At 67.6% G+C, this 56,821-nt stretch carries 51 protein-coding genes, 2 tRNA genes and 1 CRISPR repeat array (1 of these 54 cut by a window edge); of the genes, 34 read left to right on the top strand and 19 right to left on the bottom strand.

The window, feature by feature from the left end:
- The 5 genes from ACLJRL_RS07295 to ACLJRL_RS07275 all read right to left on the bottom strand — a co-directional run.
- A protein-coding gene (locus tag ACLJRL_RS07295) for a TIGR03621 family F420-dependent LLM class oxidoreductase (protein ID WP_410655292.1) crosses the window boundary here: on the bottom strand, positions 1–359 show its 5' portion. Its footprint begins 517 nt before the window's first position; the window shows 359 of its 876 coding nt (coding positions 1–359); its start codon is at positions 357–359; its stop codon lies off the left edge, out of view.
- Positions 360–492: 133 nt separating this feature from the next.
- On the bottom strand, positions 493–1,473 hold the full coding sequence (locus tag ACLJRL_RS07290; protein WP_410655291.1) for a ribose-phosphate diphosphokinase: 981 nt from the start codon (positions 1,471–1,473) through the stop codon (positions 493–495).
- Entirely contained in the window at positions 1,470–2,957 is a 1,488-nt protein-coding gene (glmU, locus tag ACLJRL_RS07285; RefSeq protein WP_410655290.1) for a bifunctional UDP-N-acetylglucosamine diphosphorylase/glucosamine-1-phosphate N-acetyltransferase GlmU, read from the bottom strand. Before glmU ends, ACLJRL_RS07290 begins: the two co-directional genes overlap by 4 nt.
- 44 nt (positions 2,958–3,001) lie before the next feature.
- Positions 3,002–4,759 carry a diguanylate cyclase domain-containing protein gene (locus tag ACLJRL_RS07280; RefSeq protein WP_410655289.1) on the bottom strand — a complete coding sequence of 586 codons (1,758 nt, stop codon included), beginning with the start codon at positions 4,757–4,759 and terminating at the stop codon, positions 3,002–3,004.
- Positions 4,760–4,802: 43 nt separating this feature from the next.
- A tRNA-Gln gene (locus tag ACLJRL_RS07275) sits at positions 4,803–4,874 on the bottom strand.
- Positions 4,875–5,047: 173 nt separating this feature from the next.
- Between ACLJRL_RS07275 and ACLJRL_RS07270 the strand changes: the two genes are divergently transcribed.
- The 3 genes from ACLJRL_RS07270 (at position 5,048) to ACLJRL_RS07260 (ending at position 7,185) form a co-directional block, all read left to right on the top strand.
- Positions 5,048–5,998 (top strand): acyl-CoA desaturase, encoded by a 951-nt coding sequence (locus ACLJRL_RS07270; RefSeq protein WP_410655288.1) that lies wholly within the window; start codon positions 5,048–5,050, stop codon positions 5,996–5,998.
- Between the two features lie 98 nt (positions 5,999–6,096).
- Positions 6,097–6,690, top strand: coding sequence for a TetR family transcriptional regulator (locus tag ACLJRL_RS07265; protein ID WP_410655287.1), 594 nt, complete (start codon positions 6,097–6,099; stop codon positions 6,688–6,690).
- 72 nt (positions 6,691–6,762) lie between these two features.
- Positions 6,763–7,185 (top strand): hypothetical protein, encoded by a 423-nt coding sequence (locus tag ACLJRL_RS07260; protein ID WP_410655286.1) that lies wholly within the window; start codon positions 6,763–6,765, stop codon positions 7,183–7,185.
- A gap of 6 nt (positions 7,186–7,191) precedes the next feature.
- Here the strand turns inward: ACLJRL_RS07260 and ACLJRL_RS07255 are convergent, their stop codons facing one another.
- Both ACLJRL_RS07255 and ACLJRL_RS07250 read right to left on the bottom strand, forming a co-directional pair.
- The gene (locus ACLJRL_RS07255; RefSeq protein WP_410655285.1) at positions 7,192–7,584 is read right to left on the bottom strand and encodes an NUDIX hydrolase; all 393 of its coding nucleotides are present in this window, start codon (positions 7,582–7,584) and stop codon (positions 7,192–7,194) included.
- Positions 7,585–7,587: 3 nt separating this feature from the next.
- A complete protein-coding gene (locus ACLJRL_RS07250; RefSeq protein WP_410655284.1) occupies positions 7,588–8,109 on the bottom strand; it encodes an isochorismatase family protein in 522 nt (173 codons plus the stop codon).
- 31 nt (positions 8,110–8,140) lie between these two features.
- Here ACLJRL_RS07250 and ACLJRL_RS07245 point away from each other — a divergent pair, with 31 nt between their 5' ends.
- Positions 8,141–8,866, top strand: coding sequence for an SDR family NAD(P)-dependent oxidoreductase (locus ACLJRL_RS07245; RefSeq protein ID WP_410655283.1), 726 nt, complete (start codon positions 8,141–8,143; stop codon positions 8,864–8,866).
- On the opposite strand, the gene ACLJRL_RS07240 is transcribed toward ACLJRL_RS07245, so the two are convergent.
- Both ACLJRL_RS07240 and ACLJRL_RS07235 read right to left on the bottom strand, forming a co-directional pair.
- Positions 8,863–10,047, bottom strand: coding sequence for a PQQ-dependent sugar dehydrogenase (locus ACLJRL_RS07240; protein WP_410655282.1), 1,185 nt, complete (start codon positions 10,045–10,047; stop codon positions 8,863–8,865). The two genes, ACLJRL_RS07245 and ACLJRL_RS07240, sit on opposite strands and share 4 nt — an antisense overlap.
- Positions 10,048–10,094: 47 nt before the next feature.
- The gene (locus ACLJRL_RS07235) at positions 10,095–10,859 is read right to left on the bottom strand and encodes a helix-turn-helix domain-containing protein (protein WP_410655281.1); all 765 of its coding nucleotides are present in this window, start codon (positions 10,857–10,859) and stop codon (positions 10,095–10,097) included.
- Between the two features lie 86 nt (positions 10,860–10,945).
- On the opposite strand from ACLJRL_RS07235, the gene ACLJRL_RS07230 reads away from it, so the two are divergent.
- The 4 genes from ACLJRL_RS07230 (at position 10,946) to ACLJRL_RS07215 (ending at position 17,490) form a co-directional block, all read left to right on the top strand.
- Positions 10,946–11,860, top strand: coding sequence for an LLM class flavin-dependent oxidoreductase (locus ACLJRL_RS07230; RefSeq protein ID WP_410655280.1), 915 nt, complete (start codon positions 10,946–10,948; stop codon positions 11,858–11,860).
- A 56-nt stretch (positions 11,861–11,916) separates the two neighbouring features.
- Entirely contained in the window at positions 11,917–15,471 is a 3,555-nt protein-coding gene (gene mfd / locus ACLJRL_RS07225) for a transcription-repair coupling factor (protein ID WP_410656145.1), read from the top strand.
- Positions 15,472–15,550: 79 nt separating this feature from the next.
- Complete coding sequence (locus tag ACLJRL_RS07220) at positions 15,551–16,573, top strand: hypothetical protein (protein WP_410655279.1); 1,023 nt, start codon at positions 15,551–15,553, stop codon at positions 16,571–16,573.
- On the top strand, positions 16,570–17,490 hold the full coding sequence (locus tag ACLJRL_RS07215; protein ID WP_410655278.1) for a MazG family protein: 921 nt from the start codon (positions 16,570–16,572) through the stop codon (positions 17,488–17,490). The genes ACLJRL_RS07220 and ACLJRL_RS07215 overlap by 4 nt, the downstream gene beginning before the upstream one ends.
- Here the strand turns inward: ACLJRL_RS07215 and ACLJRL_RS07210 are convergent.
- A complete protein-coding gene (locus tag ACLJRL_RS07210; RefSeq protein ID WP_410655277.1) occupies positions 17,487–18,410 on the bottom strand; it encodes an NADP-dependent oxidoreductase in 924 nt (307 codons plus the stop codon). The genes ACLJRL_RS07215 and ACLJRL_RS07210 overlap by 4 nt on opposite strands.
- 67 nt (positions 18,411–18,477) lie before the next feature.
- Here ACLJRL_RS07210 and ACLJRL_RS07205 point away from each other — a divergent pair, with 67 nt between their 5' ends.
- From ACLJRL_RS07205 to ACLJRL_RS07180, 6 genes are read left to right on the top strand one after another with little or no spacing between them, the layout of a single operon-like run.
- Entirely contained in the window at positions 18,478–18,894 is a 417-nt protein-coding gene (locus ACLJRL_RS07205) for a winged helix-turn-helix transcriptional regulator (protein WP_410655276.1), read from the top strand.
- Positions 18,895–18,948: 54 nt separating this feature from the next.
- Positions 18,949–19,491 carry an RNA polymerase sigma factor gene (locus ACLJRL_RS07200; protein WP_410655275.1) on the top strand — a complete coding sequence of 181 codons (543 nt, stop codon included), beginning with the start codon at positions 18,949–18,951 and terminating at the stop codon, positions 19,489–19,491.
- The gene (locus tag ACLJRL_RS07195) at positions 19,488–20,303 is read left to right on the top strand and encodes a zf-HC2 domain-containing protein (RefSeq protein WP_410655274.1); all 816 of its coding nucleotides are present in this window, start codon (positions 19,488–19,490) and stop codon (positions 20,301–20,303) included. Before ACLJRL_RS07200 ends, ACLJRL_RS07195 begins: the two co-directional genes overlap by 4 nt.
- 17 nt (positions 20,304–20,320) lie before the next feature.
- Positions 20,321–21,124: an ABC transporter ATP-binding protein gene (locus ACLJRL_RS07190; protein ID WP_410656144.1), complete on the top strand. Its 804-nt coding sequence runs from the start codon at positions 20,321–20,323 to the stop codon at positions 21,122–21,124.
- The gene (locus tag ACLJRL_RS07185; protein WP_410655273.1) at positions 21,121–22,509 is read left to right on the top strand and encodes a hypothetical protein; all 1,389 of its coding nucleotides are present in this window, start codon (positions 21,121–21,123) and stop codon (positions 22,507–22,509) included. The genes ACLJRL_RS07190 and ACLJRL_RS07185 overlap by 4 nt, the downstream gene beginning before the upstream one ends.
- Positions 22,506–23,069, top strand: a complete 564-nt coding sequence (locus ACLJRL_RS07180) for a hypothetical protein (RefSeq protein ID WP_410655272.1) — start codon at positions 22,506–22,508, stop codon at positions 23,067–23,069. The genes ACLJRL_RS07185 and ACLJRL_RS07180 overlap by 4 nt, the downstream gene beginning before the upstream one ends.
- 62 nt (positions 23,070–23,131) lie before the next feature.
- Here the strand turns inward: ACLJRL_RS07180 and ACLJRL_RS07175 are convergent, their stop codons facing one another.
- Positions 23,132–23,542, bottom strand: coding sequence for a PPOX class F420-dependent oxidoreductase (locus ACLJRL_RS07175; RefSeq protein ID WP_410655271.1), 411 nt, complete (start codon positions 23,540–23,542; stop codon positions 23,132–23,134).
- Between the two features lie 361 nt (positions 23,543–23,903).
- Between ACLJRL_RS07175 and ACLJRL_RS07170 the strand changes: the two genes are divergently transcribed.
- Positions 23,904–24,614 (top strand): murein transglycosylase, encoded by a 711-nt coding sequence (locus tag ACLJRL_RS07170; RefSeq protein WP_410655270.1) that lies wholly within the window; start codon positions 23,904–23,906, stop codon positions 24,612–24,614.
- Here ACLJRL_RS07170 and ACLJRL_RS07165 read toward each other — a convergent pair.
- The gene (locus ACLJRL_RS07165; RefSeq protein ID WP_410655269.1) at positions 24,587–25,507 is read right to left on the bottom strand and encodes an NAD(P)/FAD-dependent oxidoreductase; all 921 of its coding nucleotides are present in this window, start codon (positions 25,505–25,507) and stop codon (positions 24,587–24,589) included. The two genes, ACLJRL_RS07170 and ACLJRL_RS07165, sit on opposite strands and share 28 nt — an antisense overlap.
- Positions 25,508–25,562: 55 nt before the next feature.
- On the opposite strand from ACLJRL_RS07165, the gene ACLJRL_RS07160 reads away from it, so the two are divergent.
- A complete protein-coding gene (locus ACLJRL_RS07160; RefSeq protein ID WP_410655268.1) occupies positions 25,563–26,132 on the top strand; it encodes a helix-turn-helix domain-containing protein in 570 nt (189 codons plus the stop codon).
- 23 nt (positions 26,133–26,155) lie between these two features.
- On the opposite strand, the gene ACLJRL_RS07155 is transcribed toward ACLJRL_RS07160, so the two are convergent.
- Entirely contained in the window at positions 26,156–26,569 is a 414-nt protein-coding gene (locus ACLJRL_RS07155) for a tetratricopeptide repeat protein (RefSeq protein WP_410655267.1), read from the bottom strand.
- 72 nt (positions 26,570–26,641) lie between these two features.
- On the opposite strand from ACLJRL_RS07155, the gene ACLJRL_RS07150 reads away from it, so the two are divergent.
- From ACLJRL_RS07150 to ACLJRL_RS07095, 12 genes are all read left to right on the top strand, one after another.
- Positions 26,642–27,130, top strand: a complete 489-nt coding sequence (locus ACLJRL_RS07150; RefSeq protein ID WP_410655266.1) for a VOC family protein — start codon at positions 26,642–26,644, stop codon at positions 27,128–27,130.
- A 104-nt stretch (positions 27,131–27,234) separates the two neighbouring features.
- A complete protein-coding gene (gene eno / locus ACLJRL_RS07145; protein ID WP_410655265.1) occupies positions 27,235–28,521 on the top strand; it encodes a phosphopyruvate hydratase in 1,287 nt (428 codons plus the stop codon).
- 186 nt (positions 28,522–28,707) lie between these two features.
- Entirely contained in the window at positions 28,708–29,070 is a 363-nt protein-coding gene (locus ACLJRL_RS07140; protein WP_410656143.1) for an FtsB family cell division protein, read from the top strand.
- Between the two features lie 57 nt (positions 29,071–29,127).
- Complete coding sequence (locus ACLJRL_RS07135; protein WP_410656142.1) at positions 29,128–29,604, top strand: DUF501 domain-containing protein; 477 nt, start codon at positions 29,128–29,130, stop codon at positions 29,602–29,604.
- A gap of 184 nt (positions 29,605–29,788) precedes the next feature.
- Entirely contained in the window at positions 29,789–30,988 is a 1,200-nt protein-coding gene (locus ACLJRL_RS07130) for a lytic transglycosylase domain-containing protein (protein ID WP_410655264.1), read from the top strand.
- 23 nt (positions 30,989–31,011) lie between these two features.
- Positions 31,012–31,965 carry an exopolyphosphatase gene (locus ACLJRL_RS07125; RefSeq protein ID WP_410655263.1) on the top strand — a complete coding sequence of 318 codons (954 nt, stop codon included), beginning with the start codon at positions 31,012–31,014 and terminating at the stop codon, positions 31,963–31,965.
- A gap of 254 nt (positions 31,966–32,219) precedes the next feature.
- The gene (locus tag ACLJRL_RS07120; protein WP_410655262.1) at positions 32,220–33,836 is read left to right on the top strand and encodes an ABC transporter substrate-binding protein; all 1,617 of its coding nucleotides are present in this window, start codon (positions 32,220–32,222) and stop codon (positions 33,834–33,836) included.
- 110 nt (positions 33,837–33,946) lie between these two features.
- Positions 33,947–34,873, top strand: coding sequence for an ABC transporter permease (locus ACLJRL_RS07115; RefSeq protein WP_410655261.1), 927 nt, complete (start codon positions 33,947–33,949; stop codon positions 34,871–34,873).
- The gene (locus ACLJRL_RS07110; protein ID WP_410655260.1) at positions 34,866–35,819 is read left to right on the top strand and encodes an ABC transporter permease; all 954 of its coding nucleotides are present in this window, start codon (positions 34,866–34,868) and stop codon (positions 35,817–35,819) included. Before ACLJRL_RS07115 ends, ACLJRL_RS07110 begins: the two co-directional genes overlap by 8 nt.
- Positions 35,820–35,824: 5 nt before the next feature.
- Positions 35,825–36,817: an ABC transporter ATP-binding protein gene (locus ACLJRL_RS07105; RefSeq protein WP_410655259.1), complete on the top strand. Its 993-nt coding sequence runs from the start codon at positions 35,825–35,827 to the stop codon at positions 36,815–36,817.
- Entirely contained in the window at positions 36,810–37,808 is a 999-nt protein-coding gene (locus ACLJRL_RS07100; RefSeq protein ID WP_410655258.1) for an ABC transporter ATP-binding protein, read from the top strand. Before ACLJRL_RS07105 ends, ACLJRL_RS07100 begins: the two co-directional genes overlap by 8 nt.
- Before the next feature lie 145 nt (positions 37,809–37,953).
- Positions 37,954–39,606: a S8 family serine peptidase gene (locus ACLJRL_RS07095; RefSeq protein ID WP_410655257.1), complete on the top strand. Its 1,653-nt coding sequence runs from the start codon at positions 37,954–37,956 to the stop codon at positions 39,604–39,606.
- 103 nt (positions 39,607–39,709) lie between these two features.
- On the opposite strand, the gene ACLJRL_RS07090 is transcribed toward ACLJRL_RS07095, so the two are convergent.
- On the bottom strand, positions 39,710–40,531 hold the full coding sequence (locus tag ACLJRL_RS07090; protein ID WP_410655256.1) for a hypothetical protein: 822 nt from the start codon (positions 40,529–40,531) through the stop codon (positions 39,710–39,712).
- A gap of 270 nt (positions 40,532–40,801) precedes the next feature.
- Complete coding sequence (locus tag ACLJRL_RS07085; RefSeq protein ID WP_410655255.1) at positions 40,802–42,301, bottom strand: S10 family peptidase; 1,500 nt, start codon at positions 42,299–42,301, stop codon at positions 40,802–40,804.
- A 28-nt stretch (positions 42,302–42,329) separates the two neighbouring features.
- On the opposite strand from ACLJRL_RS07085, the gene ACLJRL_RS07080 reads away from it, so the two are divergent.
- The 5 genes from ACLJRL_RS07080 (at position 42,330) to ACLJRL_RS07060 (ending at position 45,808) form a co-directional block, all read left to right on the top strand.
- On the top strand, positions 42,330–43,013 hold the full coding sequence (locus ACLJRL_RS07080) for an endonuclease V (RefSeq protein WP_410655254.1): 684 nt from the start codon (positions 42,330–42,332) through the stop codon (positions 43,011–43,013).
- Entirely contained in the window at positions 43,010–43,702 is a 693-nt protein-coding gene (locus ACLJRL_RS07075) for a uracil-DNA glycosylase (RefSeq protein ID WP_410655253.1), read from the top strand. Before ACLJRL_RS07080 ends, ACLJRL_RS07075 begins: the two co-directional genes overlap by 4 nt.
- 84 nt (positions 43,703–43,786) lie before the next feature.
- On the top strand, positions 43,787–45,115 hold the full coding sequence (locus ACLJRL_RS07070) for an NAD(P)/FAD-dependent oxidoreductase (RefSeq protein WP_410655252.1): 1,329 nt from the start codon (positions 43,787–43,789) through the stop codon (positions 45,113–45,115).
- Between the two features lie 77 nt (positions 45,116–45,192).
- Positions 45,193–45,693 carry a DUF4231 domain-containing protein gene (locus ACLJRL_RS07065; protein ID WP_410655251.1) on the top strand — a complete coding sequence of 167 codons (501 nt, stop codon included), beginning with the start codon at positions 45,193–45,195 and terminating at the stop codon, positions 45,691–45,693.
- Between the two features lie 38 nt (positions 45,694–45,731).
- A tRNA-Leu gene (locus tag ACLJRL_RS07060) sits at positions 45,732–45,808 on the top strand.
- Positions 45,809–46,174: 366 nt separating this feature from the next.
- Here the strand turns inward: ACLJRL_RS07060 and ACLJRL_RS07055 are convergent.
- The gene (locus ACLJRL_RS07055) at positions 46,175–47,020 is read right to left on the bottom strand and encodes a hypothetical protein (protein ID WP_410655250.1); all 846 of its coding nucleotides are present in this window, start codon (positions 47,018–47,020) and stop codon (positions 46,175–46,177) included.
- 442 nt (positions 47,021–47,462) lie between these two features.
- Complete coding sequence (locus ACLJRL_RS07050) at positions 47,463–47,627, bottom strand: YegP family protein (protein WP_410655249.1); 165 nt, start codon at positions 47,625–47,627, stop codon at positions 47,463–47,465.
- A gap of 836 nt (positions 47,628–48,463) precedes the next feature.
- On the opposite strand from ACLJRL_RS07050, the gene ACLJRL_RS07045 reads away from it, so the two are divergent.
- Positions 48,464–49,195, top strand: a complete 732-nt coding sequence (locus tag ACLJRL_RS07045; RefSeq protein ID WP_410655248.1) for a hypothetical protein — start codon at positions 48,464–48,466, stop codon at positions 49,193–49,195.
- Positions 49,196–49,331: 136 nt separating this feature from the next.
- A CRISPR array of direct repeats spans positions 49,332–51,066; the repeat unit is 28 nt; unit sequence GGACCAGCCCCGCTCGCGCGGGGAGAAC.
- Positions 51,067–51,659: 593 nt separating this feature from the next.
- Here the strand turns inward: ACLJRL_RS07045 and ACLJRL_RS07040 are convergent.
- Both ACLJRL_RS07040 and ACLJRL_RS07035 read right to left on the bottom strand, forming a co-directional pair.
- The gene (locus tag ACLJRL_RS07040; RefSeq protein ID WP_410655247.1) at positions 51,660–52,586 is read right to left on the bottom strand and encodes a hypothetical protein; all 927 of its coding nucleotides are present in this window, start codon (positions 52,584–52,586) and stop codon (positions 51,660–51,662) included.
- The gene (locus ACLJRL_RS07035) at positions 52,583–56,662 is read right to left on the bottom strand and encodes a polymorphic toxin-type HINT domain-containing protein (protein WP_410655246.1); all 4,080 of its coding nucleotides are present in this window, start codon (positions 56,660–56,662) and stop codon (positions 52,583–52,585) included. The genes ACLJRL_RS07040 and ACLJRL_RS07035 overlap by 4 nt, the downstream gene beginning before the upstream one ends.
- Between the last annotated feature and the right edge of the window lie 159 nt (positions 56,663–56,821).

Here is a 56,821-nt window from a genome sequence, read left to right as displayed (position 1 = left end):
ATGCGGTCCTTGGCCGGGGTCCACGGCAGCCCGGCGTCGTCGAACTCGGACTTCATGTGTCCCGCGCCGAGGCCGAGATCGAGACGCCCGCCGGTCATCTTCACCGTCGTCGAGACTTCGCGGGCGAAGAGCGCGAGGTTGTAGAAGGGCACGTTGGACACGAGGGTGCCGACGCGCACGCGCTCGGTCACGGCCGCCGCCAGGGTCAGCGCGGGAAAGGGCGCGTGCCGCCCGGGACCCAGGTGATCCGGCACGGAGATGACGTCGTACCCGAAGGCTTCGACGCTGAGACATTTCGCTACCCAGTCTTCGCGGTCTTCGGCTCGCCACAGGTTCACGCCGAATCTGAATTTCCCCATGACAGCGAACCTAGCCACGCCGGGCGGGCCGGCGCGGCCCGTTTCGCGAGGAGCCGAAAACGAAGCAAGGGACCTTTGCTCTCACTCTCCGAGGGAGAGCGGTAGCAAAGGTCCCTTGCTTCGTTCGCTGGGATCAGGCGTTGCCGTCGAAGAGGGACGTGACCGACCCGTCCTCGAAGACCTGCTGGATCGCCTGCGCCAGCAGCGGCGCGATGGACAGCACGGTCAGCCCCGGGAATCGCTTCTCCTCGGGGATCGGCAGCGTGTTGGTGACGATCACCTCGCGCGCCTTGCAGTTCGACAGCCGCTCGGTGGCGGGGTCGGACAGGATGCCGTGGGTCGAGGCGATGACGACGTCGGACGCGCCTTCGTCGAGCAGGGCCTCGGTGGCCTTCACGATCGTGCCGCCGGTGTCGATCATGTCGTCGATCAGCACGCACAGCTGACCGCGGACCTTGCCGACGACCCGGTTGGCGACGGCCTGGTTCGGCTTGTCGGGGTCGCGCGTCTTGTGGATGAAGGCGATCGGCCGGTCACCCAGCTGAGCCGCCCACTTCTCGGCCAGCCGCACGCGGCCCGAGTCCGGCGAGACGACGGTGATGTTCTCGCCCTGGTAGGTCTTGTTGATGTGCGCGGCCAGCACGTTCTGCGCGAGCAGGTGGTCGACCGGGCCGTCGAAGAAGCCCTGGATCTGCGCGGTGTGCAGATCGACCGTCATGATCCGGTCGGCGCCCGCGGTTTTGAACAGGTCCGCGATCAGGCGCGCGGAGATCGGCTCGCGGCCCTTGTGCTTCTTGTCCTGACGCGCGTACGGGTAGAACGGCATGATCACGGTGATCCGCTTGGCGCTCGCCCGCTTGAGGGCGTCCACCATGATCAGCTGCTCCATCACCCACTCGTTGATGGGCGCGGGGTGGCTCTGGATCACGAACGCGTCGGTCCCGCGCACCGATTCGTTGAACCGGACGAAGATCTCCCCGTTCGCGAAGTTGTGCGCGGTCTGCGGGACGACCGTCACGTTGAGGTGCTCGGCCACCTCGTTCGCGAGCTCCGGGTGTGCGCGCCCGGAGAAGAGCATCAGGTTCTTCTTCGGTGTGCCGGACTTCGAACTCATGCTGGTGACTCCCCGTCGGTTCCCTTGGTTGAATCGGACACGGCGGTGGTGTCCTGCTTCGCGGCGGAAGCTGCGTCCGCCGCGGGTGTGCCCGGCCTGCGCCGGGGCACCCAGTCTTCGATGTTGCGCTGCGGACCGGTCGAGACGGCGAGTGCGCCCGGGGGCACATCCTGCCTGATCACGGTGCCCGCCCCACTGTAAGCGCCGTCGCCGATGGTGACCGGGGCGACGAACGTGTTGTCCGCGCCGAGCCGCACATGGGAGCCGATCGTGGTGTGGTGCTTGTTCACGCCGTCGTAGTTGACGAAGACGCTGGAGCAGCCGATGTTGCTGTTCTCGCCGATGGTCGCGTCACCGACGTAGGTCAGGTGCGGCACCTTCGTGCCGGCGCCGATGTCGGCTTTCTTCGTTTCGACGAAAGCGCCGAGTTTGGCCTTGGTCCCCAGTTTGGTGCCGGGACGCAGATAGGTGAACGGGCCGACCTTGACGCCGTCGCCCAGTTCCGAATCGGAACCGTGCGTCCGCACCACCGACGCGCCCGCGCCGACGGAGACGTTCTCCAGCGTGCTGTCCGGGCCGATCTGCGCGCCCTCGCCGACCGAAGTCGAACCCTTCAGCTGTACCCCGGGCTCGATGACGACGTCGCGCGACAGGGTCACCCCGGCGTCGATCCAGGTGCTCGAGGGGTCGACCACGGTGACGCCCGCCCGCTGCCAGCCGCGGACGATCCGGCGGTTCAGTTCCGCGCCGAGCACGGAGAGCTGCGCGCGGTCGTTGACGCCTTCGGTCACCCACGGGTCGTCGATGACCAGCGCGCCGACGCCCTTGCCGTCGCCGCGGGCGATGCCCAGGACGTCGGTCAGGTAGAGCTCGCCCTGCGCGTTGTCCGTCGACAGCCTCGAGAGCCCGTCGACCAGCACCGAGGCGTCGAAGGCGTAGACGCCGGAGTTGATTTCGGCGATTTCGCGCTGGGCGGGGGTCGCGTCCTTCTGCTCGACGATCGATGTGACGACGCCGTCCTGGTCGCGCACGATCCGGCCGTAGCCGGTCGGGTCCGCCACTAGCGCGGTCAGCACGGTGACCGCGTTGCCGGTGGAGGTGTGCTCGGCGGCCAGGGAAGCGAGCGTTTCGGTGTCGAGCAGCGGGACGTCGCCGTAGCTGACGATGATGGTCCCGGTCAGCCCGCCCGGCAGTGCCGCGAGCGCGCACGAAACGGCGTGCCCGGTGCCCTTCTGCTCTTCCTGGACGGCGGTGACGACCTCGCGGCCGAGTGCTTCACCGACCTTCGCCAGTTCGGAGCCGACCGAATCGCGGCCGTGGCCGATGACCACGACCAGGTGTTCCGGTTCCAGCCCCGCCGCGGCCCGGACCGCGTGCTCGACCAGAGGCCGGCCGGCGATCGGGTGCAGGACCTTAGGAGTGGACGAACGCATACGGGTGCCCTCACCCGCGGCGAGGATCAACGTGCTCAGCGGGCCGGTCACGGCGCTCCCAACGATTCACCAACGGTGGTTGTCGGGCATTGATCCTACGGGGACTGTTCGGCGTCCCACGCGGGGTCGGTCGGAGCATCCTCACCAGGCCATCCGGTGACCGGATCGATGGCCATCGAGTTCACCGACGAAACCTGGTTCCCGCCGCCGCGTTTCGCCTGGTACATGGCCGCATCGGCGCGGGCGAGGACCTGTTCGGCCCGTTCCTGCGGCCGCAGCGACACGAGCCCGACGGAGAGGGTGACACCGTGCGAAAGGTGATGCGGCAAAGATGCGACGGCATTCACAGAACGACCCAGCGCCTGCTTCGCCGCCGACGCCGGAGCCCCAGGTAGAAGCACGATGAACTCGTCACCGCCGTATCGCGCGACGACGTCGTCGCCGCGCAGGGCGTCGCGCAGCGTGCTCGCGATGACACGGAGCACGTTGTCGCCCTCGGCGTGGGACTGCTTGTCGTTGACATCCTTGAAACCGTCGAGGTCGACGAGCGCGACGGCGAGCGGCTGAGCATCCGCGGACGACGCCAGCGAACGCAGCTTTTCGTCGAGCGCGCGGCGGTTCGGCAACCCGGTGAGCGGGTCCTGCAGAGCCTGCTGGGTGATCGCGCCGTGTTCGGCGGACAGGCGTTCGTGTTCACGGCGCGCGTTGAGCGTGGCGATCTGCGATTCCCGCAGCGACCACATCTCCGCTTCCAGGATGGTCGCGTAGTCGATCAGCGACTGGCTCGCCCCGGACGCGTAATCCGGGGCGGTGTCGAGCCTGGCCAGCTCACGGGCGAGGTTCAGCCGCATCGACGGCAGGGCGGCGTCCTCGTTGTCCTCGCGGACTTCCTTGAGCACCTGCAGCGCGTCTTCGCGGCGGCCGGCGTTGTCCAGGCAGCGGGCCAGCGCGATCGCGATGATCTCGCGCTCGTGCGGGAACATCAGTTCCGGGCTCAGCAGCGAGGTCAACCGCTCGATATGGGACGGTTCGGGTGAGGCGAGCGCGGCCGCCGCGGCGAGCACGCCGACCTGGTCGATCGCGGGCACGCCGGTCCTGCGCGGGAACAGCGACTCGGTGAACGGCCCTTCGGCGGCCTGCGCCATCGACGCCGCGGTGCGGAATTTGTCCGCGCCTTCGTCGTAGCGCTCGATGCGTTCGAGCCGCAGGCCCCAGCCGAGCAGCATCTTGACCCGGTTGATCAGCTGAAGCGCGATCTCGTGCGGGCTCGCGCTGTCGCGGATCGCCTGTGCGGCGCGGGCGATGGCCTCCTCGGCCGCCTCGTAGACGCCCAGCTGGTTCAGCACCAGCCAGCAGTCGACCAGGGTCGTGGAAAGCATCCGGTCCCAGCTGCGCCTGCCGACCTGGCGGTCCGGGACCGCGGAGTCGTCGAGGATGGCCAGTGCCCTGGCGATCTCGGTGAGGGCGGCGTCCTCCTGCTTGGCGATGACGAGGCGACGGCCGCGCAGGGCATGCGCGTCGGCCCGCATCAGCGCGAGACCGTGCCGCCGGGTGTGCGCGAGCATCTCGTCGAGCCTGGGTTCGGCTTCGGCGGCGAGGCCCCGGGTGATCAGCCTGGCCACCGCGGAGTAGCGCAGCAGCTGGGAGACCAGCAACGGCTCGCCGCGGCGCTGGGTCTCGTCGAGGAGTTCGTCGAGGCTGGTGATGATGTCCAGCTGCTCGTTGAAACCGACGCGCTGGATGGCCGCACCGAGTTCGCGCGCGCGACCGTAAAGCCAGGCGTCGGACATCTCCGCCAGCGCCGGCCGCCTGCTGCTGGTCGTCGGGTCGATCGCGTCCTCGGTCAGCCGCACACACCCCCACCGTTGAAAACACCGTTGGTCATCTGTTCGTCTGCTCCGCCGCCAGGATTCGAACCTGAACTGTCAGAACCAAAATCTGAAGTGCTGCCGATTACACTACGGCGGATCGATCCTGGTCAGGATAGCCATGTCACGGAGGTATACGCGCGGGCGGGGGTTGGGTCACAGTCGCGAGCTCTCCCCAGGGCCGGAAACCTCCTGTACCGTAACTTACGGCATCGTAGGTAAGGTCACCCTTAGGGAACCCCTCAGGGCTGCGCGTAGAAAAGAAGTGACTGCATGACGGCTACCCTCGACCGTTCCGAGAAGCCCACGAAGGGCCCCAAACCGGTAATCGAAGGTCATCGATCGAGTGGCGTGCAGCTCTCGGTCTACCTCGGGGTCATCTTCCCGCTCGCCGCTTTGCTCGCGGCTGTCCCGTTCGCCTGGGGCTGGGGACTGACCTGGGTCGACGTCGGTCTGTTCGTCGTCTTCTACGCGATCAGCGGACTCGGTATCACCGTCTCCTACCACCGCTACTTCACGCACGGTTCGTTCAAGGCCAAGCCGTGGCTGCGCGTCGTGATGGCGATCGCCGGCAGCATGGCCGTCCAGGGCCCCGTGATCACCTGGGTCGCGGACCACCGTCGCCACCACGCCTTCTCCGATCGCGACGGCGACCCGCACTCACCGTGGCTGTTCGGCACCACGCCGCTCGCCATCGCCAAGGGTTTCTGGCACGCCCACATGGGCTGGCTGTTCGAGCGCGACCAGACCAACGCCGAGCGGTTCGCGCCGGACCTGGTGAAGGACCCGGCCATCAAGAAGGTCGACGACCTGTTCTGGCTGTGGAGCCTGCTCACGCTGGTCCTGCCCGCGGTGCTCGGCGGGCTGATCACCTGGTCGTTCTGGGGCGCGGTGACCGCGTTCTTCTGGGCCGGGCTGGTGCGCGTCTGCGTGCTGCACCACGTGACCTGGTCGGTCAACTCGGTCTGCCACATGATCGGCGAGCGCCCGTTCGCCGCCCGCGACAAGTCGGCCAACTTCTGGCCGCTGGCGATCTTCTCCTTCGGCGAGTCGTGGCACAACCTGCACCACGCGGACCCGACCTCGGCCCGGCACGGTGTGCAGCGCGGCCAGATCGATATTTCCGCGAGGCTCATCTGGATGTTCGAGAAGTTCGGCTGGGCCTACGATGTGCGCTGGCCGACCCCGCAGCGCCTCGCGCGCATCGCCGCCGAAAGCAAATAGCGAGGTCACGTTAGTCTCCTTCAATGGCGGGGAGACGGCGAACCAAACGTGAAGCGGTCACCGGAGCGCGTCCTGTAGCTCCGGTGGCCCGGGTGCGGATGACGGGAACCGAGCGCAGGCAACAACTTCTCAACGTCGCCAGAGCCCTGTTCGCGGAAAAGGGTTTCGAGGGCACGTCCATCGAGGAGATCGCGCACCGGGCGAACGTCTCCAAACCGGTGGTTTACGAGCACTTCGGCGGCAAGGAAGGCATCTACGCCGTCGTCGTCGACCGCGAGACCCAGCTCCTGCTCGATCGCATGGTCTCCACCCTCCACGGTGGACACCCGAGGGTGATGCTGGAGCAGGCGGCGATCGCATTGCTCTCCTATGTCGAGGATTCGCACGACGGTTTCCGCATCCTCGTGCGGGATTCACCGGTCGCGAGTTCGATCGGCACGTTCTCCACGGTGCTGAACGACATCGCCAGCCAGGTCGAGCACATTCTCGCGCAGCAGTTCGCCGCGCGGGGCTACGACGAAAAGCTGGCCGCGCTTTACGCGCAGGCGCTCGTCGGAATGGTCGCGCTGACCGGGCAGTGGTGGCTCGACGCCCGGAAACCGAAGCGTGACGAGGTCGCCGCGCACCTGGTCAATCTGGCCTGGAACGGTCTGTCCAATTTGGAGCACAAGCCGAAGTTGCGGCTGTACTGAGACGTCGGTCGCGTAGCCGTAACGTTTCCCGGCCGGTGAGCGCTAGGCTCTGCGCCCGCTGTGGAACACAGGGTGCCGCGGAAGAAGACGTGGCTGAAGCCCGTCATCCGCCTGGGCATCTTAGGCGGACAGTGTCGAAAGACCGAGTGCGGTCCCGACGCGAACTTCAAGGTCGTCGGTAAGCAGGAGAATAAGTCGGAAATCGGGCTCAAGCTTTCGGGCGGCACGGATTGCGACGACCTGAAGAACCCCGGTCAGCGGCCGCCGGTCGTCGGTGACTGTCTTCCCGGCGACGTCAATGAGGCGAAGAAGATGGTGAAGGCCGACTGCGCCGCGGCCGGTTACAAGGTCCTCGCGGTCGAGAAGAAACCTGCGGTCTCTTACGGTGACGACACCTGCGCGCACGTGCCGTCCACTGACGCGAAGCTCTTCTGGCACAGGCCCGGCACCGCGCTGCCGCAGGAGCGGGTGCTGTGCCTGGACAAGATCGAGTAGCGGTCGTCAGCGCAGGAGACCGGTCTCCCGCAGGTGGTCGAAGATGATCTTGCCCGCCGCGGAGACCCGGTCCCTGTCGGCGTAACCGAGCCAGGCGATCTCGTCGATCTCACTGCTGGCCGTCAACGTTCCGGTGTATTCGGCGGTGTAGCAGGTCGTCCGGACCACGACTCCTGACCCGTGCCCGTCGGCTTGCGCTTCGAACGTCCCGGCGGGCTCGGCGCTCGCCGGGTCGATTTCGACGGTCAGTTCCTCGCGGATCTCGCGGATCAGGGTCTCCGTGTCGGTTTCGCCGGGTTCCCGTTTGCCGCCGGGCAGGTAGAACACGGTCTTGCCGCGCGAGCGGGCGCCCAGGACCTGGCCACCCACCAGGTGGAGCCACGCGATCTTGTCGATCACGGCTCAGCCCAGCGCCGCGGCGGTCTCGGCGGTCGTCAGAACTTCGCCCAGCCTCGGGAATACCTTGGTGATCGCCGATTCGTGGGAGATGGCCGCGATACCGGCCATCGCGTCCGACACCGCGATGGTCTCGTAGGCGTGGTCGATCGCGGCACGCAGCGTCGACTCGACGCCGTACTCGGTGGCGATCCCGCCGAGCACCAGCGTCTTCACGCCGAGGCCGCGCAGGAGTTCGTCGAGTCCGGTGCGGTAGAACGCGCCGATCGTGTGCTTGGTGATCAGGTGCTCGCCGTCGGCGGGCGTCAGTTCGGCCACCAGTTCACTGCCGGGTGGCTGTTCCTCGACGTCCGGCCGGTGCGCCCGCACGTGGATGATCGGTGAGCCGGCCGCGCTGAAGACGTCCCGCAGCAGGGCGGCGTTCGAGACGACTTCGGCGCCCTCGAGCGGGGTGGTCTCCATCGCGACGATCCGCGTCTGCAGGTCGATCAGCACGAGCGCGGTCGTCGCCGGGTCGATCTTCGTCATGGCGGGAGCCTAGTGTGCCTATGCTGACCCGATGGTGCAGCACAGGGAAGTCGTGATCACCGGCGGCGGAACGGGAATCGGATACGCGGTCGCGGCGGCGTTCGCCGCGCGAGGCGAACGGGTGACGATCACCGGACGGCGCGAGCAGGTCCTCACCGAAGCCGCCACGTTGCTCGGCGCGAATCCGGTGCCGTTCGACGCGGCCGATCCGGACGCGGTGGAGCGGGCGCTGGCGGATCTGCCCGAACGCATCGACGTCCTGGTCAACAACGCCGGCGGGAACACGGATTTCCAGCAGGAGCCCGCGAACGACCTCAAGTCGTTCGCCGCGAACTGGCAGGCCAATCTGGACGCGAACGTGTTCAGCGCCGTGCTGGTCACGCGCGCCGTGCGGGACAGGCTCGCCGACGACGCGCGGATCGTCACCATCGGCTCCATCGCCGCTCACACCGGGGCCGGTTCCTACGGTGCCGCGAAGGCCGCGCTGGAAGCGTGGAACGTAGACGTGGCAAGGGAATTCGGGCCGCGCGGGATCACCGCGAACATCGTCGCGCCCGGCCTGATCGGCGACACCGAGTTCTTCCACGGCAAGCTTTCCGACGAGCGCCGCGCGATGCTCATCGGCAACACGCTGACCAAACGCGCCGGTGAGCCCGCGGACGTCGCCGAAGTGGTGGCCTTCCTGGCGAGCCCGGCCGCGCGGCACGTCACCGGCCAGGTCGTCCACGTCAACGGCGGCGCGTACCTGGGCCGTTAGGCACCCGGTGTCACGCGCAGCAGTTTGTCGTCCTGGCCTTCCGAGGTCGTGACGTAGAGCGAGCCGTCCGGCGCGCTGCGGACGGCGCGGAGTCTGCCGAACTTGTCGTCGAACTCCGGCGGCAGCGTCACTTCGGTGACGGCGCCGGCGTCGTCGAGGCGGAACAGCAGCAGCTTCTGTCCCTTCAACGCGGTCACGGCGAGGGAGCCTTCGAGCGCGCCCCACTGCGGTCCGGTGAGGAATTCGGCGCCGCAGATGGCTTCGGTGATCTCGCCGGTCGTCCACAAAGGACGTACGGCGTCCGGGAACCGTTGCGTGTCGGTCATCGGCACGCCTTCGTCGTAACTGGTCTCGGTGCCGCCCTTGGACGGATCCCAGCCGTAGTTCGCGCCGGCGCGTTCCATGTTGACCTCGTCGTCGATGGTCGGCCCGTGCTCGGCGGTGAACACCTGCCCGGTGCCCGGCCGGACCGTGAGGCCCTGGATATTGCGGTGCCCCAAGGTGAAGACGCGCTGTTCGTTCGGGTTCGAGGCCGAGATGAACGGGTTGTCCGGCAACGGGTTCCCGGTCTTCGCGTCGATGCGCAGCACCTTGCCGCCGAGGCTGGTCTTGTCCTGGGGGTACTGCGGGCGGGCGGTGTCACCGGTGCCGACGAGCAGGGCGCCGTCCGCGCCGAAGGACGGGCGGCAGCCGGAATGCCGACCGCTCGGGTTCACCGGCAGCCCGGTCAGCAGGTCCTTGACCTTCGTGGCGCTCGCGTTGTCCTCCGACAGCCGCCAGGTGACGAGCCGGATGTCGACGGCCTTGTCGCCTTCCTTGTGGGTCTGGCAGGTGATGAACTCGCGCGAAGTCGCGAAGTCCTTGCTGATCACCATCCCCATCAGCCCGCCCTCGCCGCGCACGTGGACGTCGGAGAAGTCGGCGGTGACGTCGCGCTTGGCGCCGTTGTCGATCAGGGCCAGCTTGCCGGGGCGCTGGGTGACCAGGATCTTCCCGTCCGGCAGGAACCCGATGTCCCAGCCGTGTTCGAGGCCGGCGGTCACCTGCTCGACCTTCAGTTTCGTCACGGCGGCCTTCGAGGTGACCGGCGGCGCGCTCTGCACCGTTTCGCTCGACGCCCCGGAACAGGCCGTGACCAGCAAGGACAGGGACGCGATCGCGGCGACGGCGGGAGTGCGCATGGCATCAGCATGCCATCGCGCCCAATCGCCCGCGAGGAACGAACCGGTCATCCGGTCAGGATCTTCGCCGTTTCGGCGTCGGCGGGAAGGAAGGTCTCCAGTTTCAGTTCCGACACGGTGACGTCGGCGGCGGTCGCGAACGTCGTGATGGCGGTGATCAGCCGGAGTTCACCGGCCGAAGTGGACAACCGCATCGGAACGGCGAACCCGAGATGGTCGGGGCCCGGCGGGCCGGGCGCGGGAACGTAACTCTCGAGTTCGGCCAGCAGTGCGGTGAGCCGCTCGTCGGGCGCGTGCGCGATCTCCTGCGTCATCCGTTCGAGGATGTGCCGCGCCCAATCGGCGAGATTGCGCACCCGTGGCGCCATGCCTTCCGGGTGCAGGGCGACCCGCAGGGTGTTGACCGGTTCTTCGAGCAGTTCCGGCGCGACGTCCTCGAAGAGCAGGTCGAGCGCGTCGTTGCGGGCGACGAGCACGCCGTAGCGGTCGACCACGATCGCCGGATACGGACGATGCCCGTCGAGCAGCCGCCGCATGCCTTCGAGGACCGGCCGCAGTCTCGGGTCATCCAGCGACGTTTCGGGGTACCCGGGTGCGAAACCGGCGGCGAGCAGCAGACCGTTGCGTTCTCGCAGCGGGAGTTCGAGTGATTCGGCGACGCGCAGCACCAGGCCGCGGCCGGGGATCGACCGGCCGCCTTCCAGGAAACTCACGTGCCGTTGGGTGGTTCCGGCCCGGAGCGCCAGTTCCAGCTGGGACAACCGCCGCCGCTCGCGCCAGCCCCGGAGCGCGGGGCCGAATCCGGAAACCATGGTCGTCATCTTGGCGGAGGTGCCGACGGCGCCGCCATTCCCTCGAAGGAATTGAGGTGATTCCCCGGCGCGGAGATGCTCGTGGCATGAAATTCGGTCTGGTCGTCCCCACTTATCGGTCCATCCTCGACTCCGGGCGCACCGCGCCGGAAATGGTCGCCATCGCGGCCGAAGCCGAACGTCTCGGCCTCGACTCGGTCTGGGTCGGCGACACCTTGGCGAAGGCGCCCATCGATCCGCTGACCTTGCTCGGCGCGTTCGCCGCCAGAACCGAGCGGATCACCCTCGGCACCGCGGCCCTGCTCCCGGCGTTGCGCGATCCGGTCCTTTCCGCGAACGCGATCCTTTCCCTCGATCTGATCAGCCAGGGCCGGATCACCCTCGGCGTCGGCGCGGGGTTCGCCGGCCGCAGCGAACCGGAGTTCGCCTTCACCGGGGTCCCGTGGGCGCGCCGCCGCGCCCGGCTCGACGACATCGTCGCGCTGTGGCGGCACGTCTGGAGCGGGGGAAGCGGCCCGTTCCACGGCGAGGTCCTGCACTACGACACGCTTCCGGAGTTCCCGGAACCGCACCGCCCCGGCGGTCCTCCGGTCTGGCTCGCCGCGTTCACCCCGGGCGCGCTGGAGCGGGCGGGGCGCCTCTACGACGGCTGGCTGCCGTACCCGCCCGATGTCGCGGACTACGTCGACGGCCTCGCGAAGATCCGCGAAACCGCCGTACGCCCGGTGACGCCCGCGTTGTTCGCGACGGTGCTCATCGAGGACGACCCGGTCCGCGCGCGTGAGCGGCTGGAGGACTACGCGCGGCGGAACTACGGGGTTCCGCTGGACTTCGTCGAGAAGATCCAGGTGCAGATCGCGGGCAGCCGTGACGAGGTCGCCGCGAGGCTTCGCGAATACGCCGACGCGGGTGCCGAACACGTGCTGCTCCGCATCGCGACCCAGGAACCGGCCGAGTTCGACGAGCAGCTCCCGAAGGTGGTCGACGCCCTGCCCAGGTAATCGCGCGGCGGACTGTCGGTGACCCCACGTAGTCTGGGACGGTGACAAACGCTCCATTGTCCGGACTCCTTCATTCCATCCTTCCCGATCCGGCCCTTCGCGGGGTCGTCGAGCGGGCCGGTGCCCCGGTGCTCGAGCTGCAGGGCGCGATCGCGGCCCGGCAGCTGGTCGCGGCCGCCCTCGCCGCGGACGAGGGCGCCGGCCGCCCCGTGCTCGCGGTGACCGCCACCGGCCGCGAGACCGACGAACTGACGGCTTCGCTCAAGTCGTTCCTCGGAGAGGAGGCGGTCGCCGACTTCCCCTCGTGGGAGACGCTGCCGCACGAGCGGCTGTCCCCGCGCGCGGACACGGTCGGGCGGCGGCTGGAGGTGCTGCACCGGCTGAAAACCGGCGCCGACGACCTGCGCGTCGTCGTCTCGACCGTCCGGAGCCTGATCCAGCCGATGGCGCCCGGGCTCGGCTCACTCGCGCCGATCGACCTGGTCGTCGGCGAGGAGCAGAGCTTCGAAGGGCTGCTGGAGCGGCTGGTCGAGCTGGCCTACACGCGGGTGGACATGGTCGAGAAGCGCGGCGAGTTCGCCGTGCGCGGCGGCATCCTCGACCTGTTCGGGCCGACGGCGCAGCATCCCGTGCGGGTCGAGTTCTGGGGCGACGAGGTCAGCGAGATCCGCGCGTTCGCGGTGTCCGACCAGCGATCGCTGCCGGGCGAGATCCAGCACGTCACCGCGCCGCCGTGCCGTGAGCTGCTGCTCACCGAGCAGGTGCGGGCGAAGGCCGCGGAGCTGGCGACGACCTACGAGGCGGACGCCCAGCTCACCGAGATGCTCACCAAGCTTTCGGGCGGAATCCCCGTCGAGGGCATGGAAGCCCTCATTCCCGTGCTGTGCGAGGACGAGCTGGAGCTGCTCACCGACGCCATGCCCGAGGGCACCCACGTGCTGGTGGCCGATCCGGAGAAGATCCGCGCCCGCGCGGCCGACCTGGTCCGCACCGGACAGGAGTTCCTCGAAGCGTCCTGGACCACGGCCGCCGCGGGTGGGCAGGCGCCGATCGACCTCGGCGCGTCGGCGTACCGGGACCTCGCGGAGATCGCGAAGCACGCCCAGGAGACGAAGCGTCCCTGGTGGACGCTGACGCAGCTGGCCAGCGACGACCCCGACGTCTATCGCGTTTCGATCGAGGCCGCGCCGAACTACCGGGGCGAGGTGGAGCGCGCGACGACCGACCTGCGCGCGCACACCGCCGCGGGCGGGACGGCGGTGCTCGTCGTCGCCGGGCACGGCACCGCGGCGCGCGCCGTCGAGCAGCTGTCGGCGGGCGAAGTGCCCGCGGCACTGGCCGAAGGTCTCACCGGGCCGCTGACGGCCGGCGTCGTGACAGTGACCTGTGGCGGTCTCTCGGACGGCTTCGTCTCGCCGGAACGCGCGCTGGTGGTGCTGTCCGAGTCGGATCTGACCGGGCGGGGCGCCGGCGCCGGAACGTCCACAAAGGACTTCAACACCAAGATGCCGTCGCGGCGCCGCAACGCCGTCGACCCGCTCGCCCTGAAAACGGGCGATTACGTCGTGCACGACCAGCACGGCATCGGGCGGTTCGTCGAGATGGTGCAGCGCACCGTCGCCGGCGCCACCCGTGAATACCTGTTGCTGGAGTACGCCTCCTCCAAACGCGGGCACCCCGGCGACAGGCTGTTCGTGCCGACCGATCAGCTCGACGAGGTCTCCCGCTACGTCGGCGGTGAGCTGCCGACGCTGAACAAGCTCGGCGGGTCCGACTGGAAGAACACCAAGGCCAAGGCGAAGAAGGCGGTCAAGGAGATCGCCGCGCAACTGGTGCAGCTCTACGCCGCGCGGCAGGCCGCGCCCGGGCACGCGTTCGCGCAGGACACCCCGTGGCAGGGCGAGCTCGAAGACGCCTTCCCGTTCACCGAGACCAACGATCAGCTCGCCGCGATCGACGAGGTCAAGGCGGATATGGAACGCGGTGTCCCGATGGACCGCGTCATCTGCGGCGACGTCGGCTACGGCAAGACCGAGATCGCGGTGCGCGCGGCGTTCAAGGCGGTGCAGGACGGCAAGCAGGTCGCCGTGCTCGTGCCGACGACGCTGCTGGCGCAGCAGCACCTCAACACCTTCACCGAACGGATGAGCTCGTTCCCGGTGAAGATCAGGGGCCTTTCGCGGTTCACCAACAAGAACGAGTCCGACGTGATCCTGGAGCAGCTGACCTCCGGCGACGTCGACATCGTGATCGGCACGCATCGCCTGCTGCAGACCGGGATCCGGTACAAGGACCTCGGCCTGGTGATCGTCGACGAGGAGCAGCGGTTCGGCGTCGAGCACAAGGAGCACATCAAGGCGCTGCGGACGCACGTCGACGTCCTGACGATGTCGGCCACCCCGATCCCGCGGACGCTGGAGATGTCGCTCGCCGGGATCCGCGAGATGTCCACGATCCTCACCCCGCCCGAGGACAGGCACCCGATCCTGACCTACGTCGGCGCGTACGACGACAAGCAGGTCGGCGCCGCGGTCCGGCGTGAACTGCTGCGCGACGGCCAGGTCTTCTATGTGCACAACAGGGTTTCTTCGATCGAGAAGGCCGCGAAGCGCATTCGCGAGCTGGTGCCGGAGGCGCGCGTCGTCACCGCGCACGGGCAGATGAACGAGGACAAACTCGAGAAGATCATCCAGGGTTTCTGGGAGAACGAGTACGACGTGCTCGTCTGCACCACGATCGTCGAGACCGGGCTGGACATCTCGAACGCCAACACGTTGCTGGTGGAACGCGGTGACCTGCTGGGTCTCGCGCAGCTGCACCAGTTGCGCGGCCGGGTCGGGCGCGGACGCGAGCGCGGGTACGCGTACTTCCTGTACCCGCCGGAAGCACCGCTCACCGAGATGGCGCACGACAGGCTCGCGACCATCGCGCAGAACACCGAGCTGGGCGCGGGTATGGCCGTCGCGATGAAGGACCTGGAGATCCGCGGCGCGGGGAACATTCTCGGCGCGGAGCAGTCGGGACATATCGCCGGCGTCGGTTTCGACCTGTACGTGCGGCTAGTCGGCGAGGCCGTCGACGCGTTCCGCCGGCACGCGGGAGAGGACATGGCGGAGGACGAAGAACTCGCCGACGTCCGCGTGGATCTCCCGGTGGACGCGCATATCCCGCACGACTACGTCCCGGGCGAGCGGCTGCGGCTGGAGGCGTACCGCAAGATCGCGGCCGCGCCGGACCAGGCCGGGATCGACGCGGTGCGCGAAGAACTCATCGACCGCTACGGCCAGCCGCCCGCGGCGGTCCGCCGTCTGCTCGCGGTCGCCGCGTTCCGGCACACCTGCCGCGGCGCCGGCGTCACCGAGGTCGCCGTCCAGGGCTCGTCGATCCGGTTCGCTCCCTTGCCGCTGGCGGATTCCCAGATGGTGCGGCTGAAGCGCCTGTATCCCAAGGCTCTCTACAAAGCCGTCACGAACACGGTTTCCGTGCCGAAGCCGACCGAGGGCCCGGCGGGCGGCCGCATCGGCGCGCCGGTGCTGCGGGACGAGGAACTGCTGGACTGGTGCGCGAAACTGTTGACGAATCTGATGAAGTCACCGGCGCCCGTCGCGTGAGTCTTCGCGGAGGAACCCCGAATCGCGACTTACGACCTGGTTCTCACACCGGGGCCGGTATGAGAGGGTATGCGCTGTGATGCGGATCATGGGGCGCCGTCGTGCGCTGGTCGGGGTTCTTGCCGGTTCTCTCCTTCTCACCGGATGCAACGCCGGACCCGGGCAGGTCGGTGCGGCGGTGATCATCGACGGCAAGTCCACTTCGGTGGATCGCGTGCAGGAGATGATCGACAAGGCCGTCCGTGAGCACCCCTATGGGCAGCAGCTGGCCAAGGAGCACAAGCTCGATCTGGTCGGCCGCGAGATCGTGCGCCAGGAGATCCTCCACGAGCTCACTCTGCGCGCCGCCCAGCGCGAGGGTGTCGGAGTCGACGAGTCCCTCGTCGTGGCCGCGCTGCAGAAGGATCCGCTGGCGGCTCCCATGGAGGCGGCTCAGCAGGGCGACGTCGCGACCAACGTGCAGCAGCTCGTCGCGCGCGTCCGGAATCACCGTGATGCCCTGGTCGACGCGGCCCTGCAGACCCAGCTCGCGCTGAAGTACGTCGACAAGCTGGTCGTCACCGTCGACCACGTGGCGGTTTCCGCTCCCAAGGCCGACGCCGGTGGCACCCCGGCCGCCGTCGATCCGGGCGAGCTGCGTGAGCGGGCGTTCGAGAAGGCTCGTCAGTTCGCCTCTTCGCCGGACGCGGCCGCTCAGGCCGTCGCCCAGGAAGCGCAGGGCAACCCCCAGGAGGCGGGACTCGGCGACAAGGCCGCCGCCGCGCAGTCGCCCGCTTTCGCGTCGACCGTCATGTTCGGGAGCCCGGTCAACACCGTCGTGGCCTTCCAGCCGTCGCCGGAACAGCCGCAGTGGCTCGTGGTCGCCGTGCGCGAGCGGGCCGCGGACAAGCCGGTCTCGGTCGACCAGGAGGCACCGCCCAGCGCCCAGCAGCTGGCCAAGATCGGTATCCGCTTCCTCCAGCCGTACGTCGACCAGCTCGACCTCACGGTGAACCCGCGCTACGGCGTGTGGGATGTTGTGGGCATGGACCTCGCGGCCAACGAAGCGTCGAAGAAGGGCATCGTGCTGCCAGTGCGCGGCGCCACCCCGCAGCAGCGGTGACCACCGCCGTCGTCGTGATCGCGCGCGGGGCGACGCTGCCCGCCGCGGCACTTCCGATCTTGCGACGCAGCGATGCCGTCCATGCGGCGTCCGATGTCGATCCCGCCGCTTTCGGTGTGCCCGCGCTCGGTGCCGGTCCGGTGCGTGACCTCGTGCTCATCGCGGGTTCACGCAAAGAGCCGAAAGCCGCGTCGCTGATCCGGGCGGGCGCGAAGGTGATCGAAGCGCCCGTACCGCCGCTGGTCGAGGCCGCCGAGGTGATGGACAGGCTCCGCTCTCCGGGCGGATGTGCGTGGGACGCCATCCAGACGCACGACTCGCTGCGCCAGTATCTGGTCGAGGAGACCTACGAACTTCTCGACGCCATTGAAGAAGGCGACCGGGGCGCGCTCCGCGAAGAACTCGGCGACGTCCTGCTCCAGGTGCTGTTCCACTCGCGCGTCGCCGCCGAAGATCCGGCCGACCCGTTCGGGATCGACGACGTCGCGTCCGAACTGGTCGCGAAGCTCGTCGGGCGTCACCCGCACGTGTTCGCGGGCTCCCCGCGGGTGGACACCGTCGAACACCAGAACCTCAAGTGGGAAGAACTGAAACAGGCCGAGAAGCGCCGCTTGTCCATCGTGGACGGCGTCGCGCTCGGTCAGCCCGCCGTGGCGCTGGCCGGGAAGCTCGGACAGCGCAGCGGCCGCGCCGGGATCCCGCTGGACCTGTTTCCCGAAGGATCCGAACCGGCCGCCCAGCTGTTCCGGGTGGCCGCGACTGCCCGACGGGCCGGGCTCGACCCCGAAGGTGAGCTGCGCGCCGTCGCGAAGCAGTTCGCTCTCGACATCCGTGACGCCGAGCAGGCCGCCCGCGACGCCGGCCTCGAACCCACGACGCTCGAGGCCGACGGCTGGCGCAAGTTCTGGCCCAGCTAGATCGTCAGGACGAGCTTGCCCTGAACGCGTCCGGATTCACTGAGTTCGTGCGCCTTCGCGGCTTGTTCGAGCGGCAGGACCTCGGCGATCGAGACACGCAGTGAGCCGGCGTCGGCCAAAGTGGCGATTTCCGCCAGGTCCGTTCCGGACGGGGAGACGTAGAACTCGTCGAAACGGAGACCGAGTTCTTCGGCCTTCCGCCGGACCTCCGTCCGGTCCGGACCGTGCCCGACGATGTCGATCAGCGCACCACCCGGTTCGAGCGTGTCCAGGGAACGAGGGCCGTAATCGCCGGAGATCGGGTCCAGCACGACGTCGACGACCTGCGATTTCGTGAAATCGGAGGTCGTGTAGTCGAGGAGTTCGTCCGTGCCGAGATCCCGCAGGAACGCGTGCTTCGCCTCCCTGGCGGTCCCGATGACGTACGCACCCCGGGCCTTCGCGATCTGGACGGCGAGATGACCGACCCCGCCGGCCGCGGCGTGGACGAGCACCCGGTGACCCGGGCCGACCGGGAAGAGCCGGGTGAACGGCTGCCACGCGGTGAGCGCCGCGATCGGGAGTGCGGCCGCCTCGACGTGATCGAAACTTCGCGGTTTCAGCGCGAGAGTGCCCTCGCTGACCGCGACGTACTCGGCGTACGAGCCGTTCGGCGGGAACGTGACGCCGTAGACCTCGTCTCCGGGCCGGAACCGTGTTGTTCCCGGCCCGGCCGAGTCGACCACGCCCGAGAGGTCGAGTCCCACGGTCAGCGGCAGGTCGCCGACGACCAGCCCGTTCCGGATCTTCCAGTCCGCCGGATTCACCCCGGCGGCGTGGACGCGCACCAGGACCTGGCCGTCGCCCGGAACGGGCTTTTCGGTTTCGACGATCCGAAGGACGTCAGGCCCGCCGAAGGAGTCTTGCTGGATCTTTCGCATGGAAACGAGCATGTCGACGCCTGGTACCTGTTGTGAAGTAGGCACTCTCCTGATATCTAGGTACCTCATGGGTACCAACGCCGAGCGGCGGATGTTCGAAGAATGGGTGGCCGTACACGGGCGTGACTGCCCGGCGCGGACGGTCATCGAGGTTCTCGCGAACAAATGGGCGCTTTACGTTCTGGGCGCGATCCGGCGCTACGAGCGGCCGATGCGGTTCAGCGAACTTCGCCGCTTGCTCGACGGCATCACGCAGAAGATGCTGACCCAGACGCTGCGCTCCCTGGAACGGGACGGTTTGCTCCGGCGCGACGTCTACCCCACGGTTCCGCCGCGGGTCGAGTACGGCCTCACCCCGCTCGGTGTCGACGTCGGCCGGCTGACGAACGCCGTCGGCGAATGGGCCGTCGAGAACGTCGACCAGATCGTCGCCGCGCGCACCGCGTACGACGAGAAGGCCGCCGAGCCGGTGCGGCCGCTGTGACGCGGCACACAATCGTGTGAGAACCGATTCCGTGATCTCGACGTCTTGCTGGGTGTGAAGGGAACGGAACCGGACGAAGAGCAGCTCGTCCGCCGCACGGCCAAAGGTGACCGCGCGGCGTTCGAGGAGCTCTACCGCCGCACGTCGCCATGGCTCGCCGTGCGTCTCCGCCGTCGCTGCGCCGACGAGCAGATCGTCGCCGAAGTGATGCAGGAGACCTATCTCGCGGTGTGGCGCGCGGCCGGGGCGTTCGCCGGTTCGGCCGTCGGCGGCAGCGCTGTCGGCTGGCTGTGGACGATCGCCGCGCGGCGGCTCGTCGACGCCTTCCGGCGCAGGGCCCGGCACGCGCAGCCACTGCCGGTCGCCGAAATCACCGCCGCGCCCGCCGCCGAAGACGAGGCGCTGGCCGGGGCGGTCGGCGACCACGTCGGCGACGCGTTGCGCCGGCTCGCTCCCGAACTACGGCAGGTCCTGCAGGCCATGGTGCTCGACGGGCTGACCGTCCGTGAGACCGCGGTTCTGCTCGGGCTGCCCGAAGGAACCGTCAAGACCCGCGCCAGGCGGGCTCGGATCGCGATGCGGGAGGCGCTGTCGTGAACAAGGAACACGTGTCCGAACGGCTCCTCACCGGCTACGTCCGGGGGGACGACGGGCTCGCGGGCGACGAGGTCTGGGCCGTCGAAGCCCATCTGGAGTCGTGTGCGGACTGCCGGGGACGGCTGGCCGTGATCAGCACGCCGTCGGTGACGGCGCTGGTCGACGGCGTCTGGGCCGGACTCGGACCCAAACTGGCCGGTGTGGGAAAGCGGCCGTCGCGGAGTCGCTGGGCTGGGCGGTTGCACACCTGGGTGACGCCGGTGATGCTGCCGTGGCTGGTGATGATCCTCCTGATCCCGACGCTCGGGTTCGTGCTCGACTGGGTCGGTTTCACCAGCAGCGAAGGCTTCTCGTTCGTCCAGCTGTTCTCGCCGGTGCTGCCGGTCCTCGGGGTCGCGGTGTCCTGGGCCAAGGGCCTCGACCCCGCGTACGAACTGGTCACTTCCGCGCCCAGGGGCGGGTTCTATCTGGTGCTGCGCCGGACGACGGCCGTACTCGCGGTCGTACTGCCGGTGCAGGCCCTCGCCGGCTGGTTCGGCGGAGGCGGGTTCGGGCTGGGGTTGCTGCCGAGCCTGGCCTTCACCACCGGGACGCTCGCGCTCGGCGGGCTGATCGGCGTTGCGCGCGCTTCGTACGTCCTGGCCGGGATCTGGGTCGCGGTGATCCTGGCGCCCGCGGTGGCTTCGGAAGGGCGGGCCACCGCGCTCGAACCGCGACTGCTCCCCGTCTGGGGCGCGATCTTCGCGCTGACCGCGGCCGTGGTGGTGCTCAGGAGGAGCGCCTTCGGCCTGCTCAGCGGATCCGAACGATGAACGAAGGGGAGAACATGATGCGTGCTGTCGGGGCCGCGGAGGTCGCACCGACGACCTACGCGTGGAATATCAAGGCGGAGGGGTTGAAGGTCCGGGTCGGCAAGCGGAAGTACGCCGTGAACGGGCTCGATCTGGAACTGGGCACGGGGGTGCACGGTCTGCTCGGCCCGAACGGGGCCGGGAAGACCACGCTGATCCGGGCACTGGCGACGGTGCTCCGGCCGGCGGAAGGCGGGTTGGCGCTGCTCGGTGAGTCCGTCGGGGGATTCACCGACCAGCGCCGCCTGCGCCGCCGGATCGGCTACCTGCCGCAGAACTTCGGCTACTACAAGCGGTTCACCGTGCGGGAATTCGTCGAGTACATCGCCTGGCTCAAGGAGATGTCCAAAGTGGACGTTCCGGGGGCGGTGCAGCGCGCGATCGAGCGGGTCGGTCTCGCCGATCGCGCAGACGACAAGATGAAGACGTTGTCCGGCGGGATGGTGCGGCGGGTCGGGATCGCGCAGGCGATCGTGAACGACCCGGACATCCTCCTGCTGGACGAGCCGACGGCCGGTCTGGACCCGGCGCAGCGTGTGCGGTTCCGCGATCTCATGCAGGAAGTGGGACGCGACGCCTGCGTGGTCGTCTCGACGCATCTCGTCGAAGACGTCGCCACCGCGTGCACCGACGTCATCCTGTTCGAGGAAGGAAAGCTGGTCTTCCAAGGGAATCCGGACGAACTGGCCGCCGCCGGGACGCCCGCGCACGTGGGCGACAGCCCGATCGAGCGTGGCTATTCCGCACTGCTGGGTCACGAGCCGGGGAAGGGGAACTGGTGAACGCGCGCATCCTGCGGATCGAACTCCGCCGTTCCATCGCCCCTTGGGCCGCGCTCGCGGCGGTCGTCGTCGCTTTGGGTTTTCTGTTCGCTTTCTCCGGGCCATGGACGAGGTTTCCCCTCGACTGGGGCTCGCACTGGGTCCTGGCGGCCGAGTGGAGCCGGTTCCTGCTGGTGTTCCTGTGGCCGATCGCGGTCGGCGCCGGTGTCATCCAAGGCATGCGCGACAGCCGGTCGGGGATGGTCGAATTGCTGACGACGATGCCTCGCCCCGGCTGGCACCGGGCCGCGAAACTCGCCGGCGCGCTGGCCGGACTGCTGGTCCTGGGCTATCTGCTGGTCTTCGCCGTCGGTGCGGTGCAGGTCCTCTTCAACGGCGGGTTCTTCACCTTCGGCTGGCTGCCGATCGTGGTGGTCGGCGCGCTCGGGATGATCGCCGGCGCCTGGATCGGGCTGGGTGTCGGCAGGCTGCTGCCGCATCCGCTGACCGCCCCGGTGCTGGCCGTCGTCTCTTTCGTCGGCATGATCGTTCTTCAGCTCGCCCAGTCCGAGGGCAGCGTGCTGGCGGGCGAGCTGCCCCTGCCCTCGTGGGTTGTCCTGCTCTCGCCCGCGTTCGACGTCTTCAACGATCCGTTCCTGACCACCTCGAGCCGGATGGATCTCGGCCAGGCGGTCTGGCTCATCGGCCTGGCCGCGACCGGCTTGCTGTTCTTGGCCGCGGGTTCGCGGCGGGCGAAGGCGCTGGCCGCCGTTCCCCTGGTCGCCGCGCTCGCGATCGCGGTGCCCATCCTGCCCGCCACGCCCGCCGAGGCCAAGGTCGTCGATCCGCTCGCGACGGCGATGGTCTGCGATGGTCCCGTGTGCGTCACGAAGATGCACGAAGCCGAGCTCGGCAAGATCGCCGGGCCGGGTAAGGAAGCGTTGCGGCTACTGGGAACTTTGCCGGACGCACCGGTCAAGATCGTGGAATTCGACCGGCGGCTGGGATACGAGGAGGTGCCGCCACGTGCCGCCGACACGCTGATCGTCGATCTCATGAGCTTGCCGCTGTACCTGGCCACCGATCCGGATGATGTGACGCGAGCGCTCGTCGCCGGAGCGGGGACACCTTCGTGCGCCTCGTCCAGGGGAAGTGGAGCGTCCTATTTGGACGACGTCACCGCCAGGACGATTTCGGCGAGCTGGTTTCTCGGCGAATGGAAGCCGTTGAAGGGCGGCAACATCTGGGCGAGTCAGGAGACCACCGGGCAGATCGACCGCACGTGGGGGACGTTCCGGGCGTTGCCGCCCGACGTGCAGCGCACGCGGATCGTCGCGCAGCGGCAAGCGGGCCTGACCTGCCAGGGGGACCAGCTCGAGATCCTGACCGGCGGACTCGCGCGATGAGGTGGGCGGTGCTGTATTCCCGCTCGCGGCAGGTGCCCGCGTCGTTCGTGGCGCTGCTGGTGGTCGTGGCGGTGATGTGGTTCCTGGCGCGCAACTCGTGGTCGCTGTTGCCGGTGTCGCTCGCGCTCACGATGGCGGTCGCGGTGACGACGAGCGGACTGAGCGGTCAAGATCCCGACCTCGACCGGACCGCCGCGATCCGCTGGATCTACCGTCGCGGCCTGCATCTCCTGCTGATCGGAGGCCTCGCCTTCGCGGTCGTGCTCGTGCCCCGGCTGTGGGAGGCGGGCCTGGTCCCGATGGAGATCATCGCGCGGAACGCCGCCGGGCTGCTCGGTCTCGCCGGGATGGCAGCGGTGCTGTTCGGCGGGGCCTACGGGTGGACGTTGCCGTTGTTCGCCTTCGCCGTCGCGTACTTCACGCCGCCGGATACGGCCACGGCTGCCCTGATCGCGACCTGGCTCTTCCAGCCCGCCGAGGTGGCCACCGCGACCTGGACCGCCGTGGGGCTCGGAGTCGTCGGTGCCGGCTCGTACGCTCTGTTCGGGGGGCGCCGCTGAGTTATGAACGGACCTTTCATAACGGAATTTGTTATGAAAGGTCCGTTCGTAACACGCGTGACTCACACGTTGCGGTTGTGCGGCACCAGGTCGAGCGGGTCGTGGTCCGGGTCGTCGACACCGAGGCTGATGATCCGGGACGGGTGGAGCCGGATCACCGCGCCGTCGAAATGACCGTCCGCGGTGAAGGTCCCGGTCAGCGCTTCGGCGCGGCCGCGGATCTCGAGGCAGCGGATCCGAGGCGGGTCCTGGGAAGGCATGTCGTCGACGACGAACGCGGCCTGGCCGTTCGCGGCGACGTTCCGGAACTTCTTGCTCTTCGCCAGTTCGTAGCCGGTGATGTCGATGGTCCGGGTCTCGGTGTTGTAGGTGTACCCGACCGGGCTGATCTGCAGCGTCCCGTCCGGCTGCGCCGTCGCGAGCCGTCCGAGTCCTTGGGTGGCGAGGTAGTCGAGTTCCGCTTCACTGAACATGGAACCCAGTGTGCGACCTCCACTTTGCTGGAGGTCAAGCGAACAGGCCCTCGCCCCAGAAACCGCCTTCCCGTACACCCGGCGGGACGGCGAAATGGGCAGATCCGGTGTGGCGCGCCGATCCCGGCCCGGTGCTCGCCGTGGAACTCGACGACGTTCTGCGCTCAGCGGCTCACTCGGCGCGTCGACCGCCGAGGTGAACTCCTTGATCTGGTCCTGGCTCGGCGCGATGCCCAGCTTGCCTGAAAGCCCAGTTGGGAGGCGTGCCGTCAAAGGCCGGTTCACGAGAAGGTTCACTATCAGCCGGCGCAGTCAGCCGAAGGGGTTATCACCCGACAGCGTGGCGAAGTAACCTGACCGGGTGGCCGAAACCGCCCAGTCGAGTGTCGATGCCCCCGAAGAGTTCGCGCGTCCCCTGTCGCGTCCGTACGTCCCCAGGCTCGCCCTGGCGGGCGGGCTCGTGCTCACCGGCGTGGTGCTGATCATGACCGTCGGAGTGAATCGGCCGGGCGGCGAGGAGCCGCCCCCGCCGGCGCAACCTCCGCCGGCTCTCGCGGTCCCGGACCAGAAGCCGCAGCAGGGGGTGGCCACGCCGCGGGCCGGGCTCGCCGCGCCGCCCGACCGGCCCACTGTTTCCGACGAGGCCGAACTTCAGACCTGGGCTCAGCGCGTGGCCGGGAAGACGCGGCTCTCCGTCACCGATCTTTCCGCTTACGGCCGGGCCGAGATGTGGCTCCGGCGGCAGAAGCCGGGCTGTCACCTCTCGTGGGCGACTCTCGCCGGCGTCTCCCACGTCGAGGCGGCGCAGGGCAGGCCCGGCCCGATCACGCTGCCGGCCGATGTCTGGGGCAAACAGGCCGTACGCGCCAGCGGCGACGGGAAGCAGCCGGATCCGAAGAACCTCGACGACGCTTCCTTCGCCACCGCCCGCTATCTGTGCTCAGGCGGGGACGACGTCGCGACCCCGGCGGGCTGGTGGAAGTCGATGCGGGTGTTCAACCCCGCCGTCCCCTACGTCCAGGACGTCTTCAGCGCGGCCGACGCCTACGCGGACGCCAGCGTCGCGCCCTGATCCTCGGTGACCAGATCGAAGTTGAGCATCGTCGCCAGCTTGTAGGCCTCGCCCGCCGCGACGACCAGCTGGGCCATCGGGTCGACGACGTTCCCGGCCGCCCAGACGCCGTCCACGCTGGTGCGTCCTTGCGGGTCCACCGCGACGAATCCCGATTCGGTGCGTTCGCAGCCGACCTGGTCGAGGAGCTTGTCGTGCGGGACGAAGTTCGGGCCGACGAACACGACATCGCGTTCGACGAGTTCACCGTTCACGAGCCGGACGCCGCTCAGCTTGCCGTTTTCGACGGCGAGTTCGGACACCTTGCCGTCGACGATCCGGACGCCCAGCCCGGTCAGCTTCGCCCTGTCCTCGGCCGAGATCTCCTGGGTGTGTGAGAAGAACGTCAGGTCCTTGCTCCACTGCCAGACGATCAGCGCCTGGTGGACCGACTTCTCCGAGGTGGCGAGCACGCCGAAGCGCTGATCGCGCACTTCCCAGCCGTGGCAGTACGGGCAGTGCAGCACGTCGGTGCCGAACCGCTCGGCGACACCGGGGATGTCCGGCAGTTCGTCGGCCAGCCCGGTGGCCACCACGATCCGGCGTCCGGTGATGACCCGGCCGCCCGCCAGCTCCACCGCCTTGTCGCGCCGTAGCCGGTGCACGACGTCGTCGACGATCTCGACACCGTAGCCGCGGACCTCGTCACGGCCGATCTTCAGGAGTTCCTGTGGCGGGGTGCCGTCCCTGGTCAGGAAACCCTGCGCGTGCGCGGCCGGCGAGTTACGCGGGGTGCCGCCGTCGATCACGACGACCTTGCGCCGCGCCCGGCCGAGCACCAGGGCCGCGCTGAGGCCGGCCACGCCACCGCCGATGATCACTACGTCGAATTCTTCATTCATGGTTCCGAGCATCCGGACTCGAAGGAGATCTGGCAAAGTTCGTTGCCGGTTTGGCAAGCTGGTGGGCATGGAGGACATCGAACGGCGGCTCACCGAGATCGGCCCGAGGCTCAAACGGCTCCGCAAGGAGCGCGGCACGACCCTCACCGCGCTCTCGGAATCGACCGGGATCTCGGCCAGCACGCTCTCGCGGCTCGAATCGGGCACGCGGAAGGCCACCCTGGAACTCCTGCTGACGTTGTCGCAGGCCCACCAGGTCCCGCTCGACGAACTGGTGGGGGAGCCCGAACCGGCCGACCCCCGGGTCCGGATGAAACCGCAGAAGTTCGGCCGGTTCACCGCCTGGTCGCTGAGCGCGCAGCCGGGTCAGCCGCAGGCGTTCAAACTGCTGATCCCGGTCGAGAACATCGACCCGGCGCAGCGGACGCACGAGGGCTACGAGTGGATGTACGTCCTCAGTGGACGGTTACGGGCCGTGCTCGGCGATCGCGACTTCACGATGGGACCCGGCGAGGCGGCGGAATTCGACACGCGCGTGCCGCACTGGTTCGGCAGCGCGGGGCCGGGGCCGGTGGAACTGCTGGTGCTGTTCGGCAAACAGGGTGAACGGGCGCACATGCGCGCGAAGTCCACCTGAGAGCAAAGGTCCCTTGCTCTCGGTCAATCACTCAACGCGATACGGGCGTTGACCTCGCTGATCGCTTCCAGATACTCCGGGATCGGGTGCATCGCCGAGGCGATCCGCAACTGACCGAGCGCCTCGGTGAACCGGCCGAGGCGCTGCAGCGTCCGCCCGAGCACGAACCGCGCGTAATGATCAGTGGGGTCGAGTTCCAACACCCGAGTGAAAGCGCGTTCGGCCCGTCGCAACTGTGCGGAGTGGAAGTAGGCGCGGCCCGCCAGCAGATGCACGCTCGGTTTGTCGGTTTCATCCTCGAGCAGGGGCTGGAGAGCCTTGAGGGCGTCGAGTGGCCTGCGGCTTTCGACCAGCGCCTCCGCCTGTCGGAAGGCATGGAACCGGGATTCGCCGGACGAGTCCGGACCGGGTTCTGGGGCGGGTTCGGCATCCATCATGGTCCGCTCCACTTTACCCCGGGGCAGGGCCGTTCACGAGGAGCTGAAACGGTCATGGTGGACTGTCCTGCCATGAGCAGCGCCGAAGCCGACAGGTCCGAAAGCGAGCCCGGTTATCTCGGACTCGCGCCGTACCTCTACTACGCCGACGCGACCGATGCGGTCGCGTGGCTGGTCAGAGTGTTCGGATTCACCGAGGAGGTGCGCTTCGCCGATGCCTCGGGCGAAGTGTTCCAAGCCACGTTGTGCGCCGGCCCGGCCAAGATCCAGCTGGCCGGTGTCGGTCCCGAGTACTGGGAAGGGAAGGGCGTCGACGGCCCGGTCGGGCAGCTGAACATCATCTACGTCGACGACGCCGACGCCCAGTACGAGCGGGTGCGCGCCGCCCTCGGCGAGGACGCCGACCTCGACGCGCCCCAGGATCAGCCCTACGGCGCGCGCGTGTTCACCGTGTCCGACATCGGCGGTAACAGCTGGACGTTCTGGCAGCAGTTCTCCGACACCGTCGAGCTGCCGTCGGGCTGGCGGGAAGTCCGCGCAGGTGAACCGGCCGACGAGTAGTTCCAGGTCATCGCTCGATGTGGCGCGTGCCTCCAACGGGTGAACGGAGCCGACGGCTAGGCTGGGCCCGTCACCGCAGGCACAACCCACATGAGGAGCATGGCGTGGCGCTCATCGAGCAGGTAGGCGCTCGCGAGATTCTGGACTCGCGAGGCAACCCGACGGTCGAAGTGGAGGTGGCTCTCGACGACGGCACGCTGGCGCGGGCCGCGGTCCCCTCGGGTGCGTCCACCGGCGAACACGAAGCCGTCGAGCTGCGTGACGGCGACACCGGCCGGTACAACGGCAAGGGTGTCGAGCGCGCGGTCGCGGCCGTCCTGGACGAGATCGGCCCGGATCTGGTCGGCGTCGAAGCCGTGGACCAGCGCATCGTCGACCAGAAGCTGGTCGACCTCGACGGAACCCCGGACAAGTCCCGCCTCGGCGCGAACGCCATCCTCGGTGTTTCGCTCGCCGTCGCGAAGGCGGCCGCCGAGTCGGCCGAGCTGGAGCTGTTCCGCTATCTCGGCGGGCCGAACGCGCACGTGCTGCCGGTGCCGATGCTGAACATCCTCAACGGTGGCGCGCACGCCGACACCGATGTGGACATCCAGGAATTCATGATCGCGCCGATCGGCGCCGAGTCGTTCCGCGAGGCCCTGCGCTGGGGCACCGAGGTCTACCACTCGCTGAAGTCGGTCCTGAAGGGCCGCGGCCTGTCGACCGGCCTCGGTGACGAAGGCGGCTTCGCGCCCAGCCTGAAGAACAACCGCGAGGCGCTCGACCTGATCCTCCAGGCGATCGAGAAGGCCGGGTACGCCCCGGGCCGCGACGTCGCGCTCGCGCTCGACGTCGCCGCGACGGAGTTCTTCTCCGACGGCGCGTACACCTTCGAAGGTGCGAAGAAGAGCGCCGAGCAGATGTCGGCCTACTACGCCGAACTGCTGCGCGACTACCCGCTCGTGTCCATCGAGGACCCGCTGAGCGAGGACGACTGGGACGGCTGGGTCCAGCTGACCGCCGAGGTCGGCGAAAAGGTCCAGATCGTCGGCGACGACCTGTTCGTCACCAACCCGGACCGCCTCGAAGAGGGCATCACCCGCCGCGCCGCCAACGCGCTGCTGGTGAAGGTCAACCAGATCGGCACGCTGTCGGAGACCCTCGACGCGATCTCGCTGGCCACCTCCTACGGCTACAAGTCGATGATGAGCCACCGGTCCGGTGAGACCGAGGACACCTTCATCGCGGACCTCGCCGTCGCCACCGGTGTCGGCCAGATCAAGACCGGCGCCCCGGCGCGCGGCGAGCGGATCGCCAAGTACAACCAGCTGCTGCGGATCGAGGAGACCCTCGCCGACGCGGCGCGCTACGCCGGCGATCTCGCCTTCCCGCGGTTCAGCGCCGAGGGGTAATCGATGATGGCGGACCGGGGGAGGGCGCGGACCCGTCGTAACGGGCGCGCGGAAGGCGGTGGCTCCGGCAGGGGCCGCCGGCCGGAGCGCGCCCGCCGGACGACGACCACAGAGGTCCGCGCCCGAACCCGGTTGCGCCGCAATCTGGCGGCGAAACGGGCATCGGGCGCCGCGAAGGTGCTCGGCATGTCCACCACCCGCCGGGCCGCGGTGGTGGCGATCGTGGTGTGCGCGCTCGCGTTCACCATCGCCGTTCCGCTGCGCACGTACCTCAGCCAGAAGTCCGAGGTGGCCGAGCAGCAGCAGCTGCAGTCCGAACTGCAGCGGACCGTCGCCAGCCTGGAAGGCCGCAAGGCCGAACTGAGCGACCCGGCCCAGATCGAGGCGGAGGCGCGCAAGCGCTTCGGGTTCGTGAAGCCCGGCGAGACGCCGTACATCGTGCAGCTGCCTGAAGACAAGGCGCCCGAACAGGGGAAGCCGCAAGGCCAGCAGCCGGTGCCCGAGGGCTCCTGGTACGAGAAGCTGTGGGATCAGGTCGCGGGCGGCTGAAGCTCTCCGTTTAGCCTTAGTGGCGTGAACAGCACGGAAAAGTCTTCATATGAGCCTGTGACCGACGCCGACCGCGAGATCATCGCGGAGCAGCTCGGCCGGGCACCCCGTGCGCTGCGTGCCGTCGCGGCGCGCTGCCCGAGCGGCCACCCGTCGGTCGTGCAGACCAGCCCTCGCCTCGACGACGGCACTCCCTTCCCGACGCTCTATTACTTGACCTGCCCGAAGCTGACCTCGATGGTCGGCACCATCGAGGCGTCCGGGTTGATGAAGGAGATGACCGACCGGCTCGCGGAGGACCCCGAGCTGGCCGCGGCCTATCAGCGGACCCACGAGAGCTACCTCGCCGAGCGCGACGCCATCGACCCGCTCGGCCACCAGATCACCGCGGGCGGGATGCCCGGCCGCGTCAAATGCCTGCACGTCCACCTGGCGCACACGCTCGCCGTCGGCCCCGGGGTGAACCCTTTCGGCGACGAGACCCTCGCGCTGCTTAAATCGAACGGATGGCCCTCAGGCGACTGCCAGGGGTAACACCGACCCCCGGTGTACAGATAGTTCCTCCAGGTGGGTTAATTCACCCGTTATCGACCAACTGGTCCTCCCCGATGGGGTGAAACCGGTCACCGCATGCGGCAGGCTGTGCACCAGTTGCGGGTTGTCGGGGTGGGCAAGTAACGGATCGCCGAGTCGCGATCCGCCGGGAGGGTTCTGAGGTATGCGCGTGAGGCACGTGCCAGGCGCGGTGAACGGTGCTGTATCCATGGGCTCTCGCCTGAGACACGTACCTCGAGCCGCCCGGAGACTCTGTCTCCGGCACCGTGCGATCGCCGCGGTGACCGGAGGTGTCCTCGCCATCGTCCCGGCCTGCGCCGCGGTCATCGGCGTCGGTAGCTGGGCCGCGACGGCGAGCACGATCCATTCCGACGACGTCGGCCTCGTCGGCGGCTATGACCCGAAGAACCCGCTCGTCCAGCAGATCGGCGTCGACGGCAGCCTGCCGAACGCGCCGACCCCGCTCCCGCTCCCCGCGGACGAACTCCCCAACGGTCCGCTCGGCATCCCGGTCACCGCGCTCGCCGCGTACCGCAACGCCGCCGACATCCTCATCGCGGAGCAGCCCGGTTGTCATATCGACTGGGCGCTGATCGCCAGCATCGGCCGGATCGAGTCCAATCACGCGCGCGGCGGTTACGTCGACGCCAAGGGGAACACCCTCGAGCCCATCCTGGGCCCGCAGCTCAACGGCGCCGGCCCGTTCGCGGCCATCCCGGACACCGACGGCGGCAAATTCGACGGCGACACGGTCTGGGATCGCGCCGTCGGCCCGACGCAGTTCATCCCGTCGACCTGGGCCGGCTACGCCTCCGACGGCAACGGCGACGGCGAGTCGAACCCGAACAACATCTTCGACGCCGCGCTCGGCACCGGCCGGTACCTGTGCTCCGGCGGCATGGATCTGTCCAAACCGGACCAGTTGCGCACGGCCGTTTTCCGCTACAACAACTCCGACACCTACGTGAACACCGTGCTGATCTGGGCCGAGGCCTATCGCACCGGGGTGCTGCCGACACCGGACAGCAAGGTGCCTGTCGGCGCGCCGAACGCCGCGGCAGCGCCGCCGCCGGCTTCGGTTCCGCCGCCTCCGGTGCCGTCGACGCCGCCCGGTTCGGTCACACCGCCGTCGACGACCTTGCCGGGGACCTCTACGAGTTCGTCGTCGAAATCGCCGACGTCGACCCCGAAGCCGCCTTGTTCGCCGGTCACCGTGACGGAGACGGCGCCGACTTCGAGCCCGACGACCACGACCACATCGACGACTCCGAAACCGCCGCCGACGACCTGTTCCTCGCCGACGACGACCACAACGACCACGACGGTGACGTCGACGAGCAGCAACGGCGCCAACCCCACTTGATCGGCATTGTCTAAGCTCAGAGCATGCCTCGTGTTGCCGCGATCGACTGTGGGACCAACTCCATCCGCCTGCTCGTCGCCGAGCTGACCCCGCGTCACGACGGAACGGTCGACCTGCGCGACCTGCACCGCGAAATGCGGATCGTCCGGCTCGGCCAGGGCGTGGACGCGACCGGCAAGCTGGCCCCCGAGGCGCTCGAGCGCACCCGGAAGGCGCTGGCCGACTACGCGATCGCCGCGCGTCGCAAGGGTGTGGAGAAGGTCCGGATGGTCGCGACGTCGGCGACCCGTGACGCGAGCAACCGCGACGAGTTCTTCGCGATGACGCGTGAGGTGCTCGGCACCGAGGCCGAGGTCATCAGCGGTGACGAAGAGGCCAGGCTGTCGTTCACCGGCGCCGTCGGCGAGCAGGACCCGGACGACGGCCCGTTCGTGGTGGTCGACGTCGGCGGCGGTTCGACCGAACTCGTCGTCGGCACCTGGGACGGCCGCAAGGCCGAGGTCATCGCGGCCAAGTCGGTCGACATCGGCTGCGTGCGGATCACCGAACGCGCGCTCAAGTCCGACCCGCCGACGGCCGCCGAGATCGCCGAAGCCCGCGAGCTGGCCGCCAAGGTCCTCACCGAGGCCTTCGACGTCGTGGACGTCTCCGCCGCCAAGACGTGGATCGGCGTCGCCGGCACCGTCACCACGCTGACCGCGGTGGCGCAGGGCCTGGCGGAGTACGACTCCGAGCGCACGCACCTCTCCAAGCTCTCCCACGCCGACATCGACCGGGTCGCGCAGTCGCTGCTCACCGCCGACCACGCGACCCGCGCCGCGAACCCGGTGATCCATCCGGGACGGGTCGACGTCATCGGCGGCGGCTCGGTGATCGTGCAGGTACTGGCCGAGCAGTTCGCCACGCGGAGTGGTCCCGGCGAACTGGTGATCAGCGAGCACGACATCCTCGACGGGATCGCGCTTTCACTGGCGTGAAACACCGCTTTCTCTTACGTGAGGCCATTTCTGTCGGTGATCAAGTGGTGACCTCCTGTCCGGGTTAGGCCATTCGGACCAGTCCCGTTCCTACCAAGGTTGTGCTCTAACCGGGTGGTCCGCGACACCGTCACACATTTGCAACACCAACGCACTGTGATCGGCTTCACGTGTCCCATAGCGTCGTCTCACCTTCTGGACGGTAGGCGCGACCAGCGCCGCCGATCGGGTTGACGGCGAGAGTTGGAGGGGACATGCGGGCTTCACGCGGGTTCTGGGGAGCGACGGCGGTGGTGGCCACGGCGGCCATGCTGCTGACGGCCTGTGGGGGTGGTGGTTCCAGTAGCGACAGCGGATCCGGCGCCACGGACTCCAACGCTTCGGTGTCGGTCTACGGCACCGAACCGGAAAACTCGCTGATCCCTGCCAACACCAACGAACTGGGCGGCTCCAAGGCGCTCAAGCCGGTCTTCGCGGCGCTGGTCGGCTACAAATCCGACACCGCCGAGCCGTACAACCTGATGGCCGAATCGATCACCACGACCGATTCGAAGGTCTTCGACATCAAGATCAAAAAGGGCTGGAAGTTCCACGACGGGACCGAAGTCAAGGCGAAGAACTTCGTCGACGCCTGGAACTACAGCGCGTACGGCAAGAACGGTATGCAGAACGCGTCCTTCTTCGAGCAGATCCAGGGCTACGACGAGGTCAGCGCCAAAGAAGCGACCGTGAAGGAGATGTCCGGCCTGAAAGTGGTGGGCGACCACGAACTCCAGGTCACCCTCAAGGGCCCGTTCTCGGTGTTCGCCACGAAGATCGGCTACCTCGCGTTCGCGCCGCTGCCGGACAAGTTCTTCGCCGACCCGGAGGCCTTCGCCAAGAACCCGATCGGCAACGGGCCGCTGAAGTTCGTTTCGCGTACGCCCAACGCGTCGATCAAGCTCACCCGGTACGACGAGTACCAGGGCGAGGACAAGGTCAAGTTCAAGGACCTCGAAGTCCGCATCTACACCAGCCAGGAGACCGCGTACCAGGATCTGCTGAGCAACCGCCTCGACTTCATGGAGGCGCTGCCGCCCGCGGCGAAGGCCGGCGGGAAGTACAAGACCGATCTCGGTGAACGGCTGGTCGAAGGCAACCTGCTCGGGATCAGCGCGCTCGCGATCCCGTACTACGTGCCGGGATACAACAACCTCGATCTGCGCAAGGCGATCTCGCTGGCGATCGACCGCGAGCAGATCGTCAAGACCGTCATGAACGACACCTATTCGCCCGCGGACGGCTATGTGTCGCGCGGTATCGAGGGCTACCGGCCCGGTGTCTGCGAGTTCTGCAAGTTCGACCCGGTGAAGGCCAAGGAGTTCTGGGCGAAGTCCGGGTACACCGGCAAGCTCACCATCGCCTCGAACGCCGACGGTGGCCGCAAGGAACCGCTCGTCGCGGCGTGCAACAGCATCAAGAACGCGCTCGGCGTCGAATGCGACTTCGTGCCCGCCACGGACTTCGGCCAGTGGCGCAGCATCGTCAACGGCAGGCAGCTGACCGGGATGGGCCGCTCCGACTGGTCGGCCGACTACCCGTCGATCGAGAACTACCTCAACCCGCGGTACAAGAGCAGCGGGTCGTCCAACGACTCGACGTACAACAGCCCGGCCGTCGACGCACTGCTGACGCAGGCGGACCAGACCGCCGACAAGGCGGCCGCGATCAAGCTGTACCAGCAGGCGGAGGACCAGATCGCGAAGGACCTGCCGCAGATCCCGGTGTGGGAAGAGAAGGGCGTCGGCGGTAAGTCGAACCGGCTCAAGGTGGTCAAGCTCGACTTCGGCCGTCTCGCGGACTACTCGTCCATCGAGGTCGCCACGAAGTAGACGCGTGGTTGCGCCGGTCGTGAGCGGTAAGTCGTGCGCTGACACGACTTGCCACTCATGGCCGGCCGGCCCCCCGGCTCCCACCACGCGATCTCCAGGACGGCACGCCCATGCCTCAATACATCCTTCGTCGTCTACTCCAGCTCATCCCGGTCTTCTTCGGCACCACTTTCCTCATCTACGCCCTCGTGTGGGCCGTGCCCGGCGATCCGTTCGCCGGCAAATGCGGGCAGGTCGCCTGCCCGCCGGCCTACATCGAGATGATGACCGCGAAGTTCAACCTCGATGACTCGATCTTCGTCCAGTACTTCAAATACCTCGGCAACCTGTTCACCGGTGACTGGGGCGAGACCTTCAACGGTGTCTCGGTCGGCGAGCTGATCGGGAACGCCTATCCGGTGACCGTCCGGCTCGCGCTCATCGCGGTGGCCATCGAGGCGATCATCGGTCTGTCCGCAGGTATCCTGACCGGCCTGCGGGGCAAGGGATTCCTCGACAATCTCGTGCTGATGTCCACCACGTTCCTGATCTCGATCCCGGTGTTCGTCACCGCGATCGTGCTGCAGATCGTCCTGGGTTCGGAACTGGGCATCATCGACGCGAGCGTGTCCGAGGACGCCACGGTCGGCGAACTGATCGTTCCCGGCATAGCGCTGGGCAGCCTGTCCATGGCGTATATCGCCAGACTGACCAGGACGAGCATCGCCGAAAACCGGCACGCCGACTACGTCCGCACGGCCGTCGCGAAAGGACAGCCGCGCAGCCGCGTCGTCGGTGTGCATCTGCTCCGCAACTCGGTGATCCCGGTGCTGACCTTCATCGGCACCGACATCGGCGCGCTCATGGGCGGGGCCATCGTCACCGAAGGCGTGTTCAACATCAACGGCATCGGTGGCCTCATCTTCCGCGGCATCCAGAACCGGGAGGGCGCGACCGTCACCGGCGTCGTCGTCCTGCTGGTGGTGGTGTACCTGCTGGTGAGCCTCACCGTCGACCTGCTCTATGCCGTTCTCGACCCGAGGATCCGTTATGACTGACCCCAATGTGGCCGGTGGCGTGTCCTCTGTGGACGTCGCGGCCGCCGGAGTCGCCGACGATTCCGCGACGGCGCACAAGCCGCGCAGTCTCGGTGGCGACGCCTGGCGGCAGTTGCGCCGCAAGCCGTCCTTCCTCATTTCCGGCGCCATCATCCTGCTCGTCGTGCTCATCGCGATCGCGCCGGACCTGTTCAGCTCACGTTCGGCAGGTTTCAGCGATCTGGCGCACGCCAACGAAGGCCCGTCCGCGGACGCCTGGTTCGGTTATGACAACCAGGGTTACGACGTCTACGCGCGGACCATCCACGGCGCGCGGGCGTCCTTGCTGGTCGGTGTGCTCGCGACCTTGCTGACCGTGGTGTTCGGTTCGATGATCGGGATCATCGCCGGGTACTACGGCCGTCTCGTCGACAGCCTGTTCTCCCGGGTCGGCGACATCTTCGCGGCGCTGCCGTTCGTGCTCGGCGCGATCGTCATCCTCACGACGTTCAACGCTCCCGGCACGAATCCCGGCGCGGTCACCATCATCGTGCAGGTCGTCATCTCGATCGCGGCGCTGAGCTGGCCGGTGGCGATGCGCATCATGCGGTCGGCGACGCTGGTGGCCAAGCAACTCGACTACGTCAAAGCCGCCCGGGGGCTCGGCGCGAGTACTCCGCGCATCGTGTTCCGGCATCTGTTGCCCAATACGGTCGCGCCGGTGCTGGTCTACGGGACCATCGCGCTCGGCGCCTTCATCGGCGCGGAAGCGACACTGGCCTACCTCGGCGTCGGTGTGCGGCCACCGGTCGTCTCGTGGGGCGTGATGATCAGCGACGCGCGGGACTACTTCCGGGTCATCCCGCACATGCTGTTGTTCCCCGCCGGCTTCGTCACCATCACCGTGCTCGCCTTCGTCATGCTCGGTGACGGGATCCGCGACGCGCTCGACCCGAAGGCCCGGTGATCGCCTTGACCGACGAATTGCTGCTGGAAGTGGAGAACCTCCACGTCGAGTTCCGTACCTCGGACGGTGTCGCGACCGTGCTCAACGGTGTCGACTACGCCGTGCACGCCGGGGAAACCCTTGCCGTGCTGGGAGAATCGGGGTCCGGCAAGAGCGTGACCGCGCAGACGGTGATGGGGATCCTCGACAGCCCGCCCGCCGTCGTCACCGGCGGCGCCGTCCGGTATCGCGGCGAGGATCTGCTCACCGCCACCGAAGAGCGGCGGCGAGAGATCCGGGGCGGGGAGATCGCGATGATCTTCCAGGACGCGCTTTCCGCGCTGAACCCGGTCTTCACCGTGGGTTTCCAGATCGAGGAACAACTGACCGTCCGGCTCGGGATGTCCAAAAAGGACGCCCGTAAGCGCGCGATCGAACTGCTGGACATCGTCCGCATCCCGGCCGCCGCCCGGCGGATCCGCGAGTACCCGCACCAGTTCTCGGGCGGGATGCGGCAGCGCGCGATGATCGCGATGTCGCTCGCGCTCGACCCGGATCTGCTGATCGCGGACGAGCCGACGACCGCGCTGGACGTCACCGTGCAGGCCCAGATCATGGACCTGCTGGCGGAGATCCAGGCCGAACGGCGGATGGGGCTGGTCCTGATCACCCACGACCTGGCGGTGGTCGCCGAGGTCGCCGACCGGATCGCGGTGATGTACGCGGGCCGGATCGTCGAACAGGCCGACGTCACCGAGCTGTTCCGTTCGCCAGGGCATCCCTACACCCAGGCGTTGATGAATTCCTTGCCACGCCTGGATCTCAAAGGCCAGACGCTGGAGACGATCAAGGGGCTGCCGCCGAGCCTGCTGAACATCCCGCCTGGCTGCCCGTTCCATCCGCGCTGTGCCCGGGCGGAAAGCCGGTGCGAGTCCGAACGGCCTGCCCTGCACAGCCTCGGCTTCGGCCGGGTCAGTGCCTGTCACTTCGCCGACGAGGTGGTGAGCAGCCGTGCCTGAACCCATTCTGAGCGTCCAGGATCTGGTGAAGTACTTCCCGGTGCGGGCCGGTGTGCTCTTCAAGCGCACCATCGGTCACGTCAAGGCTGTCGACGGGGTGTCCTTCGATCTCATGCCCGGGGAAACCCTGGGCGTGGTGGGAGAATCCGGCTGCGGAAAGTCCACTTTGGCCCAAGTGCTGATGCGCCTCGAGGAGCCGACGGGCGGGCTCGCGACCTTCGAAGGCCGCGACATCTTCTCGATGCGCGGCGCCGAGCTGCGGAGACTGCGGCGCGAGATCCAGATCGTGCTCCAGGACCCGTACACGTCGCTGAATCCGAGGATGACCGTCGGCGACATCATCGGCGAGCCCTTCGAGATCCACACCGACGTGGCGCCGAAGGGATCCCGGGCGGCGAAGGTGCGGGAGCTGCTCGACGTCGTCGGGCTCAACCCCGAGCACATCAACCGCTATCCGCACCAGTTCTCCGGCGGGCAGCGCCAGCGCATCGGGATCGCGCGGGCGCTGGCCCTGCGGCCGAAGGTCATCATCTGCGACGAACCGGTTTCGGCGCTGGACGTTTCGATCCAGGCCCAGGTGATGAACCTGCTCGGTGAACTGCAGAAGGAATTCGGCCTTTCCTACGTGTTCATCGCACACGATCTTTCGGTGGTTCGTCACCTTTCCACCCGGGTCGCGGTGATGTATCTCGGCAAGATCGTGGAAATGGGGACGGAAGAGGAGATCTACGAGCATCCGTCGCATCCCTACACGCAGGCGCTGCTGTCCGCGGTGCCCGTCGCGGATCCGGCGTTGCGTGGGCAGCGTCAGGTGATTCGCCTCGAAGGGGACGTGCCGAGTCCGCTGGATCCGCCGTCCGGCTGCCGATTCCGTACGCGGTGCTGGAAGGCCCAGGACATTTGCGCGGACCAGGAACCCGAACTGGTCGTCCGGACCGGTGGGCATTTGTCCGCCTGTCATTTCGCCGAGGAAAAGACGGTCGTCCCCTGACTTTCGTCTGGACTTCATTGATAAGCATCGATCGCCGGCGTAGTTTGCACGAACCGTTTTCTTCAGGAGGCGAGAAGTGAAAAGACCCAGATCTCTTGTGATCGCACTGTCGGTACCGCTGTTCAGTGCAATCGTCGCCACCCCCATGGCTTCCGCGCAGCCACAGCTTTCCGGGGCGACGACCGAATTCTCCGTGCTGGCCCGTGAAGGACAAAGCGTGTCCTCGGTGGAGCGCGCCGTTCGCGCCGCCGGCGGCACCGTCGTGGCCAGCAACGCCGCGGTCGGCCTGATCACCGCGACCGCTCCCGCTCACGGTTTCGCCGAGCGGGTCTCCGCGGACCGTTCGGTTTTCGGTGCCGCGAAGGCGAAGCCGATCGGCACCGCGCCGAAGGACGCCAAGACGAAGGTCAAGCCGAACGTCGTCGAGAAGGAGAGCCGCGGCGCCGCGAAGGCCAAGAAGCCGGCGCAGCCGAAGGCCGTGGGCCTCGATCCGCTCGACGATCAGCTCTGGGGCCTCAAGTCCGTGCGTTCGGACCTTTCGCGCACCGTTCAGCCCGGTGACAAGCGGGTGAAGGTCGGCGTCATCGACACCGGCGTCGACGCGAGCCACCCGGACATCGCGCCGAACTTCGACCGCGCCACGTCACGCAACTTCACCAAGGACATCGTCGCCGACGTGAACGGCGAGCCCGTCGATGGACCGTGTGAATACCGCGGCTGTGTCGACCCGTCCGACGTCGACGACAACGGCCACGGCACGCACGTCGCCGGCACCATCGGCGCCGCCGCGAACGGCTTCGGCGTCTCGGGCGTCGCGCCGAACGTGTCGCTGGTGAACCTCCGCGCCGGACAGGACTCGGGCTTCTTCTTCCTGCAGCCGACCGTGGACGCGATCACCTACGCCGGCGACGCCGGTGTGGACGTCGTCAACATGAGCTTCTACACCGACCCGTGGCTCTACAACTGCGCCTCGAACGCCGCCGACACGCCCGCGCAGCAGGCCGAGCAGCGGACCATCATCGAGGCGACGACGCGCGCGCTGAACTACGCGCACCGCAAGGGTGTCTCTCAGGTCGTCTCGCTGGGCAACCAGCACACCGACCTCGGCGCCCCGCAGCCGGACGCGACGAGCCCGGACTATCCGTCGAACAGCGCGCACCCGCGGCAGATCGACAACGCGAGCTGCCTCTCACTGCCCGTCGAGGGCCCGCACACGATCGGCGTCTCGGCTTTCGGGCCGTCGCAGGCGAAGGCGGACTACTCGAACTACGGCGTCGAGCAGATCTCGGTCTCCGCACCCGGCGGATACTTCCGTGACTACTTCGGCACCCCGTGGTTCCGCACGGTCGAGAATCAGATCCTCTCGACGTACCCGCGGAACGTCGGCGTCGCGGAAGGCAACATCGACGCCGCCGGGAATATCACCCCGGCCGGTGTCACCGCCGGCGTCCAGAAGGCGACCGCCGCCGACGGCCGTGTCGGCTACTACCAGTGGCTGCAGGGAACGTCGATGGCGTCGCCGCACGCCACCGGTGTCGCCGCGCTGATCGTCTCGCAGTACGGCAAGGGTTCGCGTGACTTCGGGATGAACCCGGACGCGGTGCAGCGGGTGCTCGAGGGCACGGCGTCCGAGATCGCCTGCCCGGTGCCGCGGACCGTGGACTACCTCGACGAAGGCCGGGACGCGTCGTTCACCGCCACCTGCACCGGTGACGCTTCGTTCAACGGCTTCTACGGCCACGGTGCCGTCGACGCCTGGTCGGCCGTGAAGCACGGCGCACAGTACGTGCGAGGCTGACCCACACCCCAACCCGCGTGAAGTGTCCTGTTTAGTGCTATGAACGGCCCGTTCCTTGCAAATTTTGCAAGGAACGGGCCGTTCATAGCATCGGAACCCTGGGTCAGGCCGCTCGTTCGCTGCTGCCGCCCATCGAGACGTTCGGCCGCGGGCGTTGTGCAGCGGCCTCAGCGGCGGCACGAAGCTCGGCGATGACCTTGTCAGGCTCATCGCGTATCCGGGATGGCAGTGTCTGCACGACGCAGATCCCGGCAGCCGCATACCGATTATTGCGATGGAGCGTTCTTCGGAATGCGTCTCTGCCGAAATGGTGCGCGTATGAGTCGACCTCCCACGCCATGGCGAGCTCGTCACACCACGAGTCGGGCTTGCCTACGTAGTTGCCGTGAGCATCGTAGATCTTGACGTTCCGCTCGGCTGGAGGCAATCCCGCACGGTTCCAGATCTCTATGGCGGCCGCTTCGGGTACGGACTTGACATCGGCTTCGAGTTCTCGAATAACGGCACGGGGAAGTGCAGTACCCCGGCGGCTGCCTGACTCGAGTTCGGCGCTCAGCTCGCCGACTGAGCACAAGCCCGTTTCGACGGACTCGATCAGCAGAGCGCGTACCGGTTCGACCTCACGTATGCGTCTCACCCCGTCCAGGACAGCGCGTGCTGGAACGGCCAGCGGGACTCCTTCGAGCACGCGACGTTCGGGCATGTCGATTGTTCTTTCGACGATTGTGAACTTGGCGCTTCGGATGTGTCCCGGTTCGGGGATGAGAATGTGGACCGTGCCGTGTGGGTCGACTTGCCGCAGGCCGTAGCGACGCGCAGCCTCGAATCCTGTGACGACGCCCCGGCCCGCGGTGTGCATGAGTGCGGCTTCGACCCGGTGCCTCGCGGTCGGCCGTTCCTTCGACAGAAGGACGATGCCCGGCAACAGGTGAGTCCACCTGCCGCCAGGCTGGCATCTTCGGTACGACGTGCTTTGTGGCACCCCGAGTTCCTCCAGGGTTGCCACCCGTATCACGCCATGTCGGCTGTGTTGACGAAGGTATGAGTCTGCGAGTGGAGCTCTAGATAGGTACATGCCACCACGGTGGCCCGCAGGTCCGACAAAACTCGGCACCAGCGTGCTATGAACGGGCCTTTCCTTGCAAAATTTGCAAGGAAAGGCCCGTTCATAGCATCCCGGCTGGGTGGTCGCGAGCTACTTCCCGGGCGAAGCGGCCTTGATGAACTTCGCCAGGTCCTTCGATTGCTGCACCCGCGACTCCTCGTGCACGTACATCATGTGCCCGGCCGGGTAGTACGCCGTGTCGATGTTCTCCCGCAGTTCCTCGGGGATCTCCAGCCGCGCAAGGACGTGCTCCGAAGCGAAGTAGGGCGTCGCGCCGTCGTAATGACCGAAGGCGACGTGGACCCGCAGGTGCGGGTTCGCCCGCATGGCCGAGGCGAGTGAGTCCACAGAGGACACCGAGCGGCCCTCGAAGTCGGAGTACGACCAGGCCTTGAACACGTCCATCGAGAGGACTTCGTAAGGCAGGTCGTTCTCGTAACCCAGTTCCGCGCGCACGTAGTGGTTCAGTCCGGCTGCGTAGGCGCCGATGATCCGCGAGATCGACGGGTCGTCGCTCATGTGCTCGCGGCCGCCGTCCGGTTCCCAGGTGGTGAACCGGCCGTCCATCCGGCCGACGGCGAGGCCCTTGTCCCGGAGCAGTTCCGTGAAGTAGCGGACGTGCTCGATCCGCAGGTTCACCCGGTCCACATAGGACTCGCTCAATCCCGTCAAGGAAGCGAGTGTCGCCACGACTTCGGCGCGATCCTGTGTGGACAGACGCGCGCCGCGCGCGAGGGCCCAGGGGAGTTCCTTGGCGGCGAAGTCCTCGGCGTCCGCGAGGACGTCGTCGAGCGGGCGATCGCCGTGGAGGCCGTGGTAGTGCGCGATAGCGGCGTACGTCGGCACGTAGAGCGTGTACGGCAGGTCGTTGCCCTCGGTGAACCGCAGCGTGCCCAGGTCCAGGACCGACGAGATCAGCAGCAGCCCGTTCAGGTACATCCCGTGGCGTTCCTGCAGATGCGCCGCGAGCCCGGCCGCGCGGAGCGTGCCGTACGACTCGCCCGCCAGGAACTTCGGCGAAAGCCAGCGCTGCTTGCGGGAAACCCAGAGCCGGATGACCTCGCCGATCGACTCGATGTCGGCCGTGAACCCGTGGTAATCCTTGGCCTGCTCGCCGTCCACGGCACGCGAATAGCCGGTCGACACCGGGTCGATGAACACCAGGTCACTTTGCAGGAGCAGGGTTTCCTGGTTGTCGGTCAGCCCATAGGGCGGCGCGACCGGGTCGTCGACGTCGCCGGACAGCACTCGGCGCGGGCCGAGCAGGCCCATGTGCAGCCAGATGCTCGCCGAGCCGGGCCCGCCGTTGAACGCGAACGTGACCGGGCGTGTACCGGGCTCCGCGTCATCGAGCGTGTAGGAGGTCACGAACACTTCGGCCTTGGCCTTGTGGCCTTCGGACTTGCCGTCGGTGATGACCTCCTTCCGCAGGACGATCCGACCGGTCTGAGCCGTGTAGGCGAGTTTGCGCCGCTTGAGCGTCAGCGTGTGGTTCGTCGTGACCAGGTCGTCGATCGGGTCGACCTTGGTTTCCGCCGCGGTGGTGTCCTTCTCGGCGGCGGTGTCCTCATCGGGTTTGGTGTCCGGCATGGTTCCAACCTACTGGCAGTCTGTACGGGTGGACATCGTCGCTGCACAAGATCGCCCGAACACGGCCGCCGAGGCGATCGGAATCCAGGAAAGCCTGCGTGGCCTGGTCGATCTCGAGGATCGCTGTCCACAAGAGATCGTCACGGTCACCGGACTGGACGTCGCTTACGACGAGGCCAGTGGTCTGATCGCCGCCGCCGCGGTCACCCTTGACGCGGATTTCCGCGTGGTGGAAGAGCGAACCGTGGTTTCCGAGGTTTCGTTCCCCTATGAACCGGGGCTTTTCGCCTTCCGAGAGCTGCCGTTGCTGCTCGAAGCCCTGCGCGCGCTCGAGCACACGCCGGACCTCCTGGTCTGCGACGGGCACGGCCTGGCCCACCCGCGCCGGTTCGGGCTGGCGTGCCACGTCGGGGTCGTGACCGGTGTGCCGACCCTCGGTGTCGGCAAGACCCGGTTCATCGGTGAGCACGGCGAACCCGGACGAGAGCGTGGCGCCCGAGAGCCCCTGTTGGACGGCGGCGAGGTCGTCGGCATGGTCCTGCGCACCCAGGACGCGGTGAAGCCCGTTTACGTGTCCGTCGGCCACAAGATCTCCCTGGACAACGCCTGCCGCCAGGTGCTGCGGCTGTGCCCCGCGTTCCGGCAGCCGGAGACGACCCGGCACGCCGATCGCCTAGCTCGCGACGCGTTGAAGGAGGCGATCGCCGCGTGAAGTTCCACTCGCTCGCCGAACTCGACGCCGAGGTCGTCGGCTGCCGCGCCTGCCCCCGGCTGGTCGCGTGGCGTGAGGAGATCGCCGTGGTCAAACGCGCGGCCTTCGCCGGCGACACCTATTGGGCCAGGCCCGTGCCCGGATTCGGCCCGCCGGACGCGTCGCTGGCGATAGTCGGCCTCGCCCCGTCGGCACATGGCGCGAACCGGACCGGCCGGATGTTCACCGGTGACCCGTCCGGTGACGTTCTCTTCAGGGCGCTTCACCGGGTCGGTGTGGCTTCGCAGCCGACGTCGACCCGGATCGGTGACGGCCTCGAACTGCGGGGGACACGGCTCGTGTCCCCGGTCCGCTGCGCCCCGCCGGCTAACAAGCCGACTCCTGAGGAGCGGGACACGTGCCGCTCCTGGCTCGCGGCCGAGCTCGCGTTGCTGAGACCGACCCTGAAAGCGGTCGTCGTGCTCGGTGCGTTCGGCTGGCAGGCGCTGCTGCCGGTCCTGGCGGAGGCCGGCTGGCCGGTGCCCACGCCACGCCCGAAATTCGGCCACGGGGCGGAAGTCGCGCTCGGGGACCTGCGGCTTTTCGGCTGCTACCACGTGTCGCAGCGCAATGTCCAGACCGGCAGGCTGACGCTGGACATGGTGTGCGACGTCCTGGCCTCCGCGACGTCCGTGGCGGGCCTGAACTGAATCGGTGCGGAAACCGTGGCGACGCTGGTCACAGCGAGATGGGGTACACGAGCGATCTCAGCTCATGGGTGCGACTATAGGAATATGGCTGGTGTTAAGTCGGAACCGACACGGATCCTCGTCCTTGGTGGTGGGTACGTCGGGCTCTACACGGCGTACGGGCTTCAGAAGATGCTCCGGGCCAACGAAGCGTCCGTGACGGTCGTTGACCCGCAGCCGCACATGACCTATGCCCCCTTCCTGCCCGAGGCGGCGGCCGGTGCGATCGAACCGCGGCACGTGGTCGTGCCGCTGCGGCGCGTGCTCAAGCGCTGCCACGTGCTCACCGCACGTGTGACGAAGATCGAGCACGAGCGCAAGGCCGTGACGGTCGAAGCCGCCGACGGGCACGTCGAGCAGCTGAACTACGACGTCCTCGTGGTCGCGCTCGGCGCCGTCGCCCGGATCCTGCCGATCCCGGGCCTGGTCGAAGAGGGCATCGCCTTCAAGACCATCGGCGAGGCGATCTACCTGCGCAACCACGTCATGACGAAGCTGGACGAGGCCGCCAGCACGCTCGACCCCGAGCAGCGCAAGCGCCTGCTGACGTTCACCGTCGTCGGGGGCGGGTTCGCCGGCATCGAAGCGCTCGCCGAGCTCGAGGACATGACCCGGTTCGCGGTGGAGAACTACTACCCGAACCTCAAGGTCGAGGACATCCGCTGGGTGCTCGTCGAGGCGGCCGGGCGGATCCTCCCCGAGGTGCGCGAGACGCTCGGTGTCTACACGGTCGAGCAGCTCGAGAAGCGCGGCATCGAAGTCTATTTGTCGACAGCGGCGAAGTCGTTCGAAAAGGGCCACGTCGTGCTCTCGGACGGCACCGAGTTCGACACCGACACGATCATCTGGACCGCCGGCGTGAAGGCGAACCCGGTGCTCGGCAGCTCGGACCTGCCGCTGGACAAGCGCGGCCGCGTCGAGGCCACCGCCGCGATGCAGGTCGTCGGCCACCCCGACGTCTGGACCGCCGGTGACAACGCCGCCGTGCCGGACCTCTCGCGGACCGAGCAGGACCCGACCGCGACCTGCCCGCCGAACGCGCAGCACGCCGTTCGCCAGGCACGTCTGCTGTCGAAGAACATCATCAAGGTGATCCGCGGCGGCAAGCCGAAGGACTACTACCACAAGAACCTGGGTGCGGTGGCCAGCCTCGGCCTGCACAAGGGTGTCGCCGACGCGCTGAACCTGAAGATCAAGGGCTTCCCGGCCTGGCTCTTCCACCGCGCGTACCACCTCAAGGCGATGCCGACGTGGAACCGCAAGATCCGCATCCTGTTCGACTGGATGCTCGGTGGCCTGTTCCGGCGCGAGGTCATCTCGCTCGGTCAGATCAACAACCCGCGCGAGGAGTTCGACCGGTTGTCGAAGTCCTGAGTTCGTAGCTCCGTGAAGGCCTCCTTCCCTACCTTGAGCGTAGGGAAGGAGGCCTTCACGGCGTTTAAGGTGTGCGGGTGCAGGCATTCCGGAAGCTGAAGCCGCCCATCCAGTCCGCTCTCCCCAAACCCGGGCTGAGTCCGCTCGAACTCGCGAACGATCTCGTGGCGAGGATCGAACAGGGCACGAAGTACGCGCGGATCCGCAAACGCCGTTTCCGCACCAGGTCAGTCGTCCTGAGGATCCTGGCGCTGGTCCTGTCCGCTACCTCCACGATCATCCTCGGTCTGCAGAACCTGAATCCCTGGACCGGGACCGCGTTCGCACTGGTCGCCGTCGTGACCGTGGTGAACGTGCTCGAACCCTTCTTCGCCTGGCGCTCCCTGTGGGTGCTGATGGAGGAAGGCCAGTACAAGTTCTACCGGCTGCGCGACGAGCTGACCTACTACATCGCTTCGACCCCGGCGGAAGAGCTGGATCAGGCCGTCCTGCGCGAGAAGTTCGATGAGTACCAAGCCATCTGGGACCTCGTCGGAAACAGCTGGTTGAAGTATCGCCAAGCCGAGAAGGCGAACTAGGTCATCACCGGGTTGCGGCATCGCTTAGGCTGGCCCGTGCCCCGGTAGCCCAACTGGCAGAGGCAGTCGACTTAAAATCGACCCAGTGCGGGTTCGATCCCCGTCCGGGGCACCATCCGAGCAGGTCAGGGCTTTTTCTGATCTTGCTCGTCCTGACCGGCCCCCGGTTTACCCCCCGGAATTGGTCTGATCGTCGTTGAACCACATGCTTCCAGGGCGATCGCGCTGTCGCGGGAGACCATCGTCCTGTCCATGTAGACGTCTTGGGGGATCGAGGGCCGAGCTGATCGGCGATCTGCCGGGAACTGAGCCGCCCAGTGTGTCCGGGAGTACCGCGCTGGCCGGACAGCGCCCCGCTTCCTCCGCTAGGAGCCGACGTTCCCGAAGTGCCGACACCGCCCTTACTGCAGCCTTCGAATCCGCTTCGTGCCGTTCCAACCACCTACGTCGCTCAGTCGAGGGCTTCCCACCTTCGATTCGCTCAAGCTCTCGGACCGGGTTGGACCCCAGGCTCCTTGCCACTGTCTCCTCTGAGAGCGGCGTTAATCTCGGTCCCATAGGTGTCTGGGAGCCGCTGCGGGACGGCGCGCCGCCACTGCTGCCGGAAGGCGGCCGCTGTCGTGACGGCTGCGAGAACGGCGTAGAGCACCAGCCACCAGGTGAACTCCTCCGGCGATCGGTGGCTGAACAACGGGTCGATCAGAATAAATACCGTGTAAACGCCGGGCATGGCGTAAAGGAGGTCGTTGCTCCGCAGCACCGTATCGACCGCCGCCGACAAGGTGTCTTCGGCACGGACCCGGCGACTCAACGTTCCGACGAGGACTACGGCACAGCACATCGCGGCCCAGCCGAGTGCGACCAGCCAGCTCCAGGCATAGGTCTGTGCCGACGTGGTGAAGTACATGGCCACGGCCAGCGCCGCACCACCGACGAAGGTGATCAGCAACGAGGCCAGATACCAGCCACTCATGACCTTCAGGACCGACGGCCGTCCCGAACGCCGGTCCACGACAGGCAAGCCGCCAAGTTGCCGTTCGCGATGCCGAACGGACAACCAGGTCCCCAGCTGGATCGCGGCGAGAATAAAGTAAAAGTACCGGCTCTCGGTCATCTCTCCGCCCTGCACAGTGGGGAGCATCTGGAGGAGACCGAATGCGAGCGTCAGCGCTGCACCCGCTACTGCCGAGCCCGCGAGCCATGCCATCCTCGCCGGTGTATTGGCCGGCCGGCGGGCGCCGATCCGGACGCTGAGCAGCCTGCTCGGCGTCTCCACGTGCACACCGAAATGGCGTAACCATGCCCGCGCGGCGTCGACCTCCGCCACGGTCGGTTCCGCCGCCAGTCATCGCCCCGATAGATCATCATTTTCCCCTCGCTCGCCCACCCTGTGTACGTGCGACACTGTGCCGAGGTTGCCTCAGCGGTAGGAAGTGATCCGCCGGACGGGCAGGTCTCCGAGATTGCCAGCGTAGGCACGCGAGTTACGTCCGTGGGTGGCCAGGCGGCATCCCGTCGACCTCCCGGAGGGGATAATCACGCCTTGTCAAGGGGGCGACTCTGGCGGCAGGTTCTGACGGCAGGACGGGCCCCTTAACACGGCGTGATCGGGCTACGCCAGGTCGACAAGATGCCGAAACGCGACTCATTTGATGGTCAGAGGCGAAGCCCCCGAATAGGGGGTGTACCTCCGCGTAGCACGGGGATATCTTGCAAGGGCCCCGCAGTCCGAGGTGTTGGTAGCACTTCGGAATGCGGGGCTTTGTCCATTACTGGGTGATCGTTCCGCCGCTAGCCTGGTTGATGATCAGCTGTGCTGCATGAACCGCGTCGCTCTTGTTGTGGTAGCGCTCACTGGTCGCCAGCACATTGCCATTGGTGGCAATGATGTTGAAGTACCACTGATAGCCGCTTGCGATGATCTTGAATTTCAACGTGTTCTCCAGCTTCGATCTTGTTCACGCATCGTGATCGGTGCGCATAGGTCAGCTTGACCTGGCGATACCCTTCCGCGCAAGCGGCATGAACAACCGAGGCACAACATGTAGGGCAGTTGAGCATCTTGATCATCTATATATAGGCGCTCTAATGAGTGATATTCCGCCGACTACTGCCTCGTATGGTATGCGCGTGGCTACGCAGGGCCGAACTTCAACGCTGTCATATGCTTACCCTAAGCTAAATTTTGCAAACAGATGTTCGGCGCGAAAGTTCACTCTTTGGGGTTTGGTCAAATTGTGGTCGCGCAACGAGTAAACTCCGGCCGGGTCCGGTCGCATGGAAGATCAAACCCCGTCTTCCCCCGGAAGATGGACGTCAGCGGGTGATGATCAATGAGTGGCGGTGCTCGTTAAAGTTTCGAACCGGGCAAGGTCATGCGCGGAACGGCAGGGAATGACGAGTATCGATAACTGCCGCTCCTAAATCGACCCAGTGTGGGTTCGATCCCCGTCCGGGGCACGTACAGCATCCACACAGCGCTCAGGCGCTCGTGAGCTGCTGCTTGGCGCGACCGTTGGGATTGCGCGGCGACGCCGTAGGTCAGGCGATGCCTGATGACTTTGCAAGATCATGTAGTGCTCTCCTGGTGGCGTGCGGCGCTCGCGAGTGTGGCGCTGAGGCGGCTCCAGTGCTCGATGTCCGGATGGTGTGGGTGCGTGCCCTCGGCAGGGCTAGCAAAGGATGGGAACGGGGCTGACCAGGGACTCTTCAGCGGCACGTTGGTGATTGAGGCGAGCTTGGAGCTTTCGGGCTCAGGTGGGAGCCCGTCATGAGTACCAACTCACAGGCTGTAGCTCGGTTTGTCACGGTCATGATGGGGCTGGTCATTGGTCTCACGTTCCTGTTTGGGTTCGGGAACGTGTTGAATCTGGCGCTGAAGCTGCAGGTGCCGGTGTTCGTGGCGCCGCTGGTCGCGCCAGCTGTTGACTTAACGGTGCTGGGGTTGCTCGTCGGTACGCGTCACCTGGCCCTGTCCGGGGCCAGCGATGACGTGTTGCGGCCAGCGCGACGCCTGCTGCTGGCGGCGAGCGCCGTGACTCTGCTGCTGAACGTCGCTGACCCGGTATGCGCTGGTCAATGGGGTAAGGCAGCGTTCGACGCGGTCGGCCCGCTCCTGTTGATCGGATGGGCCGAGGCTGGCCCTGGCCTGCTTCGTGCGCTGAGTGCTGCAAACACAGAACTCGGATCAGTACAGCTATCCACCTCCTCGTCAGCAGAGCCGAAGGGGGGCGGCGTCGAACAGGCAGCGCGGTACTCGACGCTGAGTGATGAACGGGTACGAGTGGTGTCCCGTCGGATCGCTGATCTTGACGGGGAACTCGTGGAGCGGGCTCGACGCGCGGACGTCGAACACTGGCGACGCCACCAGCGCCCGATCTCCGCGGAGACACTTCGGAAGCAACTTCGGGTCGGCGCGAGGACGTCGCGGGCTCTGGTAGCTGTGGTTCGTCCAGAGAATGCTCCGGACAGCACGACCAACCCAGAGCAAGAGGTGGCCTAGTCCCTTCCTGTCGCATATAGGCTTTCTGCCTTGGTGCGCCAAGGCGTTCCGGACCTGCCGAAGCCGCTGCTGGCGGAGGTGAAGACGCCACCAAGAACGGCGAGGGGGCGCGTTGGACCAGTCTGCTCGGGGGCCTGGACCAGCCCCGCTCGCGCGGGGAGAACCGAGCGCACCGGCGATCCACTGCGACTTAGCCCGGACCAGCCCCGCTCGCGCGGGGAGAACGCTACGAAATCCACGTGATCGACACCTTGTCCGGGACCAGCCCCGCTCGCGCGGGGAGAACTAAACCCGCTCAGTCATCTGGTACCAGGTCTCAGGACCAGCCCCGCTCGCGCGGGGAGAACGCGGTCCGGACGGCGCGATACAGCGCAGCCCCGGGACCAGCCCCGCCCGCGCGGGGAGAACGTTGTCACCAAGGCCATGGTCGACGGCGTGCCGGGACCAGCCCCGCTCGCGCGGGGAGAACCGCAGGAGGCTCAGCAACTCCGAGGTGTTCCCGGGACCAGCCCCACTCGCGCGGGGAGAACCGATCCCGAGGACCCGTGCCAGGACATCCGGTGGGACCAGCCCCGCTCGCGCGGGGAGAACCACCCTCTCTATCGGGCGCCCGAGGGTGTCGAGGGACCAGCCCCGCTCGCGCGGGGAGAACACGTACTTCGGCGAGCCGTGGGACGCACCGGCGGGACCAGCCCCGCTCGCGCGGGGAGAACACAACCCACATCACGAGGAACAAGACGGCGGCCGGACCAGCCCCGCTCGCGCGGGGAGAACCCCGTCCCGGAACGGGAAGAGGACGACTCGAACGGACCAGCCCCGCTCGCGCGGGGAGAACGGCGAGTTGGCGTGAGCCGAGACGACGCCGGCGGGACCAGCCCCGCTCGTGCGGGGAGAACGGACTGTGCGTCGTACAGCGCGAACGTGTCCTCGGACCAGCCCCGCTCGTGCGGGGAGAACCCAATATCAGCCATGCCTTGAAGCCTGGCACAGGGACCAGCCCCGCTCGTGCGGGGAGAACTTCGCCCGCCGACGACAGGTCGGCTCTCCCGACGGACCAGCCCCGCTCGTGCGGGGAGAACCCCCAGTGCCGCGTTCGCCTCGGTCTGGGTCTGGGACCAGCCCCGCTCGCGCGGGGAGAACTACGTGGGCCGTCCGACGCTCTACGGAACCCAGGACCAACCCCGCTCGCGCGGGGAGAACGTCGAGCACGAGGGGGCGCTCATGATCGAGCACGGACCAGCCCCGCTCGCGCGGGGAGAACGGGACCATGTGCGGCAGCACGACCACGCTCGGGGGACCAGCCCCGCTCGCGCGGGGAGAACGACGGCCGGATCTACGCGGTCGACGGGCAGCAGGGAACAGCCCCGCTCGCGCGGGGAGAACGCGATGACGTGCGCGGGGATCTGGACCATGAACGGACCAGCCCCGCTCGCGCGGGGAGAACCGGCGGGTGGTGCCGATGGCGCTGCAGTCGCGGGGACCAGCCCCGCTCGCGCGGGGAGAACAAGCTGAAGACGGCACGGCAATACGAGCGGATCGGACCAGCCCCGCTCGCGCGGGGAGAATGACGGTCTCGATGGGGAGTTCACCCTGCTCGACGGATCAGCCCCGCTTGCGCGGGGAAAACTGGCCGACACCCGGCGAGCAGCACGGGCAGTTCGGACCAGCCCCGCTTGCTCGGGGAGAACGTCTCGATGGCGGCGACGATCGCCTGCTGCCGGGGACCAGCCCCGCTTGGCCGAGGAGAACGGTGAACGTGCCGCCCTCGTCGACGACCTCGCCGGACCAGCCCCGCTTGCGCGGGGAGAACGGGTAGCCGTTCACCCAGCTCCGCAGAGGGTAGGGACCAGCCCCGCTTGCGCGGGGAGAACTTGCACAAACTCCAGCCGTGTCTGCGTCGAGGTTCAGCGTCGCCTGTTTCAGGCCGGTTATCCTTGCCTGCAGCCACTCACCGGCGCCGTACCCTTCGGTGGCGACATCGCCACCGCGGAGCTCTATGTCGCTGGCGGCGCCGTGCTGCCGCCCGCGGACCGTGCGGCCGCTGTCTTCGCTGAGGCGTTCGCGCGGCTGATCCGGCTGGCCCCCAGTCCTGCCGAGGTGTCCGCGCTCGCCCCGGCACCATCGTGGGCGGCCTGGAACCACGCCGGGGACGGTCTGTGGCCGCGCTCGGAGAACTCCGATGTCGACCTCGATGAGGTGTCGGGCGCGGATTGGATTGACGAAGCCGGGCGTCGTGGCACTAGCCTGCCACCCTTGATCAGTACCGCGGGGCATCTTCATTCTCTAGTGAGGCAACACCGTGGAACCCGACCGTCAATCACTGAGTCACGACGACGGGCTCCCCTGCAGCTGAGCATCTCAGCCGGAACATCTTCTTCGTTGACCTGGGGACGCTCCGAGCACCCTCCGCGGCCTGCGACGTCGCCGAGACCGCGAAGAACGCCTCGCCGCCCACACCCGCTGATCAGAGCCAGGAGCGCGGTGCGGGCCCGTTGTCGAAGCGGCCCTCATTGATCTGTTTCTGGAAATACTCGTCCATATAGGTCGCCCGATAGGTGCCGTCCAGGACCCCGACGGCCTCCGCTTCGGCCTTGTCGAGGAGGCGGAAAGGTCCGTCGAGGGGCCCCGCACCGCCGTACTCGCCGAACCGATGCCCCGAGTCCGTCACCGCCTTCCAGTAGACCTCGGGTGGGTCGGGGAACAGTTCGAGCAGAGCGGGATGGTTACCGATGATCGGCCAGGTCCCGTTCTTGATCAACCGGTGGCCCGTGTAGATCGGAATGTGCCGGGCGCGATGACGGCCGGCGTCGCCGATCCGCGGTGGCGAGAAGACCCCTGCCAGCAGTCCGACGGCGAGGCCCATGGTGTCGTCGCCGAGCACAACCGCCAGGTGGTGCCCTCGCGGCTCCGCGGGGATCGCGATGACGTCGCCGATCTTCGGCTGGACACTCTTCTTGGCCGCTGGCATCGTCAGCGCAAGGATGTTCTCGGCCGTGATGTCGGCGAAGGCGCGCCCGCCCGCATGAAGGACTTCGAGAACACTGTTCGCGAGATCCTGTGCAGACAACGTACGGCCATGGCCGGGCCTGCTCCGGTCGATGAGAAGCGTCAGGAAAGCGCCCGCTTCGCTGAAGGTGTTGTCGTTGAGCGAGGCGACCCTGTCGGAGGGGTCGGCCTTGTACCACCTGTTCCCTTTTTTCTTCGCCTTCATCAGAAGCGGGACAGGGGCGCCGGAAAGGACGTCCTCGCCCGGCTGGATCGAGACGCTCGCTATCTCGAGGAACTCTCCGAGTGTCGGTTCTTCCCCGATCTCCTCGGTGAACGCCTCGAAGACATAATCCAGCGAATCCAGGGCGGCTCGCAGGTCCTCCGCTGCCAGAAGCGGGCTCACGGACAGCTCCCGCCACTCAGCTGCTTGAGCCGCGCCTCGTAGCCTTCATACTCCGGCATGCTGCGCTCCGCGAGGGGGCGCTGCCGGTTGCCGCGGAAGTCCCCTTCCGGGCGGCCGATATAGGTCTTGTGCTCTTCGCCGAGTCGATGCTCCAGCAAACGGGCCTCCCCATACGTCCGGCTCTGCGGAACGGGGTCCAAGTAGTCGCCATTTTCCTTGTTGAACCGGTTCCCGTTCTTTGAGTGCCGGTACTCCACATTCGCGACGGTCTGTTCCCCGCCGAACATACCTGAGTAGTAGATGTTGTCGTTCTTGTCCTTCAAAAAGTAGTTTTTGAAGTCTTTCCTGCTGAGGTGCTTGAGACGGCCGGCAGAAATCTCGACCGCGTTGGTGGTGAGGACGGCGGTGTCGCCTGCCGCCACATAGTAGCCGTCGCTGTCCGCGGGTGACAGGTGGTAGACCTGTGTGACCTGCGTGTACGAGCGGACTTCGACGACCTTCGCGGGCTTTCCGTCCCGGGTGAGCAGATGCTCACCGTTCTGGATGTCCGCGGCCGCTGCTTCCGCGTGGCGATCGGCCACCCAGAAGGGCTGGTCGGCGCTCGCGTCGACTGAGCCTCGCTTGCCGCTGGCGTCGATGGTCAAGGTCACCATCTGCGTGAGGCCCTTGCCTCCGGTCACGGTGGCGACTGGACGGGTGGTGGCCTGGCGGGTCGCCGGATCGACCGAGGTGACCCGGTCGCCCGCGACAACGTCCTTGGTCGCCTTCCGGGTGTCGTCGGCCATCACGATCGGCGTCGCGGCCGCGACGCCGCTGGGTCTCACGGGGAGCTTGCATTGCCGCATCGCTTGGTGGATGGCGTTGCGGCCAGCCATGACCTCGTCTTTGGCCTCCGCGGACCGCTTGAGGAACTGGCCGACCTTGCCAGCGATCTTGGCGATCGCGGCGATCAGTTTGCCGCCCTTGGTCAGCAGCCCTATCGGGTTGGCGAAGCTGAGGGCGTTGAGGACGGTCAAGATGCAGGCCTCGACGTCGCCTTGGGTGAAGCATTTGACGGCGTCGTTGTAGCCGATCATCTCGAGGATGATTTCGGCGCCTTCCTGCTTCAGGAAGTCGAGCAAGGACATGTTGGCGTCGGCGACGGCCTTGTTGTACTTGTCGATGCAGGCTTGGTCGCCCTTGCAGACCGCGGCCAGATCCGCCTGTTCCTGAGCGGTCAGCGGTCCGCCCGCGATCGCCCGTTGTTCGTCCTGCTGCTTGGTCGCGGCGATCTGATACGCCTCGTCGGCTGCCTCCTGCGCGAGCGCGGCGTCACGGCCAGCGGCCAGTTCGGAGTCTCGCGCGTCTTTGGCGGACTTGGCAGCGTCCGCGGCGGATGCCCGTGCCTGCGCCGCCGAGCTCTCCGCCCGGGTCGCCGACAGTGTGGCCGCGGCGGCGGCCCTTTCCGCGTCGGCGGCGGCCGCTCGGGCTGTCCGGGCGGACTCCGCGGCCCGGTCGGCGGACGCCTGTGCCTCGCGTGCCGATTGTTTGGCCTGAGCCGCCCATTGCGCGGCTTCGTCTGCCGACTTCTTCGCCTCTGCAGCCCAATGCGCGGCTTCGTTCGCCGCGTTCCGGGCGACGGCTGCGACCCTGGCGGCCTCGGCCGCGTTGGATCGGGCTGTCGCCGCGATACGCGAAGCCTCCGAAACCAGCCGCTGGACGAGCGAGACGTGCGAAGCGGTCAGCGAGTCCCGTTGAGCGGCCTTGAACCGGCCGGTCTGGATGAATTCCCTGGCGTACGTCGGAGGACCGGCAAGCGCGATCCGGCCCGCGGCCTGGACTTCGGGGCCGCCGGTGTTGATGATCTGCCCGATCGTGATGCGATCGTCCAGTTTGGCCGACTCGAACTGGCCGACCTCGATGAACTGGCGCACGTCGTCAGGGGTGCCGTCGAGCGCGGCTTGCGCCGCCCGCTGCGTGGCGGCACCGCCCTTGGCCATGATCTGCCCGACCAGTTTACGGTCGTCGAGCTCCTTGCCCTCGTAGTGTTTCGTCCGAAGGAACTCGCGAAGCTCATCGGCGTCGCCGAGGAAGGCTTGTTGTGCGGCCGTTCTCTGCTTGTCGATCGTCGTGTTCTCCGCGATGAAGCGGACCCGCGCGCGGTCGTCTTCTTCCGCCGCTTCCTCACGGTCGGTGAACAGGTAGTCGAGCATCGTCTGTTCGTCGCCCGCCAGCGCCCGTTCCGCGGCGTCCCGGCTCCACGGGCCACCCTTGACCCGGAGTCGTAGTGCGGCCTGTCGTCCGTTGCTCAGCATCGTGGCCGTGTCCGCGCCCAGGGCGGAAGCGAGCTCCAGCATGCGCTGGGTCTCCTGGTCGACGCGGGTCGCTTCGGCGGCCTCCCAAGCCGCTTTCTGTTCCAGGTCCTGCTTGACCTTTTCGGCGGCCGCGATCCCTTCTTGCTCCAGCCGTTCGAGCCGGTCCTGGTCCGACTCGCGGGCGTTCTTCTGGATCCGGTCGGCCAGTTCCGCGGCTTGGGTGGCGGCCGTGGCCGCCTGGAGTGCCGCTTGAGCGTGCTTTTCGGCTTCGGCGGCGGCGTTTTCGGCTTCACCGGCGTGATCAGCTGCCTCGTCCGCGGCACGGGCTGCGTTCTCGGCATGCACGGCGGCGCCGATCGCGGCGTTATAGGCGTCTCCGGCGGCCGCGGCAGCCTGCGCGGCCAAGTTCTCCGCCTTGGTCGCCGCACGGTTGGCTTGTGCGGCGAAGCGGTGCGCATCGGCCGCCGCACGACGGGCGCGGGCGGCTTCCGCTTCGGAGACTCCTGCCTGACTCGCGGCCTCTTCCGCGGCGTAGGCGGCTCGATCGGCGTTGGCGCCGGCATTGGAGGCGCCGCGCGCGGCGCCCGCGGCTTGGTTTGCCGCCTCGCCTGCTGCTTTCGACGCGTCCGCGGCAAGTCGGGCGCCCGCCGCGACATCCCTCGCCTGCTGCGCGGCGGCTCGAGCGTTGGCGGCCTGGCTCGCGTCGCCGGCGGCGGCCGCTGCTGCCCCGCGGGCGTTGGACGCCGCTTGGGCGGCGGCCGACGCGGCCGACGCCGCCCGTGACGCGGCTTGTGAGGCGATACGGGCGGCGTTGTTCGCGGCGTTGGCCGCCGTCACCGCTTCCTGCGCCGCTTGAGCCGCGCGATTGGCGAAGTCCGCGGCCCGCCCTGCAGCCGCTGCTGCGGCTGCCGCGTCGTCCTTGGCCGCCGCGGTCTCTTCCGCAGCTTTGATCGCGGCCAGCTTGGCCAGTTCCGCCGCTGCGACGGCGCGCGCCGAGGCGTCTTTCGCGGCTTCCGTTTCGATGGCGGCTTCGGTGCCGGCCGCCTTGGCGAGGTTGACCAGTTCGGTGATGCTCGCCTGTTCGTTGTCCCTGGCCCGAGCGGTGTGCTGACCGGTGGCCAGGAACTCCTTGACGTCATCGTCGGTGCCTTCGAGGGCCAGTTGGGCGGCCTTGTTGACCTCCATCCCCCCATTGGCCATGATCGCCCCGACCTGCTTGCGGCGGTCGAAGATCTGAGGCGTGTACTGCCCGTCCGCGAGGAACTTGAGGACGTCTTGGGCGGTTCCGTTCAGTGCCTTCTGTCCCGCGGCCCGGGTGCCGGCGCCGTTCGCCGCCATCACCTGCCCGACCTGCACCCGAAGATCCAGGCGATGCGGTTCCTGCCAGCCGCTCTCCAAGAACCGGCGCACGTCCTCCGGGCTACCGCCCAGTGCCACCTGCGCGGCTTCCCGGACCCGCCGCCCGGACATGGCCATGATCTGCCCGACCTTGATGCGGTTGTCGTGGGCGATCGTCAGGTGCTGGCCGTTGGCGACGAAGGCACGCAGTTGCTCAGCCGAGCCGAGCAGCGCCACCTCGGCGGCGTTCTTGGTCGCCCGGCCGCCGGTCTTCAACAACTCCACCGCGATGGCGCGGTCGCCGCGAACCTGGTCGTCGACGTTCTGCGTCTCGGCACCAGCGGGTTGCACGAGGATTCCCCCGAGCAACATTAAAACGACTAAGATTATCGCAAAGTGCCGTAGATTTGGCCGCGAAAATCTCAGGCGGACACCGTCACACACAAATTCCCCCCGTTGTCAACAGTATGCATGGAGCCAGAGAATCAGAAGGTCCGACATCCGGAGAACGCCTTCCCGTGGAGTGTAGTCACAATAAGTGAGTTGTTGGCAAACCTTGTATTAGTCGGGGCGATCGGAGCATTCACTTGAGCCGAATAGAGC

Source organism: Amycolatopsis sp. lyj-112 (assembly GCF_046549055.1).
Classification (GTDB): Bacteria; Actinomycetota; Actinomycetes; order Mycobacteriales; family Pseudonocardiaceae; genus Amycolatopsis.
Note: the sequence above shows the minus strand (reverse complement) of the source record. Positions and strands in the feature narration are given on the sequence as shown.

What these genes read in the sequence shown, in the direction of transcription:
- ACLJRL_RS07085 (WP_410655255.1), bottom strand. Translation starts at nt 42,301, where the DNA reads ATGCCGGACACCAAACCCGATGAGGACACCGCCGCCGAGAAGGACACC.
- ACLJRL_RS07235 (WP_410655281.1), bottom strand. Translation starts at nt 10,859, where the DNA reads ATGGTTTCCGGATTCGGCCCCGCGCTCCGGGGCTGGCGCGAGCGGCGG.
- ACLJRL_RS07120 (WP_410655262.1), top strand. Translation starts at nt 32,220, where the DNA reads ATGCGGGCTTCACGCGGGTTCTGGGGAGCGACGGCGGTGGTGGCCACG.
- ACLJRL_RS07165 (WP_410655269.1), bottom strand. Translation starts at nt 25,507, where the DNA reads ATGCTCGGAACCATGAATGAAGAATTCGACGTAGTGATCATCGGCGGT.
- ACLJRL_RS07155 (WP_410655267.1), bottom strand. Translation starts at nt 26,569, where the DNA reads ATGATGGATGCCGAACCCGCCCCAGAACCCGGTCCGGACTCGTCCGGC.
- ACLJRL_RS07130 (WP_410655264.1), top strand. Translation starts at nt 29,789, where the DNA reads ATGCGCGTGAGGCACGTGCCAGGCGCGGTGAACGGTGCTGTATCCATG.
- ACLJRL_RS07245 (WP_410655283.1), top strand. Translation starts at nt 8,141, where the DNA reads ATGGTGCAGCACAGGGAAGTCGTGATCACCGGCGGCGGAACGGGAATC.
- ACLJRL_RS07220 (WP_410655279.1), top strand. Translation starts at nt 15,551, where the DNA reads ATGCGGATCATGGGGCGCCGTCGTGCGCTGGTCGGGGTTCTTGCCGGT.
- ACLJRL_RS07125 (WP_410655263.1), top strand. Translation starts at nt 31,012, where the DNA reads ATGCCTCGTGTTGCCGCGATCGACTGTGGGACCAACTCCATCCGCCTG.
- ACLJRL_RS07230 (WP_410655280.1), top strand. Translation starts at nt 10,946, where the DNA reads ATGAAATTCGGTCTGGTCGTCCCCACTTATCGGTCCATCCTCGACTCC.
- ACLJRL_RS07115 (WP_410655261.1), top strand. Translation starts at nt 33,947, where the DNA reads ATGCCTCAATACATCCTTCGTCGTCTACTCCAGCTCATCCCGGTCTTC.
- ACLJRL_RS07210 (WP_410655277.1), bottom strand. Translation starts at nt 18,410, where the DNA reads ATGCGAAAGATCCAGCAAGACTCCTTCGGCGGGCCTGACGTCCTTCGG.
- ACLJRL_RS07070 (WP_410655252.1), top strand. Translation starts at nt 43,787, where the DNA reads ATGGCTGGTGTTAAGTCGGAACCGACACGGATCCTCGTCCTTGGTGGT.
- ACLJRL_RS07240 (WP_410655282.1), bottom strand. Translation starts at nt 10,047, where the DNA reads ATGCGCACTCCCGCCGTCGCCGCGATCGCGTCCCTGTCCTTGCTGGTC.
- ACLJRL_RS07175 (WP_410655271.1), bottom strand. Translation starts at nt 23,542, where the DNA reads ATGTTCAGTGAAGCGGAACTCGACTACCTCGCCACCCAAGGACTCGGA.
- ACLJRL_RS07205 (WP_410655276.1), top strand. Translation starts at nt 18,478, where the DNA reads ATGGGTACCAACGCCGAGCGGCGGATGTTCGAAGAATGGGTGGCCGTA.
- ACLJRL_RS07095 (WP_410655257.1), top strand. Translation starts at nt 37,954, where the DNA reads ATGGCTTCCGCGCAGCCACAGCTTTCCGGGGCGACGACCGAATTCTCC.
- ACLJRL_RS07140 (WP_410656143.1), top strand. Translation starts at nt 28,708, where the DNA reads ATGTCCACCACCCGCCGGGCCGCGGTGGTGGCGATCGTGGTGTGCGCG.
- ACLJRL_RS07160 (WP_410655268.1), top strand. Translation starts at nt 25,563, where the DNA reads ATGGAGGACATCGAACGGCGGCTCACCGAGATCGGCCCGAGGCTCAAA.
- ACLJRL_RS07270 (WP_410655288.1), top strand. Translation starts at nt 5,048, where the DNA reads ATGACGGCTACCCTCGACCGTTCCGAGAAGCCCACGAAGGGCCCCAAA.
- ACLJRL_RS07150 (WP_410655266.1), top strand. Translation starts at nt 26,642, where the DNA reads ATGAGCAGCGCCGAAGCCGACAGGTCCGAAAGCGAGCCCGGTTATCTC.
- ACLJRL_RS07290 (WP_410655291.1), bottom strand. Translation starts at nt 1,473, where the DNA reads ATGAGTTCGAAGTCCGGCACACCGAAGAAGAACCTGATGCTCTTCTCC.
- ACLJRL_RS07180 (WP_410655272.1), top strand. Translation starts at nt 22,506, where the DNA reads ATGAGGTGGGCGGTGCTGTATTCCCGCTCGCGGCAGGTGCCCGCGTCG.
- ACLJRL_RS07110 (WP_410655260.1), top strand. Translation starts at nt 34,866, where the DNA reads ATGACTGACCCCAATGTGGCCGGTGGCGTGTCCTCTGTGGACGTCGCG.
- ACLJRL_RS07250 (WP_410655284.1), bottom strand. Translation starts at nt 8,109, where the DNA reads ATGACGAAGATCGACCCGGCGACGACCGCGCTCGTGCTGATCGACCTG.
- ACLJRL_RS07265 (WP_410655287.1), top strand. Translation starts at nt 6,097, where the DNA reads ATGACGGGAACCGAGCGCAGGCAACAACTTCTCAACGTCGCCAGAGCC.
- ACLJRL_RS07045 (WP_410655248.1), top strand. Translation starts at nt 48,464, where the DNA reads ATGAGTACCAACTCACAGGCTGTAGCTCGGTTTGTCACGGTCATGATG.
- ACLJRL_RS07190 (WP_410656144.1), top strand. Translation starts at nt 20,321, where the DNA reads ATGCGTGCTGTCGGGGCCGCGGAGGTCGCACCGACGACCTACGCGTGG.